This window comes from Geomonas sp. (assembly GCF_056994735.1).
The window spans coordinates 1-49,528 of the sequence record NZ_JBXKJL010000047.1 but is presented as its reverse complement, the minus strand read 5'-3'; the positions used below and the strand labels follow the sequence as shown (position 1 = coordinate 49,528).

Below are 49,528 nucleotides of genomic sequence, written 5' to 3'. Positions count from 1 at the left end.
GAGAGGGTCACACCCGTTCCCATCCCGAACACGGAAGTTAAGCCTCTCTGGGCCGATGGTACTGCATGGGTAACTGTGTGGGAGAGTAGGTCGCCGCAGGGAATTTAATAGAAAAAGCCCCACCAGGTACTGGTGGGGCTTTTTCGCGTCTGGCAAGTGACCAACAGCTGAAGCCTCCACAACTCGCTTCCTTCCTCGAAAAATGAAAAGAGCCAGCGTTTTGAGAAACCACGCTAGCTCTTTCAGGAAGAAGTCACCTCTTTAATGATGAATTTTAGCTGGTGCTTTTGATGAACCTGCTAACTTCTTCTACGCGCGTCACGCCATCGGCGGCCATCGGAATCAGAAGAAAAATCGCGAAAACGCGGGAGCAAAAGCATCATATTCAGTTCTCACCTTCCTTTAAATATAATGTACTCCCTTCGAGAAAATTGTGCAACTTTCACCCGCCTGTAAATCCACAGCTGGCGGGGCTTCACAGGTATTTTGAAAGTGCTTCCCGCCCCGACTTTAAGGGGGAGGTAGAGCCTGGTCCGCAACCCCTATCTTGGGATCAGAGCGGAGCTTCATTAGTCCGGGAGTAGGTTCCCATCAGCTCAGCGGTAGCGACAACGTGCTGTCCCATCGCCGTTTCCAAGGCCTCCCTGGCCGCGCCTTCTGAAAGGATCAACTTGATATCCAGGGCGTACAACCGGAAAAAGTACCGGTGCGTGCCTGAAGGTGGACAGGGGCCGTCGTAACCCACCTCCTTGTTGGTATTCAACCCCTCCAGAGCCCCATAAGGCACCGTGTGCTCCTTGATCTCCTTCACCTCAGGCGAAATGTTCCACATCAGCCAGTGCGTCCAGGTCCCTGCCGGTGCATCGGGATCATCCACTACAAGGGCCAAGGATTTGGTTTTCGGCGGTATCCCGTGGATCGCCAGGTGAGGGTTCACGTTCTCTCCGTCACAGGTGTACTTCGACGGAATCTGTTTCCCATAGTTGAACGCCGGGCTCGTCAGCTTGAATTCCATCTGTCACCTCCCACTCTCATTGATAACCGTCTAAAGGATACAAACCATTGAAGATGCGTCAAGGGATAGCCTTTCTCGAAAAAACAGGGCAGTCGTTGGACATTCATGGATGGGGGGGCGATTGTTCGGGAGTCAGACATCAGCAGATTGATGGACGGCACTAGTCCTGACGGTTTGCAATCCCCCGCAGCCCCGTTAAAATTGAGCCATCACCGGAGCCAGTGCTACGGTACCAAATTTATGACCGGACCGGATTATCCGGTCGGAGGCGCAGACCATGAAAAAGCACTACCTGGTCATCTTCTCGATGCTGCTGATCCCTACCGGCTGTGCGACAAAGGGCTACGTGAAGCAGCAACTGGAGCCCGTTGCCTGCAAGGTCGACGTACTGGAATCAAGACAAAACGCATTGGAGCAGAGGGCGAATGCCCTGGAGTCCCGCCTGGCCCAAATCGAGGGGAGAGCTACTGCCTTGGAGTCCCAGGTCAATGCGCTTCCTAAGACCATCGAGCTTTCCCCCGCCGACAGGGCGATGGTGACCGATTCCGAGAGAAGAACCACGGAAGCGGCACAAAAGGCCGAGACTGCCGCCGCCGCCGCTGAAGCCGCCTCCAGAAGAGCGGCTAAAGCCTTCGAACTCGGTCAGAAAAAATGACCCACTCTCCATAGAATTCGAGGAGCCCCAAATGGCGCAGCCACGCACCAAGGGGCTTTTCCTTTATGCTAACCCTGCGTCCTGTACAGCTCTACCTGGTCCTGCTAGTCACAACATTAGCGTCGGCCCCAAGAGTCCCTTTGGCTGCCACCTTTCCCTATGCCGATGGCTTTGTCGGGACCCTGAAGCAATACAGGGTACGGGACAACGAATCTCTCATCGAAATAGCCCGCAGGTTCGATCTAGGTTTCAACGAGATAGTCGAGGCCAATCCCGGCGTTGATCCCTTCATCCCTCGCTCGGGCACCGTGATCACCATCCCCAGCGCCTGGATTCTCCCTGTCGTTACGGTGCGACCCGCCATCGTGGTCAACCTCCCGGAGTACCGGTTGTACTATTTCCCGAAGCGTCGTCCCCGCACGATCATTACCTATCCGTTGGGAATAGGGGACGAGGGGCGCGACACCCCCTTTGGCAGCTTTACCATCGTGCAGAAGATACTCAACCCGGCATGGCACGTCCCGAAGTCGATCCGAAAAGAGCAGGCCAAGCTTCCGAAGGTGGTGCCCCCGGGGCCTAGAAATCCGATGGGGACACACGCGCTACGCCTTTCACTGGAAAGTATCCTGATCCACGGGACCAATAGGCCATATGGCATTGGTAGAAGGTCCAGCCATGGCTGCCTGAGGCTTTATCCCGAGGATATCAAGGATCTTTTCAGGGAGGTTCCCAGGGGGATGCGGGTGGTGATCGTGAACCAGCCGGTCAAGATCGGCACCAGGGGGAAAGGAATTTTTCTCGAGGTACATAAGAGTGAGCGGGGCGAGTTCACGGTGGGACGGGTGATGCGCCTGCTGGCGGCAAGAAATCTTCTGGTGCGGACTGATTTCTCCAGGCTTATCCGGGCTGTTGAGGAAAGGAGAGGAATGCCGGTCGATGTGACTCTGGCTGCGCCGGGAGGAAGCCAGACCGGAAAAGGTCGCTAACTCTCCAATATCTCCCTTATCTTCGTTAACAGCAGGGAAGGCGGCACCGGCTTGGTCAGAATCTGCGCCTTGTCGGCCATGATGTTTTCCTTCCTGATAATCTCGTCGGTGTAGCCGCTGGTGAATAGGATCTTCGTCCCCGGCCGTATCCGCTGGATCTCCTCGTAAACCTGCCACCCATTTTTTTTCGGCATGATGGCGTCCAGGAAAGCCAGGGATATTTCATCCTGGTGCTCCTGGAACTTCGCCACCGCATCATCGCCCGCAACGGCAACGATGGTGCGATAGCCATAAGCCTCCAGCACATCGACCACGATCTGCCGCACGTTTTCGTCGTCCTCGGCAACGAGAATGGTCTCGGTACCACGAGGGAAGAGCTGGGCAGTTTCTTCCTCGCCCGTCTGGGCTTCGCGGGTCAGCGGCAGGTAGATCCTGAAGGTGGTTCCGTAACCAATCTCGCTATAGACCTTGATGTGCCCGTTGTGCTGCTTCACGATGCCGTAGACGATGGAAAGTCCCAGGCCGGTTCCCTTTCCCTGCGCCTTGGTGGTGAAGAAAGGCTCGAAGATCCTCTCCAGGTTGTCCTTCGCTATCCCGCTGCCGTTATCGGAGAAAATGATGGTGGCATAGTTGCCGGGGCTGATGCCTGCGGCCATGGCCTTCTCGGCGTCGATATTCTCCGAGGTGGTCGCGATGGTTATTCTTCCCCCCTCTGGCACGGCATCGTGGGCGTTAACCGCCAGGTTCATCAGAACCTGCTCCAGCTGCCCGACATCGGCGAGGACGGTTAGTTTCTGCGGCGACGGCGTTATGATCAGCTCGTGTCCTTCCCCTATGACCATCAGGAGGAGCTTCTTGATGTCCTGGATGACGGTGTTGAGATCGACCGGGACCAGGGTGATGGCGTGCTTCCTGCTGAAGGCCAGCAGCCCCCGGGTGAGGCCAGCTGCTCGTTCGGCGGCATCGAGCATCTGCTGGAGATAGGGCATCAAAGGGCTTTCGCGGGGGATATTCATCTGCATGAGTGCCGCATTGCCGATGATGACGGTAAGGATGTTATTGAAGTCATGGGCGACGCCTCCCGCGAGCGCCCCGATCGATTCCATCTTCTGGGATTGATGCAGCTGCTCCTCGAGCTTCTGCCGTTCGGTTATGTCCTCCACAACGCCGATGAGGTAGGCCGGAACCCCCTTGGCGCGATGGACCAGCGAGAGTGTCAGGATGGTCCAGACGGCCGAGCCGTCGGGTCGCTGGTAGCGCTGCTCGGCGGTATAAGCCTTGATCTTTCCGCCCAGGAGGAGGCGGACATGTTCCTGGAAGGCGTCCAAGTCGTCGGGGTGGGTGATCTCGTGGATGGTACGCTGCAGCATCATGCTGGCCGGGCAACCGACGATATCACAGAAGCGCCTGTTGACCAGGATGAGCCGCCCGTCGGGGGACATATGGGCGATCCCTATCGGTGCCTGCTCAAAGGTGCTCCGGAACCGCAGTTCGCTCTCCTCAAGTATCGCTGCCTTTTTGATGAGGTTTCTGGCGCCGAGCGATATGCCTGCCAGTCCGAGGAGCCAGAAGAAACCGTGTCCCAAGGCTATCCAGACCAAGGTCGATTTCATGGCCTGTTGGACCTGCGCCAGAGGGACGGCCACACTGATCCCCCCCCTGACGGCCAGTGGGCGACGGGATGTGCCACGATCGGCGTTATGGCACCGGATGCAGGGATCATGGGCCATCAATGGGCGCATCAGCCGCATGTAGGGTTGCCCGTTGATGGTCTGAATCTGGCTCACTTCGGCGGTCCCCCTCTGGAAGGAGCGCAACGCCTCCGACTCCCACTGGTCGGGAGCATTTTCGGGCCTAAGGGGGATGATGCTGGTGATATGTCCCTGGCTCAGCTCCGGACGGTTGCGAGCCATCTCGAAGACCTGGCGGATCATGGTCGAGGGGCTGACCAGTGTAAGGCGCCTGCCGGAAGGGGTAGTGATCTCGCGTTCGGGGGTTTTGGTAAGGTAGGGATTTGGCTGGTTTCTCTCCGTTACCGGGGCATATACCCCGCCATAACTCTCGGCCCAACTGCGATAGAGGAGATCCTTCTCGAGCGCCGCTCTCGCCTCGGCGAGCCCGATGGAGACCGCCTCCTCCTTTTGATGCCGGTACCCCACAATGAAGGATGTCGCTATCAGCATCGTCCAGGCGGCGCCCAGCCAGATCGAGTAGTTACGCAGGCGCCGGATCTGCACCCTCCGGTTTTCGTTATACTCGCCGCTGTGGTTCATGGCTCTCCCGTGACGGAGGATATCTTCATTGGCGATGGGTAATTATACCATAGAAGCATTTGGCGGAACGTCACTCAAAATGCCAGTGTCCGCGCCGCTATTTGTGCCCCGACTGCAAGGGGGGTAGACTAGAAAAGTCGCAGCGATATCAACATGGTCACGTGAGGAAGAAATGCTATCCCGTCGTCAGCTCCTGCTAATGGGGGCGGAAGCCGCAGCCTCCGTTGCATTGTCAGGTTGCGCCGCCAGCCCTCCGCTAAGAAAAGATGTCTTTGCGGACTTCGGCGATGAGGCGCGGCCCTATCTGGGACTGGCAACCACCCTGCGGACCGAGAACAACTATGATGCGAGGGTGGAGGGGGCTCTCCCGACCGATCTGCGGGGAACGTTGTATCGAAACGGTCCTGGACTCTTTGACCGGGGCGGCTTTCGCAAGCGCAATCTTCTGGACGGAGACGGGTTGGTACAGTCGTTTTGCTTCCATGATCGAGGAGTACACTACCGCAACAAGTTCGTGCGGACTCAAAAGTACCTGGAGGAGGAGGCTGCGGGGCATTTCATCTATCCGAGCTGGAGCACCCAGGCTCCGTGGGGCTTCTGGGGCAACTTCATGCGGATGGGGTTCATGGGGCAGGCCGGGATCACCGTCTTCCCCTGGCGTGGACGCCTTTATGCTTTCGACGAATGCGCCCTCCCTTATGAATTGGATGCCGATACCCTTGATACCTACGGAATCTCCCGCCTCGGGCTCCCCGATGGATTGACCATTTACGCGGCTCACGCCAAATTCGATCCCCTTACGGGAGAGTGGCTCCACTTCGGCATCATGTACGGCCCCAGTCCCAAGCTCCACATCACCGTGTTCAGCCCTGACGGCCGGCTGAAGCTGCACCGGGCGCACTCCATGCCGCGAAACATCTACATGCACGACTGGTTCGTTTCCGGGCGCCACTTCGTCTTTGCCCTTCATCCTGTCGAGATCTCTTTCTGGGCTGTCTTCTTCGGGCGAAAAAGCATGGTGGAATCGCTTAAGTGGCAGCCGCAAAAAGGAAACCTGATCATGGTGCTGGACCGGGAAGGGTGCCGGCCGCCGCTGCTGCTGGAGACGACGGCCTGTTACATGTGGCATTCAATGAACGCGTACAACCGGGGAGACGAGATCATCGCCGATTTCCTGGGATACGAGAATCCCGACCACTTCGTGGGGCACGACCCCGTTTCATCAGCAGTTATGCAGGGACGAAGAGGAGAGTACGCCTTCCCGGGAGCGGTGCGGCGCTACATTATTGACCCGGGGGCGAGATTGATGAGGCAGGAGATGCTGGATGGTGGCAACTACGAGTGGCCCCGTATCAATGAGTTCCATCGCTGCTACGGGTATCGTTTCGGCTACATGGTCCAGGCGAGGCCAGGGGACTTCTTCTGGACCATCGTCTGCCGCATCGATATGCTGAGCGGGGAAGTGGAGCGTTATGACTTCGGGGCGGGGTGTTACCTTACCGAGCCGGTCTTCGTCCCGGTGCCGGGGCGCCGGTACCATGCCGACGACCGGGCGGAGCCGGGATATCTTCTGACCGAAGGGTATGACAGCAGGAGCAGGCTGAGCTTCCTGGCAATCTTCAGGGCAGACCATCTGGCTGATGGTCCCATCGCCATGGTGCGTCTGAATCATCATGTGCCGTTCAGCTATCACGGGTGGTGGGATGCGAGCAAAATATAGTCACCTTTTCTTCAAAGGCGTCTCCGGCCAGAACACTCCCAAGACAGACCGCTCATCCGCGCTCAACTTGACTCCTTTTTGCTCCATGCGCTCCTGGATCTTGTGCATGTTCTTTCCCGCTTTAATGGCATCTTCTATAACCTTGGCGCTGTGGCATGAGATGCACCTCTGTTCGATCACCGGCGAGGCCTTCCCGAAATGTCCTCCGGTGACGCTGCCAAGGCTGTGACCGGAAGTCGGCGGCGTCTTGATCTCCTGGGCCCCCAACTGAGCTCCCAGTGAAAGGAGCGAAACTGCCATAGTCATTGCCCGACGAAGAAGTGGTCTCATTTTGCCTCCCGCTAACCTGCAAGTAATTTCCCAGTCTTTATTTATAGCAGATCCTGTAATGATTGCCGTGCCTTCACAAAGGTGACCCGGCAAGTGCCGCCTTTCCACGACAGGAGAGGCACGGCCACCTTCATCTGCTTTCTCGCGAGGGAAGACGTGGCCTGTGACTTGCGATGGCGTTTCTAAAGCCGGCGTGGTGTTTGCCTAATGATAGCGGGAATGTGGTACACTAAGGTGAATCGATCCATAGGGAGATAGCCACTGGCTACTCCCCTGGCTTAATTAGGTGAGGAAGATGATATGATGGTGATGCTTCGACGTATCCTTCTCGTAGAGGACAACGCCAACGATGCGGAACTCACCATGGAGGCGCTCTCCGAGCACAACCTCGCCAACGGAGTCGATCTGGTCCGCGATGGCGCTGAAGCGCTCGACTACCTTTACCAGAGGGGGCAGTACGCCGGTTTGGGCGAGGGGAAACTCGCCGTGATACTGCTGGATCTAAAGCTTCCCAAGGTTGACGGACTCGAGGTGCTACGCACCATAAAGGGCGACGAGAGACTGAAGTGCATTCCGGTGGTCGTCCTTACCAGTTCGCGGGAGGAACGTGACGTGGTGGAAAGCTACCGCCTTGGCGTCAACGCCTATGTGGTGAAGCCGGTAAACTTCACTGAATTCATCAACGCCGTGAAGGAGTTGGGGGCCTTCTGGGCCATTATCAACGAACCCCCGCCCGTGAGAGTAGCTGGGTCTGACACATGACGCAGAGGCTTCGCATACTCCATCTGGAAGACGATCCTATGGATGCCGAGCTTGTCCAGATGACCCTGACTGCAGAAGGTCTGCAGTGTGAGGTCCAGGTGGTATCCAGGCGTGACGAGTTCGAGAACGCCCTCGTGCGGGGTGGGATGGATCTCATCCTGGCCGATTTTGCGCTCCCGGCTTTCGATGGCATGACAGCTCTCGCCATGGTCAGGGAAAAGGATCCGGATCTCCCGTTCGTCTTCGTCTCCGGAAAACTCGGTGAAGAGGCCGCCATCGAATCATTAAAGAGCGGCGCTACGGATTACGTCCTGAAGAGCAGGCTGTCAAGGCTGGGGCCGGCGGTGCAGCGGGCGCTGACGGAGGCCAAGGAGCGGGCGAAGCAAAGGCAGACCGAAAAGGAGCTGGAGGTCGCCTATGCCGAGATAGAGAAGAGGGCGGAGGATTATCGGAACCTCTTCAACAGCATACGCGACGTCATCGTGGTGACGGACGACGACCGGACTATCCTCCATGTCAACCAGCCGGCGCTGCAGGAGGTCTTTGGGTACCAGACGGAAGAGGTCGTCGAACGGAGCAGCAGCATCCTCTATGCTCATGAGGACGATTTCCTGAGAACCGGGAGGGAGTTCTTCGATATAGGGGGCGAGGTCAAAGGGAAACTCCTGGAGCTTCCCTTCCGCAGGAAAAACGGCGAGATCTTCATTGGAGAGCAGTACGCCATGAGGCGGCTGGATCGCTTCGGCGTCGCCACCGGGAACGTCTCCATCTTCCGCGACATCAGCGAACGAAAGAAGGCGGAGACGGCGCTACGGGAAAGCGAGATGCGCCGGTATCAGCTCCAGGTCGAGCTGGTTTACGCGGCGGAGATCCAGGCCAAACTTCTTCCCCGTACCTGCCCGCAGATCCCCGGCTTTGACGTCGCCGCCAGATGTCTCCCGGCCAAGCAGGTCGGTGGTGACTTCTACGACTGGCAGCAGGTCTCTCCGACCGTTTTCTATCTTACCCTGGGCGATGTCATGGGGAAGGGAATGGCGGCGGCCATGCTGATGGCGACCGTGAGAGCGGCGCTGCACGCCGTCACCCTTTATAATTCGCCCGCGCAAGCCCTGCACCTGGCCGAGAAGGCGCTCTTCGCCGACCTGGAGAATTCCGAGAGTTTCGTGACCCTCTTCCACGGCCAGCTCAATGCCGAGGATCGCGTCTTTTCCTTCGTCGACTGCGGCCACGGTTACGTCTTTGTCCGGCGTGCCGATGGTACGGTCGACGGGCTTTCTCCGCGCGGGTTGCCGTTGGGCGTTCAGGGGGGGGAGATATACCAGGAAGGGATGATAAAGATGGAGCGGGGGGACGTGCTGGTCCTCTACAGCGACGGGGTCATCGACGCCACTCCAGAGTTGTCACTGACCAACCAGATCCTCGCGGAGCAGGTGGCCGACCAGCAAAGCGCCCAAGAGATCGTCGATCGCATCATCGCCTTGACGGGAGAACCTGATCCGCAGCCAGACGACATTACCGTGCTCGTTGTCCGCTGCACCGGTTAGGGCTCGCAATACGGTTCCGTCCTGCTGTCTCTTTGAAGCGGCATCCCCCGACTCAGCCACGGTCACAGTAATTACCTTACTCCCCGATGATCTTGATCAGCACGCGCTTCCTGCGCATGCCGTCGAACTCACCGTAGAATATCTGCTCCCACGGCCCCAGGTCGAGCTTTCCCGCCGTTACCGCGACCACCACCTCCCGCCCCATCACCGTCCTCTTCAGGTGGGCGTCGCCGTTGTCCTCGCCGGTGTTATTGTGGCGGTAGCGGGAGTAGGGCTTCTCCGGTGCCAGCGTTTCCAGCCACTGTTCAAAGTCCTGGTGAAGACCTGACTCGTCATCGTTTATGAAGACACTTGCGGTGATGTGCATGGCGTTGCACAACAAAAGTCCTTCCCTGATGCCGCTTTCGCGAATGGCCGACTCCAACTCCCGGGTGATGTTGACGAAGCCACGTCTGCTCTTGATCTCGAACCACAGCTCCATCCGGTGATGCTTCATTTTCCCTCCTTGCAAAGGTCATCGTAGGGCAGAACTCCGTGCAGAAAAGGCCGCGTCCAGCATGGCGGGCGCGGCTTTCCAGCGGTTTCGTGAGCGCATGAGGACAACAAGCACCCTCGTGTCGCCGCGCTTGGCCAGCGCCACCAGGCATTGCCCGGCGTTGGGGGTGGTGCCTGTTTTGACGCCGAACGCCCCGGGGTACCTTCCTATCAGCCTGTTCTTGTTCCTGAAGTAAAAGGTCCTGCGGCCGGAGACGGTGGTGATCCGCGTCGCCCGCCGCGAGACCAGATCCGCGAAAAGGGGCTTACGAAGTGCCTGTTCCGCGAGAACGGCGAGGTCATGGGCGCTGGCGAAAAGGGCCGCATGATCATGGCCGCAGGCATTGGTGAACCTGGTATTTTCAAGCTGCAGGCTCTTGGCCCGCGCGTTCATCTCGGCCACGAAGGCTTTTTGGTTACCGCCCACATGATCGGCCAAGGCGCGGCATGCATCGTTTGCCGAGGCGATGAGGGTCGCCGCCAAAAGATCGTGTACCCTGAATCGCTCCCCTGCTCGCAGCCCGATCCTGCTGCCGGTCTCCCGGGCTGCGCCGCGGCTCACCGTCACTATCTCGTCCATTTTGCATCTTTCCATCACAATGAGGGCCGTCATGATCTTCGTCAAGCTCGCCGGAGCCAGACGCAGGTCGGCGTTTCTCTCTATGAAGGTATGTCCGTTTATTTGCACCAGATAGGAAACGGCAGGATACCGGGATGGTGGGACGGCCGCTTCGGCCGGATCTGCTACTGCGCAGGTGAAGAAGGTTGCTGCAATGGCGCAGCTGGCGATGTAGGACAGCGATTTCATCTTCTACTTTATAGCACCCTTTAACCTGCGTGCAAACAGACGGGGGGGAGTCGCGATTGAGATTTACAAAGCCTGCGGCCTTGGGTTATCTTGTCGCTCGGCACTTACTGCGACTGCTGCGAGGACTCGATTGGCGACAAAGATAAGGATACTCCCCGAGAATTTAACCAACAAAATCGCGGCGGGCGAGGTCGTGGAGCGACCTGCCTCGGTGGCCAAGGAACTTGTTGAGAACGCCCTGGACGCTGGCTCGAAAGAGGTAGTGGTCGAGATCGAGTCCGGGGGACGGAAGCTGATCAAGGTGACGGATACCGGCAGTGGCATGTCGCGGGAGGACGCGCTACTGGCCCTTGAGCGGCACGCCACCAGCAAGATCGCCTGCGACGAGGACCTCTTCTCGCTATGTACCCTCGGCTTCAGGGGGGAGGCGCTACCGTCGATTGCCTCTGTTTCCCGGCTGACCATCGCTACCCGGACTGGGGACAACGTCGAGGGCGCAGAGATTTACGCCGAGGGGGGAAGGATCAAGGAGGTCAAAGGGTGTGGCATGGCAGCCGGCACCGTGATTTCCGTCAGGAACCTCTTCTTCAACACTCCGGCCCGCCTAAAGTTCATGAAAAGCGCCGAGACCGAAGGCGGCCACGTGGGGGAACTGCTGACCCGGCTGGCGATTTCCAGGCCCGATGTCCGCTTTACCTATATCTGCGACGGGAAGGTGGTCTTCAGGGCCCTCGATGCCGATCTGAAGGAGCGGGTTGCCACGATGCTCGGTCGTGCAGTTTCAGCGTCGCTGTTTCCCGTCTCCTCTCATGACCCAGGTGGCTTGAAGGTTACGGGGCTAGTGGCGTCGCCGGACTGCAGCCGCAGTGCGGGGAGCCATCTCTATACCTACATAAACGGCCGCTTCATCAGGGACAAGGTTGTTCAGCATGCCGTCCTCCAGGCGTACCGGAACTTCATGGAGCGCGGGCGGTATCCGGTGGTGGCGCTTTTCATCGAGATAGCCCCCGGCGAGGTCGACGTTAACGTCCACCCGACCAAGCACGAGGTCCGGTTCAGGGAGCAGGGCAAGGTGCATGATGCCATCCAGTTCGCGGTGGAGTCGGTGCTGAAGGATACACCGTGGCTGAAGCGATCTGACGGCAAGGGTAAAGCCGAGCCCTCATTTGCACCGAGGGCTGGTCTCGCCGCAGCCAAGGAGGCACCATCTGTCGATGCAGTCGAACGGTCGTTCAGTCAGGAAAGGCAAATCCCCCCTGTCCCCCCTTTGACAAGGGGGGGACGTGAGGGCGGCGCAGACGCTGTTAAGTCTGCTGCTCCTGCCGGGAGTACCGCCGATGTCTCATCCGATGTCTCATCCGATGTCTCATCCGATGTGAGCGCGGCACGGGTGGCTGAGGTCAGGGAGCTCCTGGTGGATTACCAGCCGCGCCCGCAGCCGGCCTTTCGGCCACATTTCCAGCCGCCGGTGAAGGAGTCATTGCCGACGCAGCCGAAGAGGGGGGGATCCACGGCCACCACCTCCTGGAGTACGACCAGTCAAACTGTCGAGGTTCCGCAAGTCGAGGTGGCCAAAGCTGAAGGGGCAGCACGAGGGTACTTCTCATCGCTCGCCGTTATCGGCCAGTACAACGCCTCGTACATCCTCTGCCAGGAGGGAACCGGTCTTGTTATCATCGATCAGCACGCCGCTCATGAACGGGTTGCCTTCGAAAAGCTGAAACGGCAAATTGCCGGCTCCGATGTGGATAGCCAGGGACTTCTCTTCCCCGAGACCCTGGAGCTATCCTTCAGAGAATCGGCGGTTGCTCTGGAGCATCTTGATGATCTGGCGAGGCTGGGGTTTCTCTTGGAGGAATTCGGTGGGAATACCTGGCTGTTGAAGGGAGTCCCGCAAATCATGGCTGAAACGCAGTACCTGCGCATTCTTCGGGACATCCTGGAGGAGCTCGGGAGTCTCGGCAGGAGCAGGACCTTCACCGACGTCCAGGAGGACATCCTTGCCCGGATGGCATGCCACAGCGTGGTGCGGGGGCGCCGCCCTCTCACCGAGCAGGAGATCACCGCTCTGTTCAGGCAGATGGATGAGACCGACTTTTCCAGCAACTGTCCGCATGGCAGGCCGGTGATGCAGACCATCACGCTGGGCGAAGTGGAGAAGATGTTCAAGAGGGTCTGAGATGTCTTCAGATATGGCTGAGAAAATCAAAGTCGTCGTCATTGTCGGTCCCACCGGTTCCGGAAAGAGCGACCTCGCCGTAAGGCTCGCGGAACAGATAGACGGGGAGATTGTCAACGCCGATTCGATGCAGGTCTATCGCGGCATGGACATCGGCACTGCAAAGCCGCCGGCCGAGGCGCTGGCTCGGGTCCCGCACCATTTGCTCGACATCGTGTCTCCGGAGCAGGACTTCAGCGCCTCCGACTTCCGTCGCGAGGCCACCGCCGCCATTGCGGACATAGACGCCAGGGGAAAGAAAGCCATCGTCGTCGGCGGGACGGGTCTTTACATCCGTGCCCTGCTGGAGGGGCTGGTCGATTCCCCGACCGGCGATCCCGAGGTTCGCCGGCTGTTCGCTGATCTCCCCGGAGAGGAACTCTTGCGGCGGCTGGTAGAGGTCGATCCCGAAACGGCATCGCGTCTCCATCCTAATGATCGGGTGCGCCTGATCCGTGCGCTGGAGGTCTTCACTCAGACTGGTCGGCCCATTTCCGACTTACGCTCCGAGCACGGCTTCTCGGGCTCCTACTATGATGCCTTCAAGATCGCCATCAAGGTTGAGCGCCAGGAGATGTACCGCCGGATCGAGACGCGGGTGGACCAAATGCTGCAGGACGGCTTGGTCGAGGAGGTGCGGTCGCTCCTTGCCCAGGGGTACGGGCGGGAGTTGAAATCGATGCGGTCCATCGGCTACAAGGAGATTGCAGCCTACCTTGCCGGAGAACTTCCTCTGCCCGAGGCAATTGACTTCATTAAAAGAGACACCAGGCGCTACGCAAAACGGCAAATGACCTGGTTCTCCAAGGAAAATGAAATTTGTTGGCTTGAATATCCTGAAAGTTTTGCTACTATCCTTGAACATGTGATTGAATTTTTTGCGTAAAGGAGCGGAATCATGCCGAAAACGCCTTTTAACATCCAGGACCAGTATCTGAACCAGTCCCGCAAGGAGCGCGTGAAGGTTCTAGTGCAGCTCATGTCCGGTGAAAAGTTGGAGGGTCACATCAAGTCTTTCGACAATTTCTCCGTACTAATGGAAGTCCACGGAGACATCCTCATTTATAAACACGCCATCTGCAGCATAACTTCCGTCGACGGGGTTTTCCGCCTGCACCAGTAAGGAAGGCAGGGCGGAACTGTCGCTCCTTTGCTGCTCAAGATAATTAATCAGAAACAGTAGCTCTTTTACAGCCGGCTCGTTATAATGGGCCGGCTGTCTTCATTTTTTGACTGTCGTCCGGCGTGACTTCCTCGTTTTAAGCTGTCCTCGCTTCTCGCCTGCCGTCCCCAGTTGATCCCGGATAGCATATTCCCGCCGTTTCACCGGCCTCAATACCAGGAGAAAGTTTGATGCCAGGTCTCATAATTGACACCGTAATGCCCGGAAGCATAGCCGAAGAGTTGGAGATCGAACACGGTGACCGGCTACTCTCGGTGAACGGGCATCCCTTGCGGGACATAATCGATTACAACTACTACACTGCCGATGACGAGCTCCTCCTGGAGTTGGAGAAGGGAGACGGCGAGCTGTGGGAGCTGGAGGTGGAAAGGGAAGAAGGGGAGTCGCTCGGTCTCATTTTCCCCGCTCCCTCCCCCGCCCGCTGCGGCAATAACTGTGTGTTCTGTTTCGTGCATCAGCTTCCCAAGGGGCTGCGCGGCCCGCTCTACGTCAAGGACGAGGACTACCGGCTCTCATTCCTCTACGGCAACTACGTGACCCTGGCCAATATCGGAAGGGACGAGGTCGAGAGGATCAAGTCGCAGCGCCTGTCGCCGCTCTACATTTCCGTTCACGCCACCGATCCGGCCCTGAGAGAGAGGCTGCTGGGGAAGAAGGGGATACTCCCCATCCTGGAAATAATGAAGGAGCTGGCAGAGGCAAGGATCACCATGCATGCCCAGATCGTGCTGTGCCCGGGGGAGAACGATGGCGAGGCATTCGCCCGCACCGTTGAAGATCTGGCGCAGCTCCATCCCTGGGTCGCTTCCCTCGCCGTCGTTCCCGTGGGGCTGACCACTCACCGCGATAAGCTTCCCGATCTCGCCCCCGTGAGCGAAGAGTTCGCCGCCTCCTTTATTGGAGAGTGGGAAGAAAAGAGCCGGGCGCTGGCCGAGAGGCTGGGAGATGCCTTCCTCTTCCTGGCCGACGAGTTCTACATCAAGGCGCAGATCCCCTTTCCCCCGCTGGAGAGTTACGGGGAGCTGCCGCAGTTGGAGAACGGGGTGGGAATGATTCCGCTGTTCCTCTCCGACGCCGAGGCCGTGCTCGAGGATGCTGAACATCTGGGAGAGGGGAGGGTGACGGTGGTGACCGGGGAGTCTCCCTACCGGTACCTGGCCGACTTCCTCGGCAGGCTATCTGGAATCACCGGCACATTCATCACCCCATTGGCCATACAGAACAGGCTTTTCGGCCCGAGCGTCACCGTTACCGGCCTTATCTGCGGTAGGGACATAATCGAGTCCCTGAGGGGACGGGAGCTGGGAGAGTTGGTGCTAGTGCCGGATGTGATGATGAAGGAAGGGGAGGGAGTGTTCCTGGATGATCTGACTCTGGAAGATCTGGAGCGTGAACTCGGGAAGCCAGTGCAGGTGGTCGAGTCCACGCCCTTCGGGATCTATGACGCTCTCAGGTACCGCTGAGTCGTTTCGCTGGCCATGGCGTCAATCGCCTGGAAGTCGATGACGCTTTCGGCCGAGGACTTGATCAGGTTTATCTTCTCATGGTCGTCGGCCGTGATTTTCGAGACGTGTTCGCTCAGGGTCGTGTAGACTTCGGCGGTGGTCTTGAGGGTGCGGATGTAGGGGATGTTGCTGTCGTCGAGGATCTTCTGGCTGATGGCCGAGACCGGGGCAGATCCGGGGATTATCAGGCCGCCCAGCTTGCGCCGGTAAGCCGGGATGTTGTAAAGGGCCGAGGCGGTTACAATCAGCTCGTCCCTTGAGCTCGTGGTGAGGAGCAGCGTCGAATCCTGCAGGGTGTCGATCACCCGCTGAGAGGAGGCGGCTCCCAGCTGTACATGGTGGATGATCCTGCGCCTGGCTTCAATGTCGCCGTGAAGGGGCAGCTTCAGCAGGTTGGCCAGGTCCGTCAGCGTGGGGTTTGCCAGCGTGGAGGAGAACTCGAAGGCGCCGGCGACCCGCTGATTCCTGCTCTCGAAGAACATCTTCAAGAACCTCAGCGTTTCGGCCCGCTTCTCGGGGATCAGCTTGTTCACCAGCACCAGCTTGACCTCGGCGCCCTCCTGTCTAAAGAGGGAGAGGTTAAGCTCGACCGAGTCTATCACGCAGCCGATGCCACCGCTGGCGACCATGATCACCGGCGCGTCGAGTGCCCTGGCGATCTGGGCGTTGTTGATGCCGATCACCGACCCGACACCGCCGTGCCCCGATCCTTCAATGATCAGGAAGTCGTTCTTCTTCTCAAGCTCCCAGCAGGCCTCCTTGATCTTTTCAAGGGGCTCCTCCGCCGGGATTTCCCCGCTCAGATACTGCTTGGTGTAACCCCTGCCCAGAACTACCGGGGACATGAGCGCCCGATCCTTCTCCAGCCCGTAAATCGAGGCAATGAGAGCCGCGTCCATGTCCATCTGCACGTTGTCCATCATGAAAAGCTTCGGGCCGATCGGCTTGATGAAACCGACCCGCGCGTACTTCTTTTTCGCCAGATGCATAAGCGAAAGGCTGATCGTGGTCTTCCCGCAATGCTGCCCCGTTGCTGCGATAAAAATCTTCTTACACATAGGTTTTTGCCTCGTTTGTTTTCGGCAATCGTTCGTGTGGCCTGATTATACATTGATTGCGATAACGGGAGCAACATGGTATACGGTACCGCCTCTGCGGCTCCTCCCCTCTCATTATTGACACTGCCCCCGTTCGACAACCCCCTGCTCCGTGATACAATCTATCCGTCGGCTTTCCCATAATGATTACGACGGTTTCACTGGAGGGGCCTCTTGTGACACCCGCATTGCATCGTTCGGCCTGATACCATAAAGCAAGGGGGAAGAACCATGATACGCGCTGAAGAGGTAGTTGGAACCATCCTGGCGGCGCTGGAGCGGGAGCCGCGGGTCAACCTGCACAGCCACCCTGTCGACATCACTTTCGCTGACGGCGTAGTCACCCTTTCCGGCGAGGTCGACGGCGTCGCCGCGAAGAAGCTGGCGCTCGAGATCGCCGCTTCGCCATCGCCTGTCTCGGGAATAGTCGACAGGCTGCGGGTGGAGCCTTCGGAGCGGATGGAGGATGGCGAGATACGAGATCACGTCTGTGACGCCTTCGTAAGCGAGCCCGCTTTCAACTCCTACTCAATCCGGGTGCTGGCCAAGGGGGAGGTGGAGCAGGTTCGGGATCTCGCTGACCCGAAGCGTCTCCTGGAACTCGAGGTCTCGGAAGGGGTGGTAACGCTGAACGGCGCGGCTGAGAGCCTTTCCCATAAGAGGATGGCGGGGGTGCTGGCTTGGTGGGTCCCGGGGAGCCGGGATGTGGTGAACGGAATAGAGCTCTCTTATCCGATGGAAGACAACGACGACGAAATGGGCGATGTTCTCCGGCTGGTCCTTGAGAAGGATCCGATGGTCAACGCCTCGCAGATAAAGATCCGCTGCAACAACCGGGTGGTTACACTCGATGGCGCCGTCGCCAGCGAAAACAGCAAGGCCGCCGCAGAGTCCGATGCCTGGTACGTCTTCGGAGTCGACAGGGTCGTCAACAACCTTGTCGTGACCGGATAGGCTGTACGAACACCTAAGAGAGTTCGGCAGCATTTAAATATAAGACCTGATGAAGGGGCGCGGCATAGCATTGCCGGTGCCCCTTCACTTTCTCTGGCAGTCCCTGTTGGAGGACTCATGAGGAGCAGAGCGAAAGAACCGCCGACCCCTGCAGACAGGCCTGACACCCTGCGGCGGGAGATCATCTCCGTGCTCGGTCAGGAGACGTTGACGGCCAGGGAAATATCGGAGAGGGTGGGCATTTCCGAGAAGGATGTGCTGGAGCACCTCGAGCATGTGCGGATGGCCATGCACGGGGGGCTGATCATCACCCCTGCGGAATGCATGTCGTGCGGTTTTGTCTTCAAAAAGAGGGATCGCCTGAAGGGTCCTGGTAAGTGCCCGGTTTGCCGCAGCGAACACATAGCCGAGCCTGCCTTCTCCATTGGCTAGCTTCACCGCTTCCTGGCGCCTAGGTAAAGCCAGACGTTCCCCAGGCAAATCAGCACGGTAATGATGACGATTGGTGTGCGCGGTGCATCGAGGTAGATGAGCCTGTTGAGGTAGTGAGTGATGAAGGAGTCGTGGTATCCGCCTTGGGCCCCCTTTATCCTGAGCCAGACCTCAAGATGGGTGAGGGGGCAGTACCAGTCGAAGGTCTCCACGAAAAAGGCGAGGAACAGTGCGGCGATGTGTAGAGTACCTATGACCTTGTACCGCCTCCCCCACCACCCACCTATGATGATAAAGATGATCCAGACGAAGTGAAAGAAAACAACAGCATCTGCCAGCAGTCCGTAGGGCAAGGTTCCTCCCCGGTTCGGGGGACGTCAGACGTCAAGGACCACGGTCGCACGCCACCCCTCAGGGACCTTCGCCACCGAAAATCTCAGCATTGTCACCGCCTTGACGTCCGTCCTCAGCCGATGCCGTTCCGGGTTCACCTCCTCTCCCTGGAGGGTCGCCACGAGCGTGCATTCATCGGCACTTTTCTCGATGCGAAGCTCTGTCGGGAGGAGGATCAACCTCCTGGCGTCCTTGTAGAAGATCAGCTCGTTGAGGAAGTCGAAGAGGAGCATCTCCTCGTCGGTCTGGTCGAGCCTGACTTCCAGGGACTCGGTCTGCCGGACGGCGGTGAGATCTTCGACCATTACCTCCATCGTCGCCTTGGCAGCCTCCTGGAAGAGCTCTTCCAGTGTCTTCCCCCAGGCATTAAAGGCTATGTCCGCGTGGGCGATGTCGCCGCGGTATTCGTAAGGCATATCTCCCCCTGCCTACCCCTTGATGTTCCCTATCGGCACCAGGCGCGCTACCCTCTTGCTCAGCCCGGCCAACTCGGTCGCTTCGACCACCTCGTCGATGTTCTTGTAGGCGTCACCGGCCTCTTCGGCCAACCCGCCGAAGGAATCGGTACGGACATAAATTCCGCGGGCTTCCATGTCGCGTTGCAGCTTGTCGCCCCGGAAGCTCTTCTTCGCCTGGTGCCGGCTCATGGTCCGGCCGCTCCCATGGGCCGTGGAGAAGAATGCCTCCGCTCCGCTGTCGAGCCCCGCCAGCAGATAGGAGCCGGTCTCCATGCTCCCCCCGATGATCACCGGCTGCCCTGTCTTCTTGTAGCACTCGGGGAGGCCGTAGCCGCTTGGCCCGAAGGCCCTGGTCGATCCCTTGCGGTGAATCAGGAGCTCCTTTTTGCTGCCGTTTATCTCGTGCCTTTCCAGCTTCGCCGTGTTGTGGGCCACGTCATAAACCATCCTCATCCCCATCTCGTCGGGGGAGCGTTGGAAGACATCAGAGAAAACCTCCCTTATGCGGTGCAGGATCACCTGCCTGTTGGCGAAGGCCATGTTGACCGCGCATTTCATCGCGCTGAAGTAGGCCTGTCCCTCGGGGGAGTGGAATGGTGCGCAGGCGAGTTCCCGGTCGACGATCTTGATGCCGTATTTTCGCTCCATCACCGACAGAAAAAGCTTCAGGTAATCCGTTGCCACCTGATGCCCAAACCCCCTGCTCCCGCAATGGAACATGATCACCACCTGGTTGGGAATGGTCAGACCGAAGGCCGCTGCCCTTTCTGCATCGATGATGTTGTGCGGCTGCGCAACCTGGATCTCACAGTAGTGGTTGCCGCTGCCCAGGGTCCCGAGCTGGTTGAAGCCTCGCTCCACTGCCTTATCGCTTATCGATTCCGGGTCAGCACCGGAGAAGCATCCACCCTCCTCGGTCATCTCCAGGTCGTCCGCCGTGGCGAATCCACGGTTCACGCACCAGCGTGATCCCTGCTGAAGAACGGTCCTGAACTCGTCCGTGTTGAGTCGCACAAAACCGTGGCAGCCGACACCTGTCGGGATCCTGGTGAAGAGGCGGTCGATCAGCTGGTGCAGCCTGGGCTTGACCTCGTCGGCGTCGAGGTTGGTAAGGACCAGGCGCATGCCGCAGTTGATGTCGAAGCCGATGCCTCCGGGAGAGATGACCCCGGTGCCCGGGTCCATGGCCGCGACCCCTCCTATGGGAAATCCGTATCCCCAATGGCCGTCAGGCATGCAGTAGGCGTATCTTTGAATGCCGGGGAGGGTGGCGACGTTGGACACCTGTTCGAAAACGCCGGCATCCATCTCGTGAACCAGCTTCTCTGTGGCATAAATCCTGGCGGGGACCAGCATCCCCTCCTTATAGCTGACCGGAAGCTCCCAGATAGTGTCCGAAACTCTTTTCAACGCCGCTGGTACAGTCATAGTCCCTCCTCAGGCTTCTTGTGCTTGAGTTATACTACCATATTTAATGCGCAGTGGATTTGGCGGGAATGGGGTAACAGGGAAGAGGGGGGAGGGGAGGGCTCGATAACGGTAAGGTCCTGCTCCCTTGGGATCAACAGCAGGAGCCGGTGGTCTCGGTCAGAGCCTTTTTGCCTTTCGGGATTTGTGGATGTGCTTATGGTCTGGAACTATGGGGTCTTCTGCCGGAGGTTCTCCTCCCATCATGACTCACTCGCCGGATCGATCAAAGCCGACTATTGATCCCTTTTCAAGGAGGTCCTCGAGCTCGTGGTCGCTTACCACGTCATAGCTGAAATCGTCGTAGCAAACGAGGATGCCCATATATATTCACCTCCCTAAACGTAGGAGCGTCGCACTTACAGCACCTTATCGGAGACTTATGTGAATCCTTTAAAGGTTATTCCCGCTGATCTTGCCTCTGTGACCTCGACAGGAGCGGGAAATCGGGGGGAAAGCTAGTTGACAAGGGTACAGAGTGCCCTGTATGCTCGTTGAATGCCCAAAAGCTAGAGTGGAATAAATACGCAAAGAGGTAATGAAATGGATACTGAACGCAGGGATGAAATGGAGACGGAAGAGGAGAGCTTTGCCGAGATGTTCGAGCGCAGCCAGAAGGATTCCGGCAGATTGCAGCCGGGCTCGAAGCTGGAAGCAACGGTTCTCAAGATAACCAAGGATTGGGTCTTCCTGGACACCGGCCGCAAGGGCGAAGGGGTCCTCGATATAAAGGAACTGACGGATGCCGACGGCAACGTCACCGTTGAGGTAGGCGATAAGGTGACGGCCTGGTTCATCTCCTCGCGCAACAACGAGATGCGCTTCACCACCAAGATCGGCACCGGGAGCGCGGGTGCGGCCGGCAATGCCCAGCTTGAGGAGGCCTACGCCGCCGGCATCCCGGTCGAAGGGGTCGTCGAGAAAGAGATCAAGGGCGGCTTCGAGGTTAAGGTGGCCGGCTCCCGCGCCTTCTGCCCCTTCTCGCAGATGGCTCTCAGAAGGATCGACGACAGCTCGTCCTACGTCGGCAAGCACATGTCGTTCCGGATAATGGAGTACGCCGAAAACGGCCGCAACATCGTGCTGTCGCACCGGGCTCTCCTCGAGGAGGAGCAGCAGCAGGAAAAGGAAACCCTGAAGGAGACCCTCAAGGTCGGGGACCGGGTCAAGGGGACCGTAACCTCGCTACGCGACTTCGGCGCCTTCGTCTCCATCGGCGCGGTCGAAGGGCTGCTGCCGATCTCCGAGGTCGCCTGGACCAGGGTCAAGGAGATGGGCGAGGTTCTCTCTGTAGGCCAGGAAGTCGAGGTGGTGGTCAAGGCAATCGATTGGGAGAAGGGTAAATTCTCCTTCTCGCTCAAGGACACCCTTGCCGACCCGTGGGAAGAGACAGCGGGCGCGTTCCCGGAAGGTTCCTATCAAAACGGCACGGTTGCCCGCCTTACCCCGTTTGGCGCCTTCGTCACCCTGGCGCCGGGGGTGGACGGCCTGATCCACATCTCGAAGCTCGGCCAGGGGAAGAGGATTCAGCACCCGAAGGAGGTCCTCTCCGAGGGACAGGAGGTCGAGGTCAAGGTGGAAGGCATCGATCGGGAGCAGCGTAGGATTTCGCTGTCGCTGGCCTCGGTGAGCCGGGCCGAGCAGGAGCAGAGCGAGAGCATGGAAGCTTTCCGCAAGAAGGCGGCCGAGGTGCCGAAGGGAATGGGTACGCTGGGCGACCTGCTGAAAGCCAAGCTGGGGAAGGGGTAGGCATTGGAAGAAGTTTTCCCGGACCGCTCCTTTTTGCTGAAGCTGGCGCGGACTACCATGCCCTTCGGGAAGTATGCCGGAACCGTGCTGGTGGACCTGCCCGAGCCGTACCTGGTATGGTTGCGGCAGCAGGGCTTTCCGGAGGGAGAGTTGGGGGAGATGCTGCAGTGCGTATACGAGATAAAGCTCAATGGCCTCGAGTACCTCTTCGAACCGCTGCGGCAGAGGCGTCCCCGCTACTGAACTCCCCGTTTTAAATCCGACCACAAAGAAAAGACCCCCTTGCAGCAGCAAGGGGGTCTTTTCTTTGAGTGTCTGAGCGGCAACGCAATGATAATGGAGATGCGGGGGACGCTACCGCGTCCATTCCACCCGGACCATGTGCTGTTCGTGGCTCCATTTGTAGTGCAGTTCGCCGTGTTGGGACTTGTACACTTCCCGCCCCAGCTTTTGCGCCAGCTTGTCTTCAGTGGTAGTGACGGTGATTTGGCCGTCATCCTCGCTGATTTCCATGATCCTTCCCAGAGGGTTTTTCTGGCGGTGCTTGGCCTCTTCCTGGCTGATGGTATTGAGGATCTCTTCCTTGTGCGCGGCGAGATAGGGGCCTGAGAGGGTCACCACGCCGGCCGGGTTGTGATCCTCCATGCGCTGGCAGGCAGGGCACAGCGTCTCGCTGCCATGCTCGATTCCAGCGGTTTCCATCTGCCACCTCTTGTTGTGGTAGATTATGCCGCACCCCCGGCATGTTGTTCCCTCCGGCAGCCCACGCTTCGGCAGGTAAGGCCCCAAGCTCCTGATGTTGCGCTGCCCCTTCTCTTCCACACCCTGACTCTTGCTCGGATGACTGTATGCCATAGCCTACCTCCCTGACTTGTTCTTGGTCCGGATAGTATAGCACCTGATGTCGGCGGCGCATGTGGTGAGCTGAAAGAGTCGAAACCGCGGAAAGAGAAAATGATGGGGGTGACGTGAGTCTGTAGCGAGGGCGAGATCAGGTCAAGTCGGAAGGCGGGTCGGCGCTGGAATAAGGAAATGACGACGCTGTAACAGGGGAACGATGACGCTGCATGCGGCGAGGTGGCTGTAGCATCAACGAGTGGATATTGTAGCAGAAGACGGAGAAAACTGCGGGGGGGATGAGGCCAAGCAAGGATCAAGAGAGGATTGAATAAAGACCACGCAAACGAGAAAAGGGCCCAATGCCAAGCACTGGACCCTTCCTCCGAAAAAACGTAACTGGCGCTCAGTATCTGGAGATGCTTTATCCTTATCCGTCGGTGTAAGCTGGCTAGTAGTGAGATGCATGCTCCTTTTAGGACCATGTATTCGTCCCAGTGATCTAGTGTGACTTACCCTTTTTCAAGCGGTGTTTTACGCGCCTGGCGGATGAGATCTGCACGCCTATCGGCTTCATCTCCTTGAACGCCAGCTACCAACTCCAGGGTGCCGTAGGGTTTTGTGAGATAACTGCACTTATGTAAAGCATCTCCCCGGAAAACGCTTCAGGCAATTCCTTGCGGACTTGCACACCACGTCTGTAACCTGGGAATAAAGTGAAGTCAGTATCATCAGGCTTCTCGACGCAACCGATACCTGTACTCCAGAGCTGTTTTCAAAGAACTTTGGGAGAAGTATCTCTCCCATGATTTAAGTGTACGCCTGCCCCCCCAAAAAAACAACAATTCAGAAGTTGGTCCCTTTCTACTTAGCTCCTGCCATTTTTCTGTCAATCTTCAGTCGTCATTGGCTCCGACTAATGCGAGCAGGTGGTGCGGATGCTGACGCCTAAGACAGAGGTCCCTGGCGGTTATCAGTGAAGGGGGGTATGATAAGATTTAGCTTTTTGGAAGAGGGGGACGCCAATGCATGCGGATAAAGAGCTTGAGGCGAGAAAGGAGCGGATGCTGAGCGAGGACCTGCTGGCGCGAGGAATTCGTGATGCCGCGGTGATACGCGCCATGCGGGAAGTTCCGAGAGAGGCCTTCCTCCCTCCGGAGATGGAGCGTTTTGCCTACCAGGACGGACCGCTCCCCATAGAGGAGGGGCAGACGATCTCCCAGCCCTACATCGTCGCCTACATGATCGAGGCGCTGGAGTTGCAGGGGCAGGAGCGGGTGCTGGAGATAGGGACCGGCTCGGGTTACGCGGCGGCGGTGCTGAGCCATTGCGCGGCGGAGGTCTTCACGGTGGAGCGCCTCCCGGTACTGGCGGAACTGGCCCGGGAGCGCCTTGAGAGGTTGGGCTACCGCAACGTTCTGGTGCACCTCGGGGATGGCACCATCGGGTGGAAGGAGCATGCCCCCTATAATGGCATCGTGGTCACCGCGGGGGCGCCGGAGGTGCCGGCGGAGCTGATGGCGCAACTCGCCACAGGGGGGAGGCTGGTGATCCCGGTGGGCCCGACTCCGCACCTGCAGAACCTGGTGCGGGTGCGCCGACTCCCGGACGGGGAGTTCAGGCTTGAGGAGCTTTGCGCGGTCCGCTTCGTCCCCCTGATCGGCGAGCAGGGGTGGTGACTTCCTCCGGTCAGGCCGGTGCGGGAATCACGATGTCCGAGGTCGGGACCTCGTCAAGGGCGCTCAAAAGAGTCTCTTCGCTCATGCCGGTCAGCTTGGTCAGCAGGCGCCGCAGCGGGTCCGGCAGCGGCGCCGGGATCTCGATCGCCTCCCCGGTCGCGGGGTGAACCAGCCTGGTAGTGAATGAATGGAGGGCATGCCCGGCAAGACCTAGGACACTCTTGCCGCCGTAGCGCTTGTCGCCGAGGATCGGGTGGCCGATCATCTTGAAGTGCTGCCTGATCTGGTGCATCCTCCCGGTCAGGGGGTAGACGGCGACCAGGGCCGCACCGCCGCCGTGAAAGAGCCGCAGGTAGCGGGTCTGGGATTCCTTCCCGTCCAGCGGCGCATCGATTTCCCCCTGTCTGGGGAGCTTTCCCTCGACCAGGGCCAGGTAGAGCTTCCCCAGTCCCTCGTCCTGCACCATCCTGCCGAACATCCCAGCTGCGACCGCACTCTTAGCCATGATGACCGCGCCGGAAGTCCCTTTATCGAGGCGGTTGACCGGCCTGAGCCTTCCGGTACCGTCCCTCTTCTGCAGGAATCTCTCTCCCAGTTGGACGAGGTTTTCCTCTTCCGGATCAACCGTGCGGTGGACGGCAAGTCCGGGGGCCTTGTTGACGCAGACGATCCAGCTGTCCTCGTACAGGATGTCGAGGTCCGGGTTGTCGCGGGCCAGAAATGCCGCGGTCTTGCTGCTCTCCTTCAAGGTGACCTTGTCGGCGCGCCTGAGGATCTGGGAGGGGTCGGCGGCTGCGCCGTTGACGGCCAGGTGGCCGGAGCTGATCAGTTTCTTGAGGTAGGAGAAGTTAGCGGCAGGGAGGAGGTTTCGCACGAAACTGTCGACACGCCGGAAATGGTCTTTCGGTTCTATTTCGTAAGTTAGCATGGAGCGAGTATAACCTCATGAGGGGAGCGGTGCAAGGCAATTGGAGGGCCCGGTCCCGAGGTGGCAGGAACAGGCCGGAAGGCGCGCCCGGGAATGGGGGACGAGCATGGGGGACGAGCGTGGGGGCAAGGGGGGGCTGCCGCAAATGAGGCAGACGCTGGAGCATATGAAGCTGTCGGAGCACGTTGTCCCTATCGATGGCGCTGCCGAACTGGTTGTAATGATTGGAATGATGCTGGTTGGCATGTTACCTGCTACGCGAATCGGCAAAACCACTTAAGGAGATCCAGCATGAAAAAAGTTCTCAGCAGCATCATCGCAGTCGTCGTCGCCGTTGCTTTCGCAGGCATCGTTTCCGCAGCCGAGCCGAAGAAAGAGGCTGCACCCGCAGCTCCGGCAGCAGCTGGTGAAGTGAAGAAGGAAGAAGGCAAGAAGGTCGCCAAGAAGGCTGACAAGAAAGCCAAGAAAGCTGGCAAGAAAGCAGAGAAGAAGGGTGAGAAGAAAGAAGCTGCTCCGGCTCTCCCCGCAGGCCACCCGCCGGTCGGGAAGTAATCCGCGGCAACACGCAGTATAGAAGCAAAAGGGGCGCATCCGCCAGGATGCGCCCCTTTTCTTTGTCAGCAGCTCGAAAAGCCTCTACTTCTTGACGTTGTAGAAGACCTCGGCGCCCCTGAAGATTGCCACTTCGTCTAGCTCGTCCTCGATCCTGAGGAGCTGGTTGTACTTGCAGACGCGGTCGGTGCGGCAAAGCGAACCGGTCTTGATCTGCCCGGCGTTGACGGCCACTGCCAGGTCGGCCAGCGTGGTGTCCTCGGTCTCGCCGGAGCGGTGCGAGATGACGCAGGTGTAGCCGGCACGCTTGGCCATCTCGATGGCGTCGAGGGTCTCGGTCAGGGTCCCGATCTGGTTCAGCTTGATCAGGATGGAGTTGGCGATCCCCTTCTGGATACCCTCCTTCAGGATGGCCGGGTTGGTCACGAAGAGGTCGTCGCCCACGATCTGGATCCTCTTGCCCAGGCGGTCGGTCATCTTCTTCCACCCTTCCCAGTCGTTTTCAGCCATGCCGTCCTCGATGGAGATGATCGGGTACTTGTTGACCAGGTTCTCGTAGAAGTCGATCAGCTGATCGGCGGTCTTTTTCGGCTCCGCCTCGTTCTCGAGGGTGTAGACGCCGTTGTCGAAGAGCTCGGAGGAGGCGACGTCGAGGGCCAGGAGGACCTCCTCGCCCGGCTTGTAGCCCGCCTTGGTGATCGCTTCCATGATGACCTCGAGGGCCTCCTCATTGGACTTGAGGTTCGGTGCGAAGCCCCCCTCGTCGCCCACGGCGGTGTTGTAGCCCTTGGCTTTGAGGACGCCTTTCAGCGCGTGGAAGATCTCGGCTCCCATCCTGAGGGCTTCCTTGAAGTTGGAGGCTCCGGCGGGCATGATCATGAATTCCTGGATGTCGACATTGTTGTCGGCGTGTGCGCCGCCGTTGATGATGTTCATCATGGGAAGCGGCAGCTCCTTGGCGTTGGCGCCGCCGATGTACTGGTAAAGCGGGAGGCCGACTTCTTCGGCCGCGGCCTTCGCTACCGCCAGCGAAACGCCGAGGATGGCGTTGGCGCCCAGGCGGCTCTTGAAATCGGTCCCGTCGAGGGCCAGCATCCTCTTGTCGATCCCGGCCTGGTCGGTGGCGTCCATGCCGGTGATCTCGTCTGCGATGATGTCGTTGACGTTGGAAACCGCCTTCTCGACCCCTTTGCCGAGGTAGCGCCCCTTGTCCCCGTCTCTCAGCTCAAGCGCCTCGCGCTCGCCTGTCGATGCACCGGAAGGCACCGCGGCCCTGCCCATGGCGCCGGAATCGAGGAAGACTTCGACCTCCAGGGTCGGGTTACCTCTCGAATCAAGGATCTCTCTGGCGTACACGTCGGTTATCTGGCTCATATCTCCCCCCTGCTGATTTAATTATAAACGGAGCTTAGCCCGTTAATGGAATTCTCGTTATATAACATAATGCCGGGCAAATGGAAGGGCTTTTGGTAAATTTTTCTAACAACTCTCTTCCCCCCTCGGGACCGCCCGGGCGACTTCGTTTAGATTGACAGTAATCCGCCAATAAGGATATATTGTCTCCTTGTCCTAAAACCACAGTCTCTGTCCTATGACACGGGAACTATTGCCATAATGCCCACCGAGAGCGGCGACAAACAGAAATTCTCATCCAGCTCGCTCATCCGGCTCTGCAACTGCTGGATGGAAGCGGTATCAGCCTCATTGGCCGGCGAGCGGTATCAGAAGCGTTCCCGCTTCGTGCTGCTTATGTTCACTGCGCTCTTCCTCACCCTGCTCATCATCCCCAGCCCCCAGTTCCTCTCGGTCAACTACCGCGAGGGTGACATTGCCACCTCCGATATCCGCGCCACCCAGGACTACCTGATCGAGGACCTGCTGCTGACCGAGAAGAAGCGCGCCGAAGCCGAGGCCGCGGCTCCCTTTGTCTACAGCCTCGACGCCAACGCCAACCTCGAGATCGTGCGCCGGTTCGAGGACGCGCTGAAGTCTATCCGGGAGAAGAGGGATGAAGGGGACAAGGGGTGGGCTGCGGCGGCAGGGGCTTTTTCGGTGGAGCTCTCGCCCCAGGAGTTCGGGGCGCTGACCAGGATAAAGCAGGAGCGGGCCTTCCTCTCCGAACTGGGACGGCAGATGGCCCCCCTGTACCGGCTGCGCATCGTCGCCGACCGTGCCAGGTTCGCCAGCGACCGGAGGCACGGCATCATGGTGATCGACCCCGGGAGCAAGCAGGAAGTCGCCGGAGGCGATTACTCCTCGTATCTGGACCTTGCCGCGGTGCGCCAACAGGCTGCCGCCATGGACCTGTCCCATCCCTCGGGCAGGAAGGATCAGGCGGCTGTCAAGGCTGTACTGCAGCGGATGATCTCCCCCAACCTGACCTTCGACCGCGACGCCACCGAGAACAGGAAAGCCGAGGCCCGCGCGGCGGTGCGTCCGGTCCTCTTCAAGATGAAACGGGGCGAGATGATCGTGAGGGTCGGGGAGCGGGTCTCCTCCGAACAGGCCATGAAGCTGGAGAAGATCTTCAAGACCAGGAACCTGACCCCGATGGTGACCGGCTTCGGCATCTTCGGCATGGTCGTCGTCCTCTGCTACGCCCCCTATCGCTTCGGCCGCAAGAACATCAGGAAATTCAACCCGACCAACAAGGACATCCTGCTCCTTTCCCTGCTTACGGTGGTCAACTTCGCACTCCTGAAGCTGGTCTTCGCCGTCTCCACCGCCTTGGGCGGCCTCTTTCCAACGGTTGACACCGCGAGCTACTTCTACCTCTTCCCCTTCGCCGCCAGCGCCATCATCGTCAGGATCATCCTCAACTCCGAGGTGGCCCTGGTCTACTGCGCGGTCTGCGCTCCCCTCACCGGGATCATGCTCAACAACTCGCTGCAGGTGGTGATCTACGCCCTGCTGGGGGGGATCGTGGGCGCCCACGGGGTGCGTCAGTGCAAGGAGAGGGGGACCATCTATTCGGCCGGGCTCAAGGTGAGCGTAATCAACATGGCGGCCGCCCTCTGCTTCCACGTCTACGGCGACAGCACCCTCTCGCTGCAGACCATCTACTGCCTCATCTTCGCCCTCCTGGGCGGCTTCATCAACGCCGTCTACGTCTCCGGCACGGTCCCGCTGATCGAGGCGCTCTTCCACTACACCACCGACGTCAAGCTCCTCGAACTCGCCAACCTGAACTCGCCGCTTCTGCGGGAGCTGATGATCCGGGCGCCGGGGACCTACCACCACAGCGTGCTGGTCGGGAATCTGGTCGAGGCCGGCGCCGAGGCCATCAGCGCCAATCCCCTCCTGGCAAGGGTGGCGGCCTACTACCACGACGTCGGGAAGCTGAAGAAGCCGCAGTACTTCATCGAGAACCTGCAGGGGGAGGAGAACCGTCACGACAAGCTCTCCCCCAGCATGAGCGCGCTCATCCTGATCTCCCACATGAAAGAGGGGGTGGAACTGGCCCGCGAGCACCGTCTGGGGCTCCCCATCATCGAGATCATCCGCCAGTCCCACGGCACCTCCCTGATCAGCTACTTCTACCTCAAGGCCAAGGGGATGGAGGTCCCGGGCTCACCCCCGGTCGACGAGCGCGACTTCCGCTACCCCGGGCCGAAGCCCCAGACCAGGGAGGCCGGGCTGGTGCTCCTCGCTGACTGCGTGGAGGCTGCCTCGCGTACCCTGACCGATCCCACCCCCGCCCGTATCCAGGGGATGGTGCAGAAGATCATCAACAACATTTTCATCGACGGGCAGCTTGACGAGTGCGAGCTGACCCTGAAGAACCTGCACGAGATAGCCAAGAGCTTCAACCAGATACTCTCCGGGATCTATCACCACCGGATCGATTACCCGGAGCCGGCTTACAAGGAGAAGAGCATTGCCAGGAAGGGTCCAGAAGATAGCGATAGCGAATCGCCAAAGACGGAGGCCGGTCGGGACGACGGCGTTGCGAAGGGTGGCGCAGAGGATCTTAGACGCCTTGGGATGTCCTGAGGCGGAACTCTCGGTAACCATCGTCGGGGACCGCTCCATCAGGACCCTGAACCGCGATTACCTGGGGCGCGACAAAGCGACCAACGTGATTTCGTTCGCCATGCAGGAGGGGGAGTTCGGCTCCATCAATCCCGAGGTCCTGGGTGACGTGGTGATTTCGGCCGACACCGCGGCCCGCGAGGCCGAGGAGGCCGGAGAAAGCTTCCTGAGCCGCCTTTACTTCCTCCTTTTACACGGCATCCTCCATATAACCGGCTACGACCACGAAAGAAGCGGAGAGGCGGAGGCGGCCCGCATGGAGGCCAAGGAGCGGGAAATCTTTGCCCGGCTCCGGGAGGAGGGGCTTGTCTAGCCCCGGCGGCGAAACCATTCCCCGTCCGCGGAGGGGGAGGGCCGGGGAGGAAGAAGGGCGCCTGATCCGGCACCCCTTCTTCGACCCGTCTTCCCGCCGCGCCGGGCAAGAGCCAAGCTCGCTTAGGAGGGGATGAGATGAAGCCAACCCGCTTCATCGATTCGGTCAACTGCGCCATAGACGGCATTCTCTACACCGTCCGGACGCAGAAGCACATGCGGCACCATTTCATGGTCGCCCTGCTGGTCCTTTGCACCGCGCTCCTTTTGCGGGTCAGCGGGTTGGAATTCATGCTGCTGGCCCTGGCCATCTCCTTCGTGCTCTTCGCCGAACTCCTGAACACCGCCATCGAGGTGGTGGTCGACATGATCTCGCCGCAGTTCCACCCGCTGGCCAAGATCGCCAAGGATGTCGCGGCCGGAGCCGTCCTGGTGGCCGCCTTCGGGACCGCTGTCATGGGGTACCTGGTGCTGTCCAAGTACCTCTTCCCGCTGCACAGGGGGGCTCTCAGCCTGATCGGAACCCCGTCGGAAGTCGCGTCCGTAGTTTCCGTGACTTTGGTCCTGATCGCGGTGATAATAATGAAAGCCGCCAGCGGCAAGGGGACTCCCCTCATGGGAGGGGCACCCAGCGGCCATGCCGCGGTGGCTTTTTCGATTGCGACCTCGGTGTCGCTCAACACGCAGGACCCGCTGATCTCCCTCCTGGCCTTCACCCTGGCCGTGATGGTGAGCCATTCCAGGCTGCTATTGCGGATCCATACCATACGAGATGTGGTGGTGGGGGGGCTGACCGGGACTTTGTTGACCCTGGCGGTGACGATACTTTTCAAGGGGGTCAGTTGATCGAAGGCAGGAGAAGGACTAACGCTAACGGAGGGGCAAAACCGTTGGAAGAGGAGAATGGACGAAAAGGGCAGGGGCTGATCGAGTCCATCACCAGGCTCTTGTACGGCAAGAGGAAGGTGACCGAGGCGGAAATCCAGGAGATGATGGATGCCGGCGAGGAGGAAGGGCTGATCAACCGGGAGGAAAACGCCATGATCCGCTCGATCCTGGCGCTGGGAGACTCCGTGGTCCGCGAGATCATGCTGCCGCGAACCGAGATGGCCTGCGTCTCAATCGAGGACGAGGTCAGCAAGGTGCTGGACGAAATCATCGCCTGCGGACACTCCCGCCTGCCGGTCTACGAGGGTACCATAGACAACGTCATTGGCCTCATTTACGCCAAGGACCTCCTGAGGTACTGGGGGCAGGCGGACCAGGACATCGAGCTCAGGACCCTGATCCGTCCCCCTTTTTTCGTCCCGGAGACCAAGAACCTCGAGGAACTCCTGCATGACTTCAAGAAGAGGCGGGTCCACATCGCCGTGGTCATCGACGAATACGGCGGCACCGCCGGGCTGGTTACCATAGAGGACCTGCTGGAACAGATCGTGGGGGACATCCAGGACGAGTACGACCTGGAGACCCAGAAGTTCACCGTGGAAGAGGACGGGGCGATCGTGGCCGACGCCAGGCTCCCCATCGAAGAGCTCGAGGAGCATTTCCAGATCGTGGTGGAGAGAGAAAAGTTCGAGACGGTGGGGGGGCTGATCTTCCATCTCACCGGGCGCATTCCGTCGACGGGCGAGATCATAGAAAACGATTCGCTGATCATGACCGTGCTGGAGGCGGATGAGCGCCGGATAGCCAAAGTTCGCATAGTGCCGCGCGAGTCGCGGATGCAGGATAAGGAAGCGGAAGCATCGTGAAAAGGCTGACAGCGCTCCCCGGGGACCGAGGGGCGCTACCATATCTGCTGGCACTACTCTCCGGGACCATGCTGGCCCTCTCCTTCCCGAGGCCGGGGCTTTCCCTCCTGGCCTGGGTGGCCTTCGTGCCGCTTTTCGCTGCCGTGGCAGGAGTTCCGGCCAGGGCAGCCTTCAAGCTGGGCTTTGTCGCCGGGCTGACCGCCTACGCGGGGATCCTTTACTGGCTGAACATCGTCATGGTCAGCTACGGCAAGCTCCACTGGACCGTCAGCGGCTCCCTGTATCTTCTTGCCGCAGCCTACCTCGCCCTCTATCCCGGCGTCGTCATCGCGCTGGTGAGGCGCGCGGAGGGCAGGGGGATTTCGGCGCTCTGCTCGTTTCCGGTGCTGTGGGTCGGAGGGGAACTGATCCGCTCCTACCTCCTGACCGGGTTTCCCTGGGCCAACCTCGGCTATTCCCAATACCGCACCCTGCCGCTGATCCAGATCTGCGCCTTGACCGGAGTCTACGGGGTCAGCTTCCTGGTCGCCTTCGCCAACGTGGTCTTTTACCGGATGTGGGTATGGCTGCGGGAGAAGGAGGCCCCCTACCCCGTTCGCGGTTTCCTGGTCTTGCTGGTGCTGCTGGGCGCCACCCTCGGCTACGGGTTCAGGGCCCTCACCATGCCCGAGAAGGGCGCGACGCAGCGTGTGCTGCTGGTGCAGGGGAACATCCCGCAGGACGTGAAGTGGGACCCGGCTTTCCAGGAGTCGACGGTGGAGACCTACGAGAGGTTGTCGCGGAAGGGCTGCCAGTCCCGGGACACCCTGGTGGTCTGGCCCGAGAGCGCGCTCCCGTTCTACTTGCAGGGGGAACCGGCTTACGCGGCACGGGTGAAATCGCTGGCGGCCGAGCTTAAGAGCTGTCTGGTGACGGGGAGCCCGGCGATGGAGAAAGAGGGCGAACTGGTCCGCTACCTGAACAGCGCCTTCCTGATTTCCCCGGCCGGCACGGTAGTCGGCAGAAGCGACAAACTCCACCTGGTGCCCTTCGGCGAGTACGTTCCGCTTAGCTCGCTCTTTCCCTTCGTGAACAAGCTGGTGGCGGGGATCGGGGACTTCTCCCCCGGAAAGGGCGCCATGCCTCTGGAGACTCCGGGGGGCAAGATCGGGGTGCTGATCTGCTTCGAAGGGATCTTCCCGGAGGTGGCCAGGGCCTATGTCGAGCGCGGGGCAGGGATTCTGGTCAACATCACCAACGATGCCTGGTTCGGAAAATCTTCCGCCCCCTACCAGCACCTCTCCATGACCGTCTTCCGCGCGGTGGAGAACAGGGTCCCTCTGGTCCGTGCGGCCAACACCGGGATTTCATCGGTTATCGACAGCAAGGGGCACATCCGTGCCATGACCCGGCTCTTTGAGGAAGCGACCCTCGGCGCCGAGGTCAGGCGCGGAGAGGGAGGGACCTTTTACAGCCGTCAGGGCGATATCTTCGCCCTCGCCTGTCTGGGAGGAGCCCTTGCCATCGTCTTCGCCTGCTTTTGGAGAAAAACCGGTCCTGCATCCCCTTCCCCGGATGGGAATGGTTAGAAAGGGGGCCACAACTACCGTTTCCCTCCCGGGGCGGGGGCCCTAACCATTCGCCCTTCTGACCAATTGAATGACGCAAATTGACTACCCGGCGAAACAGGTGAATTTCCCCCGCGAAGCGCCTCTATAAAGGTCCTTCGCGAGATAAGCAAATAAAGGAGCAACAGATGTTCAGAGAAGAGATAGCCAAGGTCGAAGGGCTCGCAGAGCGGATCAACAAGCTCCGGGGGTCTCTTTGACGTAGCTGACAAGAAGGAGCGGATGCAGGAGCTCGATGAGCAGACCAACCATCCCGACTTCTGGAACGACGCCGAAAAGGCCCAGAAGGTACTCAAAGAGCGGATGGCCATGGAGAAGGATGTCACCTCCTGGGAGAGCCTGGACACGCAGGCCCAGGACATCCGCGAGCTGATCGAACTTGGCAGCGAGGAGGAAGACGAGGGGGTCCTATCCGAGGTCTCGGCCATGAACGCGGAGCTGGAGGAGGGGGTGACCCGGGTGGAATTCCGCCGCATGCTCTCCGGCCCGCACGACACCTCCGGGGCCTTCGTCTCCATCAACGCCGGGGCCGGCGGCACCGAGTCGCAGGACTGGGCGGAGATGCTCCTCAGGATGTATCTCCGCTACTGTGAGAAGAAGGGGTGGAAGACCGAGATCACCGACTATCAGGCGGGTGAGGAAGCAGGTGTCAAGGGAGTCACCTTCTGCGCCACCGGCGAGTTCGCCTACGGTTACCTGAAGGCGGAAGCGGGGATACACCGGCTGGTCCGTATTTCTCCTTTCGACAGCAACGCCCGTCGCCATACCTCGTTCGCCTCGGTCTTCGTCTTCCCCGTGATCGAGGAGGACGACATCGACGTGAAGATCTCCGAGAGCGATCTCAGGGTCGACACCTACCGCTCCAGCGGCGCGGGTGGCCAGCACGTCAACACCACCGACTCGGCCATCCGCATCACCCACCTCCCCACCGGCATCGTGGTGGCCTGCCAGAGCGAGCGCAGCCAGCACATGAACAAGGCGACGGCGATGAAGGTGCTCCGTTCCAAACTCTACGAGATGGAACTCAGGGAACGGGAAGCTAAAGCTGCCGACATTGCGGGCGAAAAGAAGGAGATAGGGTGGGGAAGCCAGATCCGCTCCTACGTGCTGCATCCCTATAAGATGGTGAAGGACTTGAGGACCGGCGTCGAAAGCGGCAACCCCGATGCCGTGCTCGATGGCGCGCTGGAAGATTTCGTGGTCCCCTACTTGATGGGGGTACGCAGGGAAACCAAGGATATATGAAGGCGTGAATGGTGAATGGTGAATCAAACCCTGTGGCGGGGCGGGACCCTTCAACCGGAGTGGCTTTGCGCTTAGAGGATGCTGTTGATGGTAAAGAAGATTAAGATTTTTACGATTGGTCTGCTGCTGGTTGTAGCCGCAGCCACAGGTTGTGCCGCCCAGCGCGCAGGCCTCAAGAGCGTGGGGTTCGCCATCCAGGTGGGCGCCTTTTCCGAGGTGAAGAACGCCGAGCGCCTGACCAGGAGGCTGCAGGACCAGGGGATCGAGGCCTTCTACTTCAAGAGGGAAAACGGTATCTATGCCGTGCGTTTCGGCGACTTCCCACGCCGCGAACTAGCCCAGAAAACGGCCCAGAAACTGGTGAAGGACCGCGTCATCACTTCGTATTTCATTGCCACCCCGCAGCCCGAGGTCGCCGCCGTACGGGAAACCTTCCTGGAAAAGGCCCCTGCGACTTCGCTGACCAAGCCCCCCAAAGCCAGGAAGCAGGAACCTCAGCCATCCCGGCGCGACAAGAGCGATATGGGAGCCATCGCCGCCAGGACCGCCGAGCGTTTCGTGGGCATTCCCTATCGTTGGGGCGGCGACACCGTGGTCGACGGCATGGACTGCAGCGGGTTCGTCCGCGCTGTCTACAACCTCTGCGGCGTCAACATCCCCCGCACCTCACGCGAACAGTTCAAGGTAGGGGATGTGATCGGCAGGGAAGAGTTGAAGGACGGCGACCTGGTTTTCTTCGGGGGGTCCCCCGAAGAGATCAGCCACGTCGGCATCTTCGTCGGCAACGGCCGCTTCGTTCATGCCCCCCGCAGGGGCGACGACATCAAGATTTCCACCCTCGACGACGCCTACTTCGTCAAAAGGTTTATCGGGGCCAAGAGGTATTTCTAGCCTCGAGACGGTGAGTACCCGTGGGAGGAGCATCCTTCCCGCGTCTGCCGTCCCGCCAGGGGATCTGCCAGGGGATGGCCGCTTCCTCTTCGGAGGTTCGCGCCGGGGATGGCGCGCCTACAGAGCTAGACAAGGTAGCGGCCGATAAAATGCCGAGGTTGACATCGGCCAATTAAACATGTAAGAACCGATAGGCTGGGCATTAATAAATGGCCGGCAGGAGCCTCGGCAGGTAAGGGAGGCTCCACCACGGATAATGTAAAAACGCTACAGGAGCAATGATGGCATTCATAAAACCTTTCAAAGGGGTGCGCCCCGCTAAGGAGCTGGCGGAGAAGGTTGCCGCTCTCCCCTATGACGTAATGAGCACGGAAGAAGCCATCGCGATGGCCGCCGGCAACGATTTCAGTTTCTTACATGTCTCACGGCCGGAGATAGACTTGCCGGGGGATATTGATGTACACTCGGACGAGGTCTATGAGAAGGGGCGCGAGAACCTGGCCTCTTTCCTGGCGGAGGGCGTGCTGCTTCAGGACGAGGCGGATCGTTACTACGTCTACCGCCAGAAGATGGGGGGGATGACCCAGACGGGGCTGGTGGTCTGCGCCGGGGTCGACGACTACCAGAGCGGGGCCATCAAGAAGCACGAGCTGACCAGGGCGGACAAGGAGGAGGACCGGGTCCGGCACATCGATGCCCTCAACGCCAACGACGAGCCGGTCTTCTACACCTATCGCAACGACCCCGCCATAAGCGCCGAGATAGAGAAGGTGACCAAGCAGGCGCCGCTGTACGACTTCACCACCGGGGATGGCGTCTCCCACACCCTCTGGTCCATTACCGACAGAGCCCTGATGGATTCGCTTACCAGCCGTTTTGCTGCCATTCCCACCCTCTATGTCGCCGACGGCCATCACCGCAGCGCCGCCGCCAGCCGGGTGCGCGACCTCAGGAAGAGCGCCAACCCCAACCACGACGGCAGCGAGGAATACAACTTCTTCCTCACCGTGATCTTCCCGGACAACGAGATGACCATCATGCCCTACAACCGGGTGGTGAAGGACCTGAACGGCAGGAGCATTGCCGAATTCATGGCGCGGGTCGCCGAGCGTTTCGACGTCAGCCCCATCACCGGACCGCTCAGCCCGTCCCAGCGCCACCAGTTCGGCATGTACCTGTCGGGAAAGTGGTACGAGCTCGCTCCCAAGGAGGATACCTTCAACGAGGAAGATGCCGTGGCCTCGATGGATGTCTCCATTCTCCAGGACAACCTCCTGAGCCCGGTGCTCGGGGTGCGAAACCCGCGCACCGACCAGCGGATCCACTTCGTAGGCGGCATCCGCGGCGTCCAGGAACTGGAGCGGGTGGTGAACTCGGGGGAATACCAGGTAGCGTTTTCGCTCTTTCCGACCTCGATCGAGGAACTGATGGCCCTGGCGGACCTCGACAAGATCATGCCCCCGAAATCGACCTGGTTCGAGCCCAAGCTCAGAAGTGGTCTCTTCGTCCACATGCTGGATTAGCAGTAGAGAAGTAGAAACGAAAAAGCTGATGGAGGATGTTGTTGATGCGCAACGTTGAGAAGTTCATAGTCTTGCTGCTGCTGATGGCGGCGGTTTCTATCCCGGCCTGCTCCCAGAAGGATGTCACCGCTGCTCCTGACAAGGCTGCCGAATCGTCGGTCCCCTCGGGGGCGGTGAAGACCTCGTCGGGGCTCTCCTATACCGATCTCGTCCAGGGGGCCGGCGCCTCGCCTACCTCAGGCAAGAGGGTCTCCGTGCACTACACCGGCTGGCTGGTGAATGGCACCAAGTTCGACAGCTCGGTGGACCGCGGCCAGCCTTTCGTCTTCAGGATCGGCGCCGGCGAGGTCATCCCCGGTTGGGATGAAGGGGTCATGTCCATGAAGGTCGGCGGCAAGAGGAAGCTCTTCGTTCCGCCGCAGCTCGGCTACGGTGCCGCCGGTGCGGGCGGGGACATCCCACCGAACGCCACGCTGATCTTCGAGGTCGAGCTTCTCGACGTCGAGAAGTAGCGGATAAGCGGGGCGCTTGCAAAAGCACCGGGACGCTGTAAATTTGTGACTTGTCTTTTCATCACAACCCGATCCCGGGAGGTGCCAGATGCGCCTGATCCCGCTACTTTGTGCCTCGCTGTTTCTTCTTTTCGCCTCCTCTGCTGAGGCCGGCCAGAAGACGGTGACCCTTTTCCTGGACGGCGCCAGGGTTGAGCAGGAAGCCTTGGCGGTGAAGGGATACCTGGCGTATCCCCTGCCGGACTCTATGGTGCCCGGGTCTCTGCGGGTGAAGCCGAAGGGGGAGGGGAGAGTCCTCAGGGTGGAACTCCTCCCGGCGGAGCGGGATCGCCGTCGGGCCAAGGAGATCGCCACCCTGGAGGAGAAAAAGGGGCGCCTCCAGGAGCGGTTGCAGGATCTGTCCAAGCGCGAGGAGATCTTCGCCGCGGCGGTGAAGTCGCAAAGCGGTAAGAGTCCCAGAAAAACCAGGGCCAATCCCGATGCCCTGGAGTCACTGCAGCAGGGGACGGGATTCGCACTCTCCCAGCTTGATTCGGTCTACCGCAGCCAGCGCAAGTGCGAAAAGGAGATCGAGGCTCTCGACCGCAAGCTCGCCTCGGCCAAAAAGGGGACGGCGGTAGCAAGGATCTGGATCTCCGGAGCCAAGGCGACCATCTCCTATCTAGTCAGCTCCGAGCGCTGGACACCTAGCTACGACCTGCGCTGGTCGGGTGATGCCAGTGGCGAACTGCTGCTGCATGCGAAGCTGTCGACCCCGGAGAAAGGGGTGCTTTACCTCGTTTCCCACGGCACTGTCGCCGAGGGAACGACGGGCCAGCCCGTTCGCGGTGACTACCCTCTGTTGTCGCGCCACCCCTTGACACTGAAAAGCGGCGGCCGCAGCGATCAAAGACCCCTGTCCTTCACCTTTACCCCCATCGAAGCTGCACTCCCTCCCGGCGAGGCCGCTGCCTACTGGCGCGGGGAGTATCTGGGAAGCGGCCGGTTCTCCGGGAGAGGGGCGTCAGAGTTTTCCATCGGCAGCAAATGAAGTTCCTTGCCTTTAAATTATTAGAATGCTATAAGATGTCATTTTGTGATGCAATGCAGCTATTCCATGAACAAAGGAGGAGATATGCCGGCAACAACTTCAGAGTTCACCAAAGCACTTGAGATAGGCCGCCCCCCCAACGTGGCGCGGCTTTTCCCGAATTCCAAGGCGCTGCTGGTCAGCGGCAAGGTCATTGACCGCGCCATGAACGCCAAGGGACATGCCCTGGCCCTGGCCGCCAACGGCAGGAACCACTTCGTGATCCGCGGGGTGCTCGCCGCCGCCCAGAGGGCCAACGCTGCCGTCATCATCGAAATAGCCAAGTCGGAAGGGGGCCAGAAGGCCTACTGCCCGGTCAACTACTGGAACATCGCCCGCCAGGTCGATGCCGTCTGCAACGAGCTCGGTATCACCATCCCGGTTGCCATCCACGCCGACCACTACGGCATCAAGGGCGCAGGCGACATAGCTTCCGCAAAGATCGAAATCCCCAGCATGTTCGACGCCGGCATCACCTCCATAGCCATCGACGCTTCCCACCTCCCGGACGAGGAGAATCTCCTCGCCAACCTGGAGCTCAACAGCTACATCCCCGGCTGGGCCGGTCTCGAGACCGAGGTCGGCGAGATCAAGGGCAAGGAAGGTCTCTCCACCGTGCCCGAAGCCCTCTTCCTGATCAGGGGCCTCAACGCCCACGACATCTTCCCTGACTGGATCGCCCTCAACAACGGCACCACCCACGGGATCGAGGCCAGTGACGCCGGCATCCAGGTCGACCTGACCGCGGAGATCCACGAGGCCATCAAGCCCTACGGCGTGAACGGCGCCCAGCACGGCACCTCCGGCAACAGCTACGACAGGCTGCGCCAGATCGCCCAGAAGACCCGCACCACCAAGGCCAACGTGGCCACCGCGCTGCAGTTCGTCTCCTGGGGCCTCGAGGTCAACGAGTACGGCAACGCCAAGCTCGACTCCAACGGTAACTTCATCAAGGTTCAGGGTGAAGGCATGACCGAGGAGCTCTGGGCCGAGATGGTGGCCTTGGCCGAGTCAAAGGGGTGGAAGAAGGGTGACTACAAGAACCTCAACCTCCCGTTCGAGAACAAGCTCCTGGCCCAGCCCAAGGAGGTTCGCGAGCGTATGGCCAAGAGGGTCGAGGATTTCGCCTACACCCTGATCACCGAGGTCTTCAATTCTGCTGACACCGCGCCGCTGGCCATCGCGGCCCTGGTCAAGGCCGGTTCCTACGACCTCCCCCCCAAAGGGAAGAGGGTCGAGAACCCCGCCGACTGGACCAAGGACAAGCTCTCGAAGCAGGCACAGGGTCTTTCCAGGGACAAGGGGCCTGCGGGCAACTTCGAGGATTAATACCTTCTGCAACTGAGGTAGATGAAAGGGGGCTCTTTGCCCCCTTTTTTATCCGGCAGCCCAAGGGGGAGAAGATGCCAGACAGGAGAAGTTTTTCCCGGGTAGATTTCCGGGTCTCTGCATTGCTACAGGGGGAGGGCGTTGCGCTAAAGGGGGAGGTGAAGGACCTGAGCCTGCACGGTCTTTACCTTGAGACTCCCGAGGTGCTCCCCATCGGAACCCCCGTGGAGATAACCATTTACCTCTCCGCCGCCGATGATCCCATCGTGATCAATGTAAGCGGCAGCGTCGCCCGGCTCATGCCGGAGGGGATGGGATGCGCCTTCGACAAGATGGATGCGGACTCCTTTGCGCATCTCCGCAGCATCATCTCCTATCAGGGAGGGGACGAATCGAAGGTGCTGGCGGAATTCGCCGAGTACATGATCAAGAAGAGACGCGATGGCTGACGCCGAATCTTCATCCCTACTGGTGCCGCTGGAGCAGTGGTTCGGATCTTTCTGCGCTTCCTTCCGCAGCGATGATGCGGAGGTGCAGCGCAATTACGACCTTAAAGAAATCCACACCCGGAAGGTGTGCGAAGCGGCTCGAGTGATCGCCATGGGTGGATCTCCGCGGCGCCTGCTCCTCGCTGAGGTCACGGCCCTCTGCCACGACCTCGGGCGCTTCCCCCAGTTCCACGAGTACGGCACCTTCAAAGACAGCGATTCCCTGAACCACGCCTGCCTCTCCGCGGACATCCTCAAAAAGAGCTCTCTGCTCGATTTCCTCTCCACCTCGGAACGAGATAATGTCATCACTGCCGTGAGGCTGCACAACGTCTACCAGATCCCCTCCGGGCTCGCACCGGAGGCCGAGGATCTCTTGAAGATCGTGCGGGACGCCGACAAGGTAGACATCTGGCGAGTCTTCATCGATTTCTTCCATGCACCCGACTCTGAGCGGGCCTCCGCCGTGGGGCTAGGCTTTCCCGACCTCCCGCAGATCTCTCCTGAAGCCCTGGCTCAGGTACGCGCGGGAAAGATGGTGCAGCTATCCGTCATCAAAAGCCTCAATGATTTTAAACTGCTGCAACTTTCGTGGCTTTATGATATTAATTTCCAGAGTACCCTTCGGATGATCATCGATCGCCGGATCATCGACCAGCTGGCGGCAACCCTTCCTCAGGAAGAGTCTGTGCTGGAGGTCTTGAGCGGGCTGCGCAGTTATGTCGTGCGGAAGGTGAAGGAACTGTAGCCCCTGTACTCATTTGTCGGGGGTAGCAGGTTTGTTAGTGAAAGACAACAAAGGAGCAGGATATGAAAAGAGGTCTCAGGTTGTTGACCATCCTGACGGCACTGCTGGTGACCGGGATGCTGGTCGCGGAACAGAACGCTGAGGCACGGGCCGGCGGAGGGCGCTCCATGGGGAGCAGAGGGGCGAGGAGCTATTCGAGGCCGGTGGCACCGCCATCACAGATGCCTTCCCGTCAGTATGCGCCGAGCCGGCCAACCACGCCGACGGCCCCGCCCTATCAGCAGCCCTCGCCGGGATTCGGTCGCGGCTTCGGGGGGAGCTTCCTCGGTAGCCTCGCCGGCGGTATGCTGGGCGGCATGCTCTTCAGATCCCTCGGTTTTGGCGGTGGGGGCGGCTATGGCGGCGGTGGTGGCATTGGCCTCTTCGAGATTCTGCTGCTGGCGGGAATCGGCTACATGATCTACCGCTTCGTAAAAAAAAAGCGGGAAAATGAGGTGACCTACAACGAACCGGGGAAGGTCATTAACATGAACGAGTACCAGCGGCAGGATCAGGGCTTCGCCCCCCAGCAGGACGCGCGGGGAGAGGTGGAGGAAGGCCTTTCCTACGTCAGGCAGATGGACCCGGGCTTCGACGAGCGGCGGTTCAACGACAGCGTGATGGACATCTTCTTCAAAGTCCAGGGGGCCTGGATGAACCGCGACCTCTCCACGGTGTCGGGGCTTGTGACCGACGAGATGCGCGGCATCCTGCAGGGCGACATCGATAACCTGATTCGGGAGAAGAAGGTCAACCGCCTGGAGAACATCGCGGTGCGCAGCGTCGAGATCTCCGAGGCCTGGCAGGAGAGCGGCAAGGATTTCATCACCGCCATGATCTACGCCAACCTCCTCGACTACACCACCGACGATACCACGGGCGCCGTGGTGGCGGGGAGCAAGACCGACCCTGTCAAGTTCGAGGAATACTGGACCTTCACCCGCCCTGTCGGCAACAACCCCTGGAAACTCAGCGCCATCCAGCAGGCGTAGGGTAGTTTCCGGCAGTCATGCAGCATCAGATTGGCCATCCACAAACGGGTGGCCAATCTATTTTCGTGATTCTGAGTGCCTGCGCATCCTTTACCGCCTGCTCCCTCTCTCCCTACGGGAGAGCAACTGGTGAGGGAAACAGACGGAGAGGGGCGGCTGGCAGCGATTACGAAAGACGACACGGAACGGAAGACTCTTTGGAACTGAACTACGTAAAGCTATTTTTCATTTTCGAATCGAAGGTCGATCTTCCCGATCCTTACCTCCTTTTCGCTGCACGGGGCGATTTCGACGCCGCCTTTCGCAAGGCTCTCCCTTGCCGGCGGGCCGACTGCACCGGCTGTCGTTCCATGTCGAGCTGCCCGTATCCCGTCAACTTCGGCCAGCAATTGGCCAAGGATCCGGAAGCGGTGAGGCGCCACCAGAAACCGCCCCTTCCCTTCGTCTTCGAGTTCCCCGTCTTCCCGCCGGTCCCCAACCGGGGCAGGAACTTCGAGTGCGCCCTCACCCTCTTCGGAACCGCCGTGCAGGAGGCCCACCGCTATCTGGCAGCTGTCGAGATTCTCCTGCGGGGGATAGGAGCGGTGATCACACGCGTCGAGGCCGACTGCCCGGGTGGGGGGAGGACCGGTGTAGCGACAGAGGATCAGCCCGCTCTCCCTCTTCTGAGTGCGCTCGACCCGACCGGTTCCGGCCCCCTCGCTCCGGACAAGGTCACACTGCAGTTTGTCACGCCGCTCAAGCTCATGCACGAGGGGCGTCTTCTCAAAACTTTCACCTTTTCCCACTTCGCCCGCGCCCTGATGCGCAGAGTCTCCTCGCTCGCCTACTATTATGAAGGGGCTGAACCCTCGCTCGACTACCGCTGGTTGTCCCAGTGCAGCGAAGCGATTGAGGTCCTGAGCTCGGACTGTCGCTTCGTATCTTGGGGTGGGCGGCCCTGCGGAGTCATGGGGCGGATGGTATTCGGTGGTGACGTCGAGCCCTTCCACCTCCTGTTGCAACTGGGCCTCGCCACCCACCTTGGCAAGGGCGCCTCCTTCGGCTTCGGGACCTACCGTATCGTGGCGTGACCCTCTTTTCCCGCCGATCCCCTCGTTTCCCCCGGTCCTCGTTGCCGCTCCCTAAGCCGTTGATTTCCTGCCGTTTCCGCCCGTCCCGTCAGCCCCGTTCCTTGTAAAGGCTCCCATCTCGGTTAGAATACCCTAGGTGCGCAGCAGTTAGACGAAGCCGAGGGAGCCTTCTCATGGGCCAGACGATCTGGAAGCCTTTGCTGGTGACAGCCTTGCTCATCCTGCTGCTCGACCTGTTCTACAGCAACATCGTGAAACAGACGGCGGAGCGCGGTGCCGAGATCAGCTACAGCCGTTTCAGGGACGAGCTCGCGGCCGACAACGTGAAGAAGGTTACCCTCAGGGGAAGCAGCGCCAAGGGGGAATTCCGTACCCCCATCAAGCTCCCTCCTGTCCAGGACCAGAAACCGGGCATGGTCGACACCGCGCTCTTCAGCTGCAACCTTCCCTCCATGGGTGATCCCAGTCTCCTCCCGGAGCTGTTCAGCAAGAAGGTCGAGGTCACTGCGGTGCCGGCCGAGACCTCGGCCGCCGGCAGCATCTTTCTCTACCTCCTCCCCTGGTTGCTCATCCTCGGCGTCTGGTGGTTCATCGCCAGAGGCATGAAGTCCCAGGGGCCCGGCGCCATGATGGGAGGCTTCGCCCGCTCCGGCGCCAAGGCCTACACCTCCGAACGCATCGATGTCACCTTTGCCGACGTCGCCGGCATGGAAGAGGCCAAGCAGGAGCTGCGCGAGGTGGTGGAATACCTTAAGGACCCGAGGAAGTTCCAGCAGATAGGGGGCAAGGTCCCGAAGGGCGTGCTCCTCGTAGGCCCGCCAGGCACCGGCAAGACCCTCCTTGCCCGGGCAGTGGCAGGGGAGGCCGGAGTCCCCTTCTTTTCCATCTCCGCCTCCGCCTTCATCGAGATGTTCGTCGGCGTGGGCGCCAGCCGGGTGCGCGATCTCTTCGCCAGCGCCCGCAAGGTTCTCCCCTCGATCATCTTCATCGACGAGCTCGACGCCGTCGGGCGCAGCCGCGGCGCGGGTTTCGGCGGCGGCCACGACGAGCGGGAGCAGACCCTGAACCAGCTTCTCTCAGAGATGGACGGCTTCGATCCCCATACCGAGGTGGTGGTGATCTCGGCCACCAACCGGCCGGACGTGCTCGACCCCGCGCTCCTTCGCCCCGGGCGGTTCGACCGCAACGTGGTGATCGAGCGCCCCGACTGGCGGGACCGGGAGAAGATCCTCAAGGTGCATACCAGGAAAATCCCTCTGGCGGCGGACGTGGATCTGGCAGTCATTGCCAAGGGGACGCCGGGGATGACCGGAGCGGACCTGGAGGGACTTGTCAACGAGGCGGCCATCCTGGCTGCGCGGGACAACAAGGTGGTGGTGAGCCTTGAGGACCTGGAGCGGGCCAAGGACAAGCTCCTCATGGGAGGCGAGCGCCACATGGTGATCTCCGATGAGGAGAGACGGATCACCGCCTACCACGAGGCCGGACATGCCCTGGTGGCACGCCTTCTTCCCAGCACCGACCCCGTCCACAAGGTCACCATCCTCCCCAGGGGACGCGCGCTCGGCGTGACGCAGCAGCTCCCGGAAGACGACCGCTACCACTACCCGCGGGCCTACCTCGTGAACAGGCTTTGCGTGGCTCTGGGGGGAAGGGTTGCGGAAAAGATCGTCTTTAACGACATCTCTTCCGGGGCCCAAAGCGACCTTAAGCATGTGACCGAGTTGGCGGAGAAGATGGTCTGCCAGTGGGGGATGAGCGAGAAGATAGGGGCGATGACCTTCCCCAGGGGAGAGGAGCATCCGTTCCTGGGGATGAAGCTGGCGGAGGAGAAGACTTTTTCCGAGGAGATGGCCTGGCTGATAGATCAGGAGATCGCGGCGCTGATCCGCGGTGCTGAAGGCAAGTCGATGGAGCTGGTCAGCGGCAACCGCAGCAAGCTGGACGCCCTTGCCGCAGCCCTCCTCGAGGAAGAGACCCTTACCGGCGCGCGGGTGGACGAGATCCTGTCGGCGGCGTGACGGAGGTCGCCCTGGTCGAACCAGTGGAGTGGAAGCCGAGTTTCAGCCGGAGGGCCGTGGCGCCTGCCTGGTAGATGACCTGCCTAGTAGATGATGATATATCCCTTCCTGGTCGCAATCCCCGTAATCTCAAGGGTATCCTTGATCCTGTAGGTCTCGCCGTCCAAGGTGAAGATATATCCGCCCTCCCCATCGGGAACGGCCAACTCGATCAGTGACTCAAAGCTTGCTGTCTTGACAGTTTCCATGCTGGCGACTATAACACCAATTTTCCTGCCGGTAAAGGTCCTACGCTATTGCATTATTTCTTTTTTATGTCATAGTACTGTCTGCTTAAAATCCATCAATCTTCCTCTCTGAAGCACCTGACACTATGGCTCAAACAGTCCGCAATCAATAGCTCCTCAAACAGAGACAGCTCCCTGTGAGTAAATAGCCGTCCCATGAGTACCGCGGAAGCTGCGAGTGACAGATTCGGCTTCGTCCCGATGGCTTGATCTTCACAGGATGACTGGAGTGGCAACATGGTGGAAAGCCTCGACAGGACAGAACCTGAAATAATCGGAAATCCCACTGCAAGCGAGGTGGTCATGGCAAGACACAGAAAGAGCGGCATCCTCCTGCATCCAACGTCCCTTCCGGGCCCCGGCGGTATCGGCTCGTTCGGTGAGGAGGCCAGGCACTTCATCGATTTTCTTCACCGGGCGGGGCAGACTTTGTGGCAGATCCTCCCGCTTGGGCCGTCCGCATACGGCAACTCGCCTTATTCCTGCTACTCCGCCTTTGCCGGCAATCCGCTCATGATCAACCTGGAGGCGATCGTCGACGAGGGCGACCTGATGCCGCAGGACCTCAAGCACGATGCGCCGTCCGAGCGGGTTGATTTCGGGGCAACGGAACTCTACAAGTCGGGGCTCCTCAAGGAGGCGGCTGCGCGCTTTTTTGCCGAGGCTCACGTCAAGCGGAAGGAGGAGTTCTGGCACTTCTGCGATACCACCTTCTGGCTGCACGATTACGCGCTCTTCATGGCTCTGAAGGAGCTCTTCAACGGACAGAGCTGGAATGATTGGCCGGATCCGCTGGCCCAGCGCGAGCCCGAGGCGCTCTCGGCCTGGAGCGAAAAGCTGGGGTCGGCCATCGGAGAACAGAAGTACATCCAATGGCAGTTTTTCCGCCAGTGGCGGAAGCTGAAGAACTACGCCAACGTCCTCGGCATCTGTATCGTCGGGGACATGCCCATTTTCGTAGCCTACGATTCCAGCGATGTCTGGGCGAACCCGCACCTCTTCTATCTGGACGAGAAGGGAGTCCCGATCGTCGTCGCCGGGGTTCCGCCGGATTACTTCAGCAAGACCGGGCAGTTGTGGGGAAATCCCCTTTACAACTGGGACCGGATGGCGCAGGAAGGGTACGGCTGGTGGATTGCGAGGCTTCGCAACGACCTTTCCCTCTACGACATGGTGCGTATCGACCATTTCCGAGGCTTTGAGGCGTTCTGGGAGGTCCCGGTCTGGGAGAAGACGGCGATCAACGGGCGGTGGACCAAGGGACCCGGGGAGTCGCTCTTCCATGCCCTTCGCAATGCCATAGGCAACCTCCCCATCATCGCGGAGGATCTTGGTGTCATCACACCGGAAGTGGAAGCGCTGCGCGACCAGTTCGGCTTCCCCGGGATGAAGGTCCTGCAATTCGCCTTCGGCTCCGGCCACGATAACCCCTACCTGCCGCACAATCACGTCAAGTCCTGTGTCGTCTACACCGGAACCCATGACAACGACACCACTGCCGGGTGGTTCGAGTCGATGAAGCCGAAGGAGCAGAAGGGGGTGCTCTCCTACTTCGACCGGGAGAAAAGCGAGATAGTGTGGCAGATGGTGAAATGCGCCCTGGCCTCCGTGGCGAACTACGCGATCATCCCGATGCAGGATCTCCTCGAACTCCCCACTTCAGGCAGGATGAACATCCCCGGGGTGGCGGGAGGAAACTGGAGCTGGAGATGCCCGGCTGACGCCTTCAGCGGCAAGCTTGCCGCGAAACTGGCCCGTGCTACCGAGGTGTATGGAAGGCTTCCTGATTAAGTCAAGATCTCTTGCGCAAAATTGTTGACAGATGAGATACTGTTTTGTATACCTCTGCTCAGGCTATACTCTATCAAAACAGTATGTAAAGCACAGGAGATACCAATGTCAGACAAATCCCTCGGATTCAACACTCTTGCACTCCATGCCGGCCAGGAAGTGGATCCAGCCACTCTCTCCCGTGCTGTGCCCATTTATCAGACTTCTTCCTATGTGTTCAAAAACGCCGAGCACGCAGCCAACCTCTTCGGTCTCAAAGAGTTTGGCAACATCTACACGCGCCTGATGAACCCGACTACGGACGTGCTGGAGAAGAGGGTGGCCGAGCTTGACGGCGGCGTCGCCGCCCTCGCGGTAGCTTCCGGTCAGGCGGCCACGACCTACGCCGTTTTGAACATCGCCAGTGCGGGACAGAACATCATCGCGACCAGCTACCTCTATGGCGGGACCTACAACCTTTTCCACTACACGCTGCCCAAGCTCGGGATTACGGTCAAGTTCGTCGACTCTTCCGACCCGGAGAACATCCGCAAGGCCATCGACGAGAATACCCGTCTCGTCTACAGCGAGGCCATCGGCAATCCCAAGAATAATGTGGACGACTTCGAAGCCATCGCCAAGGTCGCCCATGACGCCGGCATCCCTTACATCGTCGACAATACCGCTGCTACTCCCTTTGTCTTCCAGCCGCTCAAGCACGGCGCCGACATCGTGGTCTACTCCCTGACCAAGTTCATGAGTGGCCACGGCACCAGCATCGGCGGCTGCGTGGTTGACGGCGGCACCTTCCCCTGGAACAACGGCAAGTTCCCCGAGTTCACCGAGCCCGACCCTTCCTATCACGGCCTCAAGTTCTGGGATGCACTCGGCAACATCTCCTACATCATCAAGATGAGGGTTGAGCTCTTGAGGGACCTGGGCGCCTGCATCTCGCCGTTCAACTCCTTCCAGATCATCCAGGGGCTCGAGACCCTCCACGTCAGGATGCAGCGCCACGTCGAGAACGCCCAGAAGGTGGCGGAGTGGCTGGAGCAGAACCCGCTGGTTAGCTGGGTCAATTATCCTGGCCTCCCAAGCCACAAGGACCACGCCAACGCCAAGAAGTACCTCAAGGGTAACGGCGCGATCATCGGCTTCGGCATCAAGGGTGGTCTGGAGGCAGGGAAGAAGTTCATCGACAACGTGAAGCTGCTGTCGCACCTCGCCAACATCGGCGACGCTAAGAGCCTTGTCATCCACCCGGCCTCGACGACCCATCAGCAGCTCAATGCGGAAGAGCAGCTCGCCACCGGCGTGAGCCCCGACTTCATAAGGCTCTCCATCGGCATCGAGGACGTCAACGACATCATCGCAGATATCGAGCAGGCTCTGCAGGCGGCGCAATAACTGTTCTGCCGTCACCATTCCGGTTTTACCCAGAGCTGCCAAGGACATCCTTGGCAGCTCTGTTGTTTTTATCCCTCGCCCTCCGGGAGAGGGTGGCCGAGGGCCGGGAGAGGGTGGCCGAAGGCCGGGAGAGGGTGGCCGAAGGCCGGGTGAGGGAAGGGGCCCCGCAGGCGCCGGTGCTTTGTGGCAGGTCTTTTCCCTGAGAGGCGGTCTGGGTGTTGTGCGGCTTAAGTAAAACTAACTATAAACCCGTTGACGCTGCCGAGACCTTTTGTTATAACCACACCTCGCTGATGCACGAGGCGCTTCGGTCGAAACGAAGAGAGCACGGGCAGCAGAAAAAAGATTGA

General features: G+C 59.9%; 47 protein-coding genes and 1 rRNA gene. 34 read left to right on the top strand and 14 right to left on the bottom strand.

What is annotated here, in order from left to right; translation table 11 throughout:
* Positions 1-102 (top strand): 5S ribosomal RNA (rrf, locus tag AC11W3_RS02425); the annotation flags it as partial.
* 451 nt (positions 103-553) lie between these two features.
* Here rrf and AC11W3_RS02420 read toward each other — a convergent pair.
* Positions 554-1,015, bottom strand: coding sequence for a YbhB/YbcL family Raf kinase inhibitor-like protein (locus AC11W3_RS02420; protein ID WP_484089712.1), 462 nt, complete (start codon positions 1,013-1,015; stop codon positions 554-556).
* Positions 1,016-1,292: 277 nt separating this feature from the next.
* Between AC11W3_RS02420 and AC11W3_RS02415 the strand changes: the two genes are divergently transcribed.
* Positions 1,293-1,670: a hypothetical protein gene (locus AC11W3_RS02415; protein WP_484089713.1), complete on the top strand. Its 378-nt coding sequence runs from the start codon at positions 1,293-1,295 to the stop codon at positions 1,668-1,670.
* A 140-nt stretch (positions 1,671-1,810) separates the two neighbouring features.
* Positions 1,811-2,656 (top strand): L,D-transpeptidase family protein, encoded by an 846-nt coding sequence (locus tag AC11W3_RS02410; RefSeq protein ID WP_484089714.1) that lies wholly within the window; start codon positions 1,811-1,813, stop codon positions 2,654-2,656.
* Here the strand turns inward: AC11W3_RS02410 and AC11W3_RS02405 are convergent.
* Positions 2,653-4,929 carry an ATP-binding response regulator gene (locus AC11W3_RS02405; protein ID WP_484089715.1) on the bottom strand — a complete coding sequence of 759 codons (2,277 nt, stop codon included), beginning with the start codon at positions 4,927-4,929 and terminating at the stop codon, positions 2,653-2,655. The two genes, AC11W3_RS02410 and AC11W3_RS02405, sit on opposite strands and share 4 nt — an antisense overlap.
* 172 nt (positions 4,930-5,101) lie before the next feature.
* On the opposite strand from AC11W3_RS02405, the gene AC11W3_RS02400 reads away from it, so the two are divergent.
* Positions 5,102-6,649, top strand: coding sequence for a carotenoid oxygenase family protein (locus AC11W3_RS02400; protein WP_484089716.1), 1,548 nt, complete (start codon positions 5,102-5,104; stop codon positions 6,647-6,649).
* On the opposite strand, the gene AC11W3_RS02395 is transcribed toward AC11W3_RS02400, so the two are convergent.
* The gene (locus AC11W3_RS02395) at positions 6,650-6,979 is read right to left on the bottom strand and encodes a cytochrome C (RefSeq protein WP_484089717.1); all 330 of its coding nucleotides are present in this window, start codon (positions 6,977-6,979) and stop codon (positions 6,650-6,652) included.
* Positions 6,980-7,288: 309 nt separating this feature from the next.
* Here AC11W3_RS02395 and AC11W3_RS02390 point away from each other — a divergent pair, with 309 nt between their 5' ends.
* The gene (locus AC11W3_RS02390) at positions 7,289-7,741 is read left to right on the top strand and encodes a response regulator (protein ID WP_484092416.1); all 453 of its coding nucleotides are present in this window, start codon (positions 7,289-7,291) and stop codon (positions 7,739-7,741) included.
* Complete coding sequence (locus tag AC11W3_RS02385) at positions 7,738-9,285, top strand: PP2C family protein-serine/threonine phosphatase (protein ID WP_484089719.1); 1,548 nt, start codon at positions 7,738-7,740, stop codon at positions 9,283-9,285. Before AC11W3_RS02390 ends, AC11W3_RS02385 begins: the two co-directional genes overlap by 4 nt.
* A gap of 76 nt (positions 9,286-9,361) precedes the next feature.
* On the opposite strand, the gene AC11W3_RS02380 is transcribed toward AC11W3_RS02385, so the two are convergent.
* Together AC11W3_RS02380 and AC11W3_RS02375 are read right to left on the bottom strand one after the other, a co-directional pair.
* Entirely contained in the window at positions 9,362-9,781 is a 420-nt protein-coding gene (locus AC11W3_RS02380; RefSeq protein ID WP_484089720.1) for a secondary thiamine-phosphate synthase enzyme YjbQ, read from the bottom strand.
* Positions 9,782-9,799: 18 nt separating this feature from the next.
* Positions 9,800-10,627, bottom strand: a complete 828-nt coding sequence (locus tag AC11W3_RS02375; protein ID WP_484089721.1) for a D-alanyl-D-alanine carboxypeptidase family protein — start codon at positions 10,625-10,627, stop codon at positions 9,800-9,802.
* A 130-nt stretch (positions 10,628-10,757) separates the two neighbouring features.
* Here AC11W3_RS02375 and mutL point away from each other — a divergent pair, with 130 nt between their 5' ends.
* From mutL to AC11W3_RS02355, 4 genes are all read left to right on the top strand, one after another.
* Positions 10,758-12,806 carry a DNA mismatch repair endonuclease MutL gene (gene mutL, locus AC11W3_RS02370; protein WP_484089722.1) on the top strand — a complete coding sequence of 683 codons (2,049 nt, stop codon included), beginning with the start codon at positions 10,758-10,760 and terminating at the stop codon, positions 12,804-12,806.
* A 1-nt stretch (position 12,807) separates the two neighbouring features.
* Positions 12,808-13,731: a tRNA (adenosine(37)-N6)-dimethylallyltransferase MiaA gene (miaA, locus tag AC11W3_RS02365; protein WP_484089723.1), complete on the top strand. Its 924-nt coding sequence runs from the start codon at positions 12,808-12,810 to the stop codon at positions 13,729-13,731.
* Positions 13,732-13,743: 12 nt separating this feature from the next.
* Positions 13,744-13,968, top strand: a complete 225-nt coding sequence (hfq, locus tag AC11W3_RS02360; protein ID WP_012529414.1) for an RNA chaperone Hfq — start codon at positions 13,744-13,746, stop codon at positions 13,966-13,968.
* A 230-nt stretch (positions 13,969-14,198) separates the two neighbouring features.
* Complete coding sequence (locus AC11W3_RS02355) at positions 14,199-15,491, top strand: DUF512 domain-containing protein (RefSeq protein WP_484089724.1); 1,293 nt, start codon at positions 14,199-14,201, stop codon at positions 15,489-15,491.
* On the opposite strand, the gene AC11W3_RS02350 is transcribed toward AC11W3_RS02355, so the two are convergent.
* Entirely contained in the window at positions 15,467-16,591 is a 1,125-nt protein-coding gene (locus AC11W3_RS02350) for a phosphotransacetylase family protein (protein WP_484089725.1), read from the bottom strand. The genes AC11W3_RS02355 and AC11W3_RS02350 overlap by 25 nt on opposite strands.
* A gap of 270 nt (positions 16,592-16,861) precedes the next feature.
* On the opposite strand from AC11W3_RS02350, the gene AC11W3_RS02345 reads away from it, so the two are divergent.
* A complete protein-coding gene (locus tag AC11W3_RS02345; protein WP_484089726.1) occupies positions 16,862-17,584 on the top strand; it encodes a BON domain-containing protein in 723 nt (240 codons plus the stop codon).
* A gap of 117 nt (positions 17,585-17,701) precedes the next feature.
* Positions 17,702-18,016 (top strand): transcriptional regulator, encoded by a 315-nt coding sequence (locus AC11W3_RS02340; RefSeq protein ID WP_484089727.1) that lies wholly within the window; start codon positions 17,702-17,704, stop codon positions 18,014-18,016.
* 2 nt (positions 18,017-18,018) lie between these two features.
* Here AC11W3_RS02340 and AC11W3_RS02335 read toward each other — a convergent pair whose 3' ends face one another.
* The 4 genes from AC11W3_RS02335 to AC11W3_RS02320 form a co-directional block, all read right to left on the bottom strand.
* Positions 18,019-18,369, bottom strand: a complete 351-nt coding sequence (locus AC11W3_RS02335) for a DUF2784 domain-containing protein (protein WP_484089728.1) — start codon at positions 18,367-18,369, stop codon at positions 18,019-18,021.
* Positions 18,370-18,393: 24 nt separating this feature from the next.
* Positions 18,394-18,825, bottom strand: coding sequence for an archease (locus tag AC11W3_RS02330; protein WP_484092415.1), 432 nt, complete (start codon positions 18,823-18,825; stop codon positions 18,394-18,396).
* 12 nt (positions 18,826-18,837) lie between these two features.
* Positions 18,838-20,295, bottom strand: coding sequence for an RtcB family protein (locus AC11W3_RS02325; protein WP_484089730.1), 1,458 nt, complete (start codon positions 20,293-20,295; stop codon positions 18,838-18,840).
* A 249-nt stretch (positions 20,296-20,544) separates the two neighbouring features.
* Positions 20,545-20,658, bottom strand: a complete 114-nt coding sequence (locus AC11W3_RS02320) for a GSU3473 family protein (protein ID WP_484089731.1) — start codon at positions 20,656-20,658, stop codon at positions 20,545-20,547.
* A gap of 219 nt (positions 20,659-20,877) precedes the next feature.
* Here AC11W3_RS02320 and rpsA point away from each other — a divergent pair, with 219 nt between their 5' ends.
* On the top strand, positions 20,878-22,083 hold the full coding sequence (gene rpsA / locus AC11W3_RS02315) for a 30S ribosomal protein S1 (protein WP_484089732.1): 1,206 nt from the start codon (positions 20,878-20,880) through the stop codon (positions 22,081-22,083).
* 3 nt (positions 22,084-22,086) lie between these two features.
* Entirely contained in the window at positions 22,087-22,326 is a 240-nt protein-coding gene (locus AC11W3_RS02310) for a DUF3820 family protein (protein WP_484089733.1), read from the top strand.
* A 111-nt stretch (positions 22,327-22,437) separates the two neighbouring features.
* Here the strand turns inward: AC11W3_RS02310 and AC11W3_RS02305 are convergent, their stop codons facing one another.
* Entirely contained in the window at positions 22,438-22,938 is a 501-nt protein-coding gene (locus AC11W3_RS02305) for a BCAM0308 family protein (protein ID WP_484089734.1), read from the bottom strand.
* A gap of 1,007 nt (positions 22,939-23,945) precedes the next feature.
* On the opposite strand from AC11W3_RS02305, the gene AC11W3_RS02300 reads away from it, so the two are divergent.
* Positions 23,946-24,599, top strand: a complete 654-nt coding sequence (locus AC11W3_RS02300; RefSeq protein ID WP_484089735.1) for a protein-L-isoaspartate(D-aspartate) O-methyltransferase — start codon at positions 23,946-23,948, stop codon at positions 24,597-24,599.
* Positions 24,600-24,609: 10 nt separating this feature from the next.
* Here AC11W3_RS02300 and AC11W3_RS02295 read toward each other — a convergent pair whose 3' ends face one another.
* Entirely contained in the window at positions 24,610-25,527 is a 918-nt protein-coding gene (locus AC11W3_RS02295) for an RluA family pseudouridine synthase (protein ID WP_484089736.1), read from the bottom strand.
* A 291-nt stretch (positions 25,528-25,818) separates the two neighbouring features.
* On the opposite strand from AC11W3_RS02295, the gene AC11W3_RS02290 reads away from it, so the two are divergent.
* Positions 25,819-26,079, top strand: coding sequence for a hypothetical protein (locus tag AC11W3_RS02290; RefSeq protein ID WP_484089737.1), 261 nt, complete (start codon positions 25,819-25,821; stop codon positions 26,077-26,079).
* Between the two features lie 84 nt (positions 26,080-26,163).
* On the opposite strand, the gene eno is transcribed toward AC11W3_RS02290, so the two are convergent.
* On the bottom strand, positions 26,164-27,453 hold the full coding sequence (gene eno / locus AC11W3_RS02285; RefSeq protein WP_484089738.1) for a phosphopyruvate hydratase: 1,290 nt from the start codon (positions 27,451-27,453) through the stop codon (positions 26,164-26,166).
* Between the two features lie 240 nt (positions 27,454-27,693).
* On the opposite strand from eno, the gene AC11W3_RS02280 reads away from it, so the two are divergent.
* From AC11W3_RS02280 to ftsH, 16 genes are all read left to right on the top strand, one after another.
* On the top strand, positions 27,694-30,072 hold the full coding sequence (locus tag AC11W3_RS02280) for an HD family phosphohydrolase (RefSeq protein ID WP_484089739.1): 2,379 nt from the start codon (positions 27,694-27,696) through the stop codon (positions 30,070-30,072).
* A complete protein-coding gene (ybeY, locus tag AC11W3_RS02275; RefSeq protein ID WP_484089740.1) occupies positions 30,026-30,424 on the top strand; it encodes an rRNA maturation RNase YbeY in 399 nt (132 codons plus the stop codon). Before AC11W3_RS02280 ends, ybeY begins: the two co-directional genes overlap by 47 nt.
* A 137-nt stretch (positions 30,425-30,561) precedes the next feature.
* Complete coding sequence (locus AC11W3_RS02270) at positions 30,562-31,269, top strand: diacylglycerol kinase (protein WP_484089741.1); 708 nt, start codon at positions 30,562-30,564, stop codon at positions 31,267-31,269.
* 44 nt (positions 31,270-31,313) lie between these two features.
* The gene (locus AC11W3_RS02265; RefSeq protein ID WP_484089742.1) at positions 31,314-32,177 is read left to right on the top strand and encodes a hemolysin family protein; all 864 of its coding nucleotides are present in this window, start codon (positions 31,314-31,316) and stop codon (positions 32,175-32,177) included.
* 68 nt (positions 32,178-32,245) lie between these two features.
* Complete coding sequence (gene lnt, locus AC11W3_RS02260) at positions 32,246-33,745, top strand: apolipoprotein N-acyltransferase (RefSeq protein WP_484089757.1); 1,500 nt, start codon at positions 32,246-32,248, stop codon at positions 33,743-33,745.
* A gap of 167 nt (positions 33,746-33,912) precedes the next feature.
* Positions 33,913-35,029 (top strand): peptide chain release factor 2 gene (gene prfB, locus AC11W3_RS02255; protein WP_484089743.1). Its coding sequence is split into 2 segments (ribosomal slippage): positions 33,913-33,981 and positions 33,983-35,029, totalling 1,116 coding nucleotides; the frame shifts between segments, so codons are not numbered across the junction.
* Between the two features lie 87 nt (positions 35,030-35,116).
* Entirely contained in the window at positions 35,117-35,920 is an 804-nt protein-coding gene (locus AC11W3_RS02250) for a C40 family peptidase (RefSeq protein ID WP_484089744.1), read from the top strand.
* Between the two features lie 281 nt (positions 35,921-36,201).
* Positions 36,202-37,443 (top strand): DUF1015 domain-containing protein, encoded by a 1,242-nt coding sequence (locus tag AC11W3_RS02245; protein ID WP_484089745.1) that lies wholly within the window; start codon positions 36,202-36,204, stop codon positions 37,441-37,443.
* 44 nt (positions 37,444-37,487) lie between these two features.
* The gene (locus AC11W3_RS02240; protein WP_484089746.1) at positions 37,488-37,955 is read left to right on the top strand and encodes an FKBP-type peptidyl-prolyl cis-trans isomerase; all 468 of its coding nucleotides are present in this window, start codon (positions 37,488-37,490) and stop codon (positions 37,953-37,955) included.
* An 88-nt stretch (positions 37,956-38,043) separates the two neighbouring features.
* Entirely contained in the window at positions 38,044-38,985 is a 942-nt protein-coding gene (locus AC11W3_RS02235) for a DUF4140 domain-containing protein (RefSeq protein WP_484089747.1), read from the top strand.
* 84 nt (positions 38,986-39,069) lie between these two features.
* Positions 39,070-40,353 carry a class II fructose-bisphosphate aldolase gene (locus tag AC11W3_RS02230; protein WP_484089748.1) on the top strand — a complete coding sequence of 428 codons (1,284 nt, stop codon included), beginning with the start codon at positions 39,070-39,072 and terminating at the stop codon, positions 40,351-40,353.
* 74 nt (positions 40,354-40,427) lie between these two features.
* Entirely contained in the window at positions 40,428-40,802 is a 375-nt protein-coding gene (locus tag AC11W3_RS02225; protein WP_484089749.1) for a PilZ domain-containing protein, read from the top strand.
* A complete protein-coding gene (locus AC11W3_RS02220; protein WP_484089750.1) occupies positions 40,795-41,589 on the top strand; it encodes an HD domain-containing protein in 795 nt (264 codons plus the stop codon). Before AC11W3_RS02225 ends, AC11W3_RS02220 begins: the two co-directional genes overlap by 8 nt.
* 62 nt (positions 41,590-41,651) lie before the next feature.
* Positions 41,652-42,620, top strand: coding sequence for a Tim44 domain-containing protein (locus AC11W3_RS02215; RefSeq protein ID WP_484089751.1), 969 nt, complete (start codon positions 41,652-41,654; stop codon positions 42,618-42,620).
* 197 nt (positions 42,621-42,817) lie between these two features.
* Positions 42,818-43,693: a CRISPR system precrRNA processing endoribonuclease RAMP protein Cas6 gene (gene cas6, locus AC11W3_RS02210; RefSeq protein WP_484089752.1), complete on the top strand. Its 876-nt coding sequence runs from the start codon at positions 42,818-42,820 to the stop codon at positions 43,691-43,693.
* A 173-nt stretch (positions 43,694-43,866) separates the two neighbouring features.
* Positions 43,867-45,714: an ATP-dependent zinc metalloprotease FtsH gene (gene ftsH, locus AC11W3_RS02205; protein WP_484089753.1), complete on the top strand. Its 1,848-nt coding sequence runs from the start codon at positions 43,867-43,869 to the stop codon at positions 45,712-45,714.
* An 83-nt stretch (positions 45,715-45,797) separates the two neighbouring features.
* Here the strand turns inward: ftsH and AC11W3_RS02200 are convergent, their stop codons facing one another.
* Complete coding sequence (locus AC11W3_RS02200; protein WP_484089754.1) at positions 45,798-45,962, bottom strand: hypothetical protein; 165 nt, start codon at positions 45,960-45,962, stop codon at positions 45,798-45,800.
* A gap of 342 nt (positions 45,963-46,304) precedes the next feature.
* On the opposite strand from AC11W3_RS02200, the gene malQ reads away from it, so the two are divergent.
* The gene (malQ, locus tag AC11W3_RS02195) at positions 46,305-47,792 is read left to right on the top strand and encodes a 4-alpha-glucanotransferase (RefSeq protein ID WP_484089755.1); all 1,488 of its coding nucleotides are present in this window, start codon (positions 46,305-46,307) and stop codon (positions 47,790-47,792) included.
* Positions 47,793-47,897: 105 nt separating this feature from the next.
* Positions 47,898-49,178 carry an O-acetylhomoserine aminocarboxypropyltransferase/cysteine synthase family protein gene (locus AC11W3_RS02190; protein ID WP_484089756.1) on the top strand — a complete coding sequence of 427 codons (1,281 nt, stop codon included), beginning with the start codon at positions 47,898-47,900 and terminating at the stop codon, positions 49,176-49,178.
* The last annotated feature ends 350 nt before the right edge of the window (positions 49,179-49,528 follow it).

Excerpts from the sequence above, each read along its gene's own strand:
- AC11W3_RS02345 (WP_484089726.1), top strand. The coding sequence starts at position 16,862 with ATGATACGCGCTGAAGAGGTAGTTGGAACCATCCTGGCGGCGCTGGAG.
- AC11W3_RS02240 (WP_484089746.1), top strand. The coding sequence starts at position 37,488 with ATGCGCAACGTTGAGAAGTTCATAGTCTTGCTGCTGCTGATGGCGGCG.
- AC11W3_RS02405 (WP_484089715.1), bottom strand. The coding sequence starts at position 4,929 with ATGAACCACAGCGGCGAGTATAACGAAAACCGGAGGGTGCAGATCCGG.
- AC11W3_RS02415 (WP_484089713.1), top strand. The coding sequence starts at position 1,293 with ATGAAAAAGCACTACCTGGTCATCTTCTCGATGCTGCTGATCCCTACC.
- AC11W3_RS02340 (WP_484089727.1), top strand. The coding sequence starts at position 17,702 with ATGAGGAGCAGAGCGAAAGAACCGCCGACCCCTGCAGACAGGCCTGAC.
- rpsA (WP_484089732.1), top strand. The coding sequence starts at position 20,878 with ATGGATACTGAACGCAGGGATGAAATGGAGACGGAAGAGGAGAGCTTT.
- AC11W3_RS02220 (WP_484089750.1), top strand. The coding sequence starts at position 40,795 with ATGGCTGACGCCGAATCTTCATCCCTACTGGTGCCGCTGGAGCAGTGG.
- AC11W3_RS02350 (WP_484089725.1), bottom strand. The coding sequence starts at position 16,591 with ATGTGTAAGAAGATTTTTATCGCAGCAACGGGGCAGCATTGCGGGAAG.
- AC11W3_RS02295 (WP_484089736.1), bottom strand. The coding sequence starts at position 25,527 with ATGCTAACTTACGAAATAGAACCGAAAGACCATTTCCGGCGTGTCGAC.
- AC11W3_RS02190 (WP_484089756.1), top strand. The coding sequence starts at position 47,898 with ATGTCAGACAAATCCCTCGGATTCAACACTCTTGCACTCCATGCCGGC.
- AC11W3_RS02395 (WP_484089717.1), bottom strand. The coding sequence starts at position 6,979 with ATGAGACCACTTCTTCGTCGGGCAATGACTATGGCAGTTTCGCTCCTT.
- AC11W3_RS02200 (WP_484089754.1), bottom strand. The coding sequence starts at position 45,962 with ATGGAAACTGTCAAGACAGCAAGCTTTGAGTCACTGATCGAGTTGGCC.
- AC11W3_RS02325 (WP_484089730.1), bottom strand. The coding sequence starts at position 20,295 with ATGACTGTACCAGCGGCGTTGAAAAGAGTTTCGGACACTATCTGGGAG.
- AC11W3_RS02215 (WP_484089751.1), top strand. The coding sequence starts at position 41,652 with ATGAAAAGAGGTCTCAGGTTGTTGACCATCCTGACGGCACTGCTGGTG.
- AC11W3_RS02290 (WP_484089737.1), top strand. The coding sequence starts at position 25,819 with ATGAAAAAAGTTCTCAGCAGCATCATCGCAGTCGTCGTCGCCGTTGCT.
- miaA (WP_484089723.1), top strand. The coding sequence starts at position 12,808 with ATGTCTTCAGATATGGCTGAGAAAATCAAAGTCGTCGTCATTGTCGGT.
- AC11W3_RS02375 (WP_484089721.1), bottom strand. The coding sequence starts at position 10,627 with ATGAAATCGCTGTCCTACATCGCCAGCTGCGCCATTGCAGCAACCTTC.
- ftsH (WP_484089753.1), top strand. The coding sequence starts at position 43,867 with ATGGGCCAGACGATCTGGAAGCCTTTGCTGGTGACAGCCTTGCTCATC.
- AC11W3_RS02390 (WP_484092416.1), top strand. The coding sequence starts at position 7,289 with ATGCTTCGACGTATCCTTCTCGTAGAGGACAACGCCAACGATGCGGAA.
- AC11W3_RS02230 (WP_484089748.1), top strand. The coding sequence starts at position 39,070 with ATGCCGGCAACAACTTCAGAGTTCACCAAAGCACTTGAGATAGGCCGC.
- AC11W3_RS02235 (WP_484089747.1), top strand. The coding sequence starts at position 38,044 with ATGCGCCTGATCCCGCTACTTTGTGCCTCGCTGTTTCTTCTTTTCGCC.
- malQ (WP_484089755.1), top strand. The coding sequence starts at position 46,305 with ATGGCAAGACACAGAAAGAGCGGCATCCTCCTGCATCCAACGTCCCTT.
- hfq (WP_012529414.1), top strand. The coding sequence starts at position 13,744 with ATGCCGAAAACGCCTTTTAACATCCAGGACCAGTATCTGAACCAGTCC.
- eno (WP_484089738.1), bottom strand. The coding sequence starts at position 27,453 with ATGAGCCAGATAACCGACGTGTACGCCAGAGAGATCCTTGATTCGAGA.
- lnt (WP_484089757.1), top strand. The coding sequence starts at position 32,246 with ATGCTGGCCCTCTCCTTCCCGAGGCCGGGGCTTTCCCTCCTGGCCTGG.
- AC11W3_RS02245 (WP_484089745.1), top strand. The coding sequence starts at position 36,202 with ATGGCATTCATAAAACCTTTCAAAGGGGTGCGCCCCGCTAAGGAGCTG.
- AC11W3_RS02280 (WP_484089739.1), top strand. The coding sequence starts at position 27,694 with ATGCCCACCGAGAGCGGCGACAAACAGAAATTCTCATCCAGCTCGCTC.
- AC11W3_RS02380 (WP_484089720.1), bottom strand. The coding sequence starts at position 9,781 with ATGAAGCATCACCGGATGGAGCTGTGGTTCGAGATCAAGAGCAGACGT.
- AC11W3_RS02225 (WP_484089749.1), top strand. The coding sequence starts at position 40,428 with ATGCCAGACAGGAGAAGTTTTTCCCGGGTAGATTTCCGGGTCTCTGCA.
- AC11W3_RS02305 (WP_484089734.1), bottom strand. The coding sequence starts at position 22,938 with ATGGCATACAGTCATCCGAGCAAGAGTCAGGGTGTGGAAGAGAAGGGG.
- AC11W3_RS02400 (WP_484089716.1), top strand. The coding sequence starts at position 5,102 with ATGCTATCCCGTCGTCAGCTCCTGCTAATGGGGGCGGAAGCCGCAGCC.
- AC11W3_RS02250 (WP_484089744.1), top strand. The coding sequence starts at position 35,117 with ATGGTAAAGAAGATTAAGATTTTTACGATTGGTCTGCTGCTGGTTGTA.
- AC11W3_RS02320 (WP_484089731.1), bottom strand. The coding sequence starts at position 20,658 with ATGGGCATCCTCGTTTGCTACGACGATTTCAGCTATGACGTGGTAAGC.
- AC11W3_RS02385 (WP_484089719.1), top strand. The coding sequence starts at position 7,738 with ATGACGCAGAGGCTTCGCATACTCCATCTGGAAGACGATCCTATGGAT.
- AC11W3_RS02300 (WP_484089735.1), top strand. The coding sequence starts at position 23,946 with ATGCATGCGGATAAAGAGCTTGAGGCGAGAAAGGAGCGGATGCTGAGC.
- AC11W3_RS02270 (WP_484089741.1), top strand. The coding sequence starts at position 30,562 with ATGAAGCCAACCCGCTTCATCGATTCGGTCAACTGCGCCATAGACGGC.
- AC11W3_RS02355 (WP_484089724.1), top strand. The coding sequence starts at position 14,199 with ATGCCAGGTCTCATAATTGACACCGTAATGCCCGGAAGCATAGCCGAA.
- AC11W3_RS02330 (WP_484092415.1), bottom strand. The coding sequence starts at position 18,825 with ATGCCTTACGAATACCGCGGCGACATCGCCCACGCGGACATAGCCTTT.
- AC11W3_RS02420 (WP_484089712.1), bottom strand. The coding sequence starts at position 1,015 with ATGGAATTCAAGCTGACGAGCCCGGCGTTCAACTATGGGAAACAGATT.